The organism is Parabacteroides sp. AF17-28 (genome assembly GCF_003479205.1).
Classification (GTDB): Bacteria; Bacteroidota; Bacteroidia; order Bacteroidales; family Tannerellaceae; genus Parabacteroides; species Parabacteroides acidifaciens.
On the sequence record NZ_QUGV01000016.1, the window covers coordinates 1 to 57,313 of the forward strand.

The following is a 57,313-nucleotide window of genomic DNA, read 5'->3' on the forward strand; positions in this document are numbered from 1 at the left end:
TTTGTCAGTTGTGAACTATATTTTTAAACCTTTTCCATCGTTGTACAAAGTCGTAATTTCATTATCAGTCAATAGCCTATCCCAAATACCGAAGTAGCCCATATCTCCGCTAAAATAAATAGCCGGAATCCAATCTGTCATTCGCGGTCTAAATCCTAATATCTTATAAGTAGATGTCGTATTTAACCGCCCATTTTGACCTGCAGTCAAATAAAACATGCCAATATAACGACCATTTTTATATAATTTGGCATTCGTTACTAAACCTCCTAAGAATTGGTATGTCCACATATTCAAACCAGTTGTATCAACATTTACGGCTACATCTCCAACACAATGGCGTAAGTCGAATTGTGATTGGGACTTAAATAAATATGAGAAGTTTCCATATGCGGCTTCACTACCGAAATATCCAAACGGATTACCATAAGTCGAATCAAAGCTATTCGACTTTATCCAAATATTAACAGTTCTTATATCGTTGCCTTGAACCATTATCTGAGATGGAAATTCTATTTTTGCATTAACACCATTAAACTTGGCAACTTTAACTCCATTTGTTTCGCTATAGGACAATGATATAGGATTTCCATTCACACCACCTATACTATCTATTGCATCACCTTCGAAATTATAATAGTGTAACAGATTTTCCTTTAGTAGATTTATATCATTATCTTTTATCATTATTATCCGCTTCGGCATATGACCTCCTTATCGTATATCGGGGATGATTACTGTTGTTATACTGTCGTTCCGCTCTACTATCGCGCCTTCTTCGATTTTCGAGGTCGGCAGGTAGTGAGGAACACTTATTGACTGCGCCGCCATGATGAGCGCGCAGGAGACGACTGCCAACATGGTCAGCTGGTCGGATTTGATTGATTTGATTGTTGTTGTCATACTCTATTCATATTTTTTATATCGTAAAATAATAATTCCAGAACCACCATTTCCGCCATACCACCCAGAACCACTTCCGCCCTCACCTGTATTATCAGCTCCATGTCGATATTGGGTATTTTCATTATTACCCCAATTCCCTGTAGGATTCGTAATATTACGTCCAGTACTTCCTCCTGTAGAATATAATTTATTATTAAATGGGCATCGAGTAGATGTACCCTGGCCATCACCCCCCGGATAAGAATCACCATCATTTCCAGAATTACCATCGCTTCCGCCCGTAGCGTGCGTATAACCTGCACCACCACTTCCACCACTTCCACCATTGCTTCTACTCGAGTCTTGTGGACTGAATCCGCCACTTACTTGGATGTTGCCAAATGACGATATTCCACCGTTTTGAGCTTTGCCATTCATTCCACCATATTTACCGCCTGCACCTATTGTGTATTGTATACTATCTCCTGGATCTACCTTTACTTTTTCTGTAATAGTGTATCCCCCTCCACCTGCTCCATAAGCTCCACCAGCTCCGCCGCCTACGAGAAAAACCTCAACACACTTACATCCTGCCGGAACAGACCATGTGCCGGATGCCGTCAGTTCTTCAATTATCTCAATTAAAGGTCTATCTTTATCCATCAAACTTCGTTTCATACCCCCAAATCCAAATTAAGTTCAAAAGTCAAGAAATGCGGATAGTTCGCTTTTACGTCGATTTGAGCCAATTGTTCCAATGACGTAGCGGCATTAGCAGCAGAATTGTTTGCTTTAAACAAATCGTATGTTTCAGTAGCATAAATCTCTAACCTGGGGATTCTATCGATAGCCCATTGGATAGGTATTTCCACTTCTTGGGCAGGTTCGTCCACCGTCCAGAACTTTCTTGTCTTATCGCCTCGTTCCTGGAATGCTGGCAGTGTTGTATTCAACATTGTAGTACGAAGGCTTCTATCCATCCACAGGGTATAATTGACAAGTTCATATGTGAGCTTTTTCCCTTTATCGTTTACTTGGATCTCGCCATTTTCATCTCGCAGGTATCGCACGACTGAAACGTAAAACTTTTCCGAAAACTTGTCTTGCGCCTCGATCTCTTGCAACTTCGCTTGCCGGGCAATCGCCAGTTCATCGGGTTCGGGATCAGGTACAACCGGTTGTTCCGGTTCCGGCGTTAGCTCCATGTTCCACACTTCCATCTGACTTGCATTCGGGTGTTCAGTATGGAATGCCGCTTGTTCGTCACTAAGCGGCAGGTATGCCCCTTGTTCGTATTCTTCGATGGTTGTTCCTACCCTATAAGAGGCTGGGAGTATATCTGTAAGCTCCCAAAATCCTGTGTTTTTGTGTATGTATATCATATCATTAATTTTTAATCAACATCATGTATTAACCTAACGCAATTTGAGCTACCAGGAGCCCAATAGCCTCCATTCTCAAAATTATAGGCATAATATCCGCTACCATATCCCATATTCCCGTAAGTAGACGTCCAGTACCAATCTTTTTGTAATACCGTTCCCACACTACTAAGTGCTTTACTAATAATTGGTTCGTTACTATGAATAACTTCACATTCGTCTTTCGTAGGCATTCTCCATCCTGTTATCCCCTGTATCGAATAAGAAGATTGTAAAGAAGTAGCAGAACTATAACTCACATATGAGCTTGCTTGGTCTGATAATGAGATATATTGTGATTCATTGATCATTACGCCTACCACTACACCATTTTTTCTGTAATAGTCCCCAGCTTGTAGCTTGTTACCTCCTAATACTATCCGCCGTTTCATTTCTTTCCCGTTTTGAATTAATTCCCCTTAGCGATTACCACATAAGTACCATGTATGTACCTTACAGAGATAGATGCGATCTTACCTGCTGCGATCGTTATACTCGTATCGTCACACTGCCAACCCGAAGCGTTCGGGAGCGGCTGTGTGATGTCTGACGCTGAACTATTTTTGATGTCAATCATACATTCCCATCCCTCGTTAGGAGTAGTGGAAAAAGATAACGCACTGGCAGATGATAGCGTAACTTTTATCGAATAATTATTGATCGAAAGGCCGGTGAGTGTAGTAGCATTCGTAACATTTTCAGGAACAACAGCCGCATTCAGATTTCTCTTATCTGTATAACTCATTAATCCGTTATCGAAAATAGTGGCAACCGAATAAGTTGTATTAGTGTCCTGTCCAGGAATGCCCAACGCTGTTATGTCTTCTTTAGTTACAGCAGTGACGGCAGATATATGTCCGGTCGCGTCAACCGTTACTTTATACAGGCCACTATTTTTCGCTGTATAGGACGGATGTGTGTATTTATTAGCTCCATCCGCAATACCGTCAATTTTGCCCTTATCCTCTTTTGACATCAATCCATCAGCAGAGGTTGTTACCTTACTATAAGTAGTGTTCGTGTCCTGGGCAGGAATGCCTAATGCCGTGATGTCGGCTTTAGTTACTGCTACTACATCTGTTACGTGCCCCTGATTGTTAACAGTGATCTTGTATATGCCGGATGCGTGTGCAGTAAATGCCGGGTGTGTGTAATTTTGCGGTTTAAGATTAGGCGTTGTGACCTCTCCGGACGCAGACGTAAACTTCAACACATATTCAGTTGCCGTGTTAGTCACTACCGTAACATTTGCACCGATACCATTCGAACCATCCGTACCACGCAGATTCGGCGTGTCAAACGATCCTGCCGCCGTGGTGATTGTCAGGATATAGGTAGTCGCGTTGTTTGTCTTAACCGCTACTGCGATGTCCTGCATGACAACCGGGAGTTCCGCAAACGTATGTACACCATCGGCCAGCTTCATATTGAACTTGCCGGATTCCAGGCGTTCGAACAACCAGACCGATGCCGGATATTTCGTCGTATTCGTAGCCCATTCAGCCGTTGTAAGCTCAATTTGCTGATAGATAAATGCTCCTTTATTACTCATTGTATATAGCCCTCCTTGATTATTATTACTGAATCATTATAATAGTTTGCCCCTTGCAGGTAAATATTGCCGGGAAGCGCAGTCCCGCTGCCGGCTTCCTGCCATGATGCAACACCGCCAGCAAGATCATAGAGCTTGTAAAAGACATACTCACCGTCTTCCAGTACGCGGACCTCGTCGCCTATCCGGAAATTAACCGTCGTACCGGCAGCATTGACATAAGACAGCGTATCCGCGCCGGGAGCAGACGCCAGCGTCGGAATCTCCGGCTTGTTCTTTATATAATTCGGATCAGACGGATCGGCCACGTTCCAGTCAGACTGGAATCCCTTGACTATGTTTTCCGCGTTCTCTGCCGCTGTATTGGCGCGGTCAGTGGCGGTATTGGCATTACCTGTTGCCGTAACCGCGTTATCTTTTGCGGTGTCAGCCGCTGTAGCCGCAGCACTGGCTAAGCCAGCCTTTTCAGTTGCAAGATCGGCAGCGGAAGTAGCTTTCCCTGTTGCATCATCCGCATTCTTCTTTGCGGCATTAGCGGCACTTGCCGCATCGTTAGCTGCTTTTGTAGCATTCTCTGCATTGGTAATGGCCGTACTGGTTTTACCAGCAGCAGTATCGGCATTTCCTGCAGCTGCATCGGCTAACCCTGCCTTTTCATTTGCAAGTATAGCAGCGGTATTGGCTTTGCCGGTTGCTTCCTCTGCATTAAGTATCGCCTGTACAGTCCCCTGCTCTCGCTGCTCTTCTTGCGTTTGACGGGTAGTCTCGTTTTCTTGCCTGGCTACTTCTGCCGTCTTCCGGAGTTGTTCTTCAATAATCCGTTCACCTTCCTTCTTTTGTCGTTCCGCTTCGGCGGCAGCGCGGGCCTTTTCTGCGATGTCACGTTTACCCTCTTCCGCTATGCGCACCTGCTCCGCGTTATCCCGGTCTACTTCTTCAGCAGCACGAAGAGTCTCGGCTTCATCGCGTAACTTTTCAGCGTTATCACGATTTATTTCTGATTGATTACGCAAAGTCTCTGCGGCAACACGCTTTTTCTCTTCTTCGATACGTTTTCCTTCCTCGGTGGAACGCAATTGTTCTGTTTGATTTCGAATATCTTCTGCGGCAGCGCGCTTGGTCTCTTCTTCAACACGAGACTTTTCAGTATTCTGACGGATGACTTCAGCAGCTTGCCGATCTGTTTCCTTTGCATTACGAGTACTTTCAGCAGTGTCACGAAGCTCTTCGGCCGCTTCTCGAAGAGCTTCAGCCTCTTTGCGTTTCAGTTCATCGTTCTGACGGCCCTGTTCGGCTGCCTGCCACTGCGTATAACTGGTTTCGCGGATTTCTTCATTCCCGGAAACAGTCGCTTCAAGCTGGCGCATATTGGTTAGTTCTGTACTCACTTCTGCGGACATTTGAACCATTTTTTCATCGGCACGCTTCGCTGCTTCAGCCGCAGGTTTCTGTATTTCAGCTATTGTTAGCAAGTTTTTCCATGTACCACCTTCTTGCCGAAACTGGAGGGCAACATCGGTTACTTGCATTTCGATATTCTTCCCATCCAGTCCTCGAAGTAACTCAATTGATGCCCGGACGCCTTTGTTTTTGGCATCAACACCTAAAATGAATAGCCCATTGAGAACTTTCGTTTCGTCCAGTTGTATTATTTTGATTCTCTTTTTCATATTGCTTTCATATCTATTTCTGTATCTTCATCCAATACTAAAATTTGACCTAATTCATTCGCTAAAACATATTCTGTTTCCCCAATCCGGAACACTGTAAACACCAGTGTCAAGTTAAATTCGACAACGATCCTGTCAGCCAGGGACAGAACTTTGAAACCGGAACTTTTCTTGTAATAGCAGGGATATTCTTCGCTGGTATAATCCCAGTAAAACCGTCGTTCATCTGGTTGAACCAGGTCATTGAAGAAAGCCGTATAGCATTCCCAGAACTTCGCCAAGTCAACGGCGCTTAAACAGCATTTAAGCGTTGTTTCTTTGCTGTTGAAGACGACGTGATCCGCGTCGTAAAGCTGGCCGTCCGAGGTTGCGAAAGAACGGGTGAGGTTCTGTTTGACGGTCGGAGACTTTAAGAGGTCATCCCAACCGCCGACTATCTCTATGCCATATTCCGAAACCGGTACATCATCTATCTCATACTCCGAAACCGGAAGAGTAAGGCCGCTGCCGGAAACTGCGGTATAATCATCCGATCGGCCAGGGAAATCGTCTGCGAACTTCAGGCTGAAGGTTACAGCGCGGTTATAATCCTTGTTGACAGTCTGGGTAAGCAAGCGCAGCCGCCAGTCTTTTGCCAGCTCCGTGATCCGGAGCGTGTGATATCCCGGCTGACTGACCATATAGATGAAATCAGATGCATCTATACGATCACAAGCAAATGATATCGTCACCTCTTTAGCCTCCAAAACAGGTGCCGCGAGGTCCACTTCTACGCCATCCTCTTCCGGCCAATCATTCGCGTCAGGCTCTTTAAGGGCCGGGAAGCAAAGCAGGTCGTTATACCCTCCGCTGGTGATTACGACACCGTAGCGGGCGTAAATGTCAATGTCGTCTATGTAAAAGGCTCCTATCATCGTGTACGCATTAAAATTCCGTTATTGACCATTGAGGTTATACCGTTCCTCATCTCTTTTATATCTCGATCAATGCCATCCAGACGGCGGCAATAGCGGGTATTCTCTTCGATCTGTATCCACTTCTCAGCCGCTTGGTACAGGATTGTACTTATGTTGGTAGTATTCTTGTCTATATTGGATGTGATATAAGTAAGCGCATTGACACTACCCAAAAATTCATTAAAGCTGTCCTGACTCACCGATTGGATACCTTTTGCAACGGCAGAGCGTGTAGCGTCTTCTGCCAAGCTCACGCCGGTGATCTTCTCCATTGCTTCCGCTTCCTTCGCGGCGCTTTCGATGATCTTGTCGTACTGCTTGCGTAGCTCTTCGATCTTATCGGTTGTCAGGCCATTTTCAGAGGCTTCTGCAAACTTCTCATACCATTCTTCTAAGGGAGCTTCCAAGTATTGCATTTGGATCGCTTGCATCATGGCGTTACGCATTAACCCCTTGAAGTCATCGGCAAAGTCTGCCGCAGAACGTTTACCGTCCAGGAACCCTTGCGCGATGCTGTCTGATATGGCGGAGACAGTCGTTCCGGTCCAGCTTTCTTTCATCTCTTCGTTAAGCTGGTCCATCATTTCGACCACGTTCGCACCTTCCTCCTTCAGGGCTTTCAGGCGTTCAAAAAGGGTTTTGGCGGCGCCATCCAGTTTGTCCTGGGTGTACAGGCTTTCAATCTCTTCGTACGACTTGCCGGCAAGCGAAGAGTATTCGTTCCAAGTTTTAGCTTTTCTAAACCAAGTGCCATGCTTGTACCCCGTCCCGGAAATATAATCTTCGCCCATCAGCTTGCCCCAGACTTCCTGGTATTCGCGGTTGATAGCCGATTGTTGCAAAGCCAGTTCCTTCTTTAACCGTTCCTGATACTCCAGAGTCGTTTCGCCGATCTGCTGCTGTATGCGGAGGCGTTCGCGCAGGATGGCATTGTATTCCATTTCTTTGCTATAAGTATCGACAAGGCTTTGCAAGTATTCCTGTCGTATCTTTTTGTTCTCCTGAAGACGTTTGCCTATGCTTGAAATAAAGCCGGCAACCCCGGAAACAATACCCGATATCCCCTGTATGATATTCCCGCTCGATATCTGTGCGATCCCGGTTGCGATCCCGGCAGCCGCCTGGGCGACATCAGCAGCAGTCTGTACCACATCGCCCAGCTGACTATCGAAGGTGGCGGCCATATTGGCGCAATCCTGTAGCGAGGAGGCTACCGCTTGCAAATCTTGTGGCAGACGGCTATTGCTCTCATTTTCTGCCGACCGGATACCCTGCTCGATGTTGTCCAGAAGCGCCTTCATCTCCGGAGAGAGTGTACCCGCAATCTTTTTCCATTCTGCAACAAACTTCTTAGCTTCGGCAATGGCCTTTTTCAAAGTCTCACGGGATATCCGTTCCATATCGCCGAATAAAACCTGCGTAAAGCCGGAATTTTCAGTGAGCATAGTAGCGAGTTCTACCTGATAGGTGTTCGTCCGTGCCTCCATTGCCTCACTATATCGCTTCTTATCGTATTCGGTGGTGGCTGCCTGGTAGGCTTTATTCAGGCGACTCATATCTGTCTGGTAGCTCTTCTTCAGGCTGGTCATCTTCACGGTAAAAGTCTGGTAGTTTTTCAACAGGTCGTCCAGATTCTTCTGCTGTTCCTCCTTCACATCCTTGATAGCAAGATCAATGATGATGCGCTTTTGTGGGCCTTCCTTGCTGGTGTCCTGATCCATCAGGCGGCGGAGCTTCTCCAAGTATTCGGCGTAACCGTCGATATCCTGTTTATAGAGCTTCTTTTTCTCTTCGATTGAGTTTTTAAAGGCAGACGCATCGAATTTCGGGGCTGCCTCCTGGCGTGTCTTTTGGAGGTAACCCAGCATGATATCGTCGTCTTTTGTCCGGCTCGTTTTGCTTTGTAGTTCATTAATTTTGTTCGACAGGTAAGCGATAAAATCACTGCCTTTAGCCTTCAGGTCCTTAAAGGCTTCGTCTGCCGCTTCCTTCCCCATGTTACGCTCATAGGCATACAGGATTGCGTATTGCTCTTTATAGAGCTTTACTTCCTCTTCGAGCTTTTGCAGGGCTGTCTTTTTATTAGCTCTGGCCGTTTCGTTCGCCTGCTGTTTGATGATATTGCTCAGGTTGGTAGATACCTCGCGGGACTTGCTGTAATACTCCTTTGTAACGGTCAGGGCTTCGGTAAAGTATGAGCGGAATTTGGCTTTCTGTTCGTCGTCCCAACCTTTATCCAATCCTGCAGTTATATCATGGATGGCATCAATCAAATCATGTTGCTGACCAAGAGTCAGTTCTCCTCCTTTTGCTAACGTATCAAAATACTGATTTGCGAGCTTCATCTGTTTGGGAAACTCTTCTGAAATCTTGATAAAAGTATGGCTTTCTTTTTCTTGAAAATTATAATAGTTTTCAGCTAAAGGTGTAAGTTTTAGGTTTGCATTTTCTTTTTCAAGTTTTAATATCTCTTGACCTATTTTTTTCCGTTCATCAAATGTTTTATTTACATCCATTAATTGAGTACGATATTGCTCAATTGCGGCTGCATTAGCCAAAATAAGTCCGTTATTACGCTCCTGCAATTTATTGATTTCAACCTGCTTAATTGCAGCCTCTTCGTTCAGTTTGGCATAAGTAGTTTGGTTAAGTTGTAAGCTACGAAAAGCAAGTGCACTTTTATTAGCAGCATCTATATCTCCTGTGATCAGATTATAAAAACCTAACACTGATTCGGTCAGCATTTTTTTACGTGTAGAATAGAGGCTTTTGAAATATTCCATTTTAGCATTCAGCTTAACTGTAGCTGATTCGCTGCCTTCAATAGCGATCTTTAACCCATAAAACAAAGCTGTCAAACCTCCGATAAACAATCCAATACCAGAAGACATAAATGCTTTACCAGCAGAGAACAGTTGCCGTAATTGAGAAACACTGCTACCTATTGGTCCTGGTATTTGTTCTAATGCGTCTGTCAGGTTTGCTGATGAATTTTTTGTTTCTTTTAGGCTACTATTTACATTTTTCAATTCCCGATCCAACTCCCGGATACGATTCAATAGCCGTCCGCCAATCTTTTCGTTTTCACGTTCTTCTTTGTTCAACCGGCTATATTCTTCCCTAAGTAAGTTAAGAGTAGTCTTTTTTTCTACTAAAGAACCTTTCACGGCTCTATTCAACTGTATTTCACGTTCAAGGATACGGTTTGCATCAGAGGCACGTTGTTTTAATTCTGCCTGTTGTACGGCCAGACGCGATTGTGCCTGTGCGTATTCATCACTCGAAATTGCACCTTTCTTGAATTTCTCATAAAGAGCTTCCTGGGCAGCCTCGTTTTGCTGAAGTTTTTGGATAAACCTTTGTAAAATAGTCGCGTTAAATTTGGCACTGTTACTTAATCCGTTAAAAGCGTCGTTACTATTACCTAACAAACGTTTAAAGGACGTATAGCTTTCATCGCCTACGCCTTTAATGGCAAGTTGAACCCTTGCCAGTTCTTTTTCGATATCGCCTTTTACAATAAATTCAAGTTTGATAGGTTCCATGTGAAATTGTTATTACTTTTGTGATTTAAGACTTTGTTGTATGAAAAAGATATTGCCTTTAATAGTAGTTGTTGTATTACTAATGTCTTGTAATCGAATCGAACCGATACAGTCATTAAGCCAGCTTGAGCCTGCATTGCGTAAACATGTCGGGAATCCAAGTAAAATTGATACTGCATACAAAGGAGACATTCTTCCATTTAGTGGTATTCGTTACGAATATGATTCCGTTCCGGAAGTTAAATTTGAAGACCTTGTTGAATTTCTATCCAAAGCATACAATACAAAACCCGTTATTACTAAAGACTTTCCACGACGTCGAGCTGAATTCATCCCCCTGAAAGATCATTCTGGGGCTTATAGGATTCAAGTTAATGATTATTGGGATGGGGATGTAAAAGAACGCCAATTAGGCTTTGCTATCATTGACGTTAACAATGAACTTATCCCCCCTTCTTCCCAAACACCGCAAACATCTGTTCCTTCGAAGTGATCCGGATCGGTTTGTCCTCTTTTTTACTTATATACCTGGGGGCATCCGATAGCATCATGATGAGCGTGGCATACGGTATCTTGCGAATGTATTCCAGGCTCCAACCTGTATCTTTTGCGATCTGGTAAATAAGTCCGAAAGGGCTATGAGAGCTTTCGAAATGCCCTTTAACTCCCTTTTCATCCTGGCTCAGGTCGGTATCTTCGGTTTCGTTATCCTCATCCCCGACATCGACCTGATATAGTTGGAAAAATCGTGTGCCCCCGAAAGGCTGGATACCATTGTCCAAAGCTCCATCATCTGCCGGGTGTCCAGATGCCGGCGGAGGAAGCGCGCCAGCAAGCGGTTCCGGATGCCTAATGGCGTACAATACGACAGGATGCCGTAGGCTACGATCCGGCTGGCCGGTACCATACATTCGTTTATCATCAAGTGAGCTTCGTCCAATGTCTCCGGTTCCAGCGTTGTAGCGTATTGCTTCATCCTAAGGTATAAGCCGGATATCTTCCAAAGCGTTTCACTGTCCGGGCGGCGTACTGTCAGCGTGACCACCTTTTTCCCCAGCTTCCGAAGCAGCCAGGGCGCAGGGATAGGTACCTGCACCCCGTGATCCAATAAGGTTTCAACGGTTTTAATCTCCGTTTCCACGGCCTGTTGTTCTGTCAACTGCTTTTCCATACTCCGTTATCCTTCGGGATTCACTACTTCTTTGACACCGATTGTCATAGGGGCTTCATCTGCTTTTGCAGGCAGTTCTATGATCGCGCTGATCTCGATCAGGGAGATGTCAGTCGTTTTGCTGGCAAACTTGCGCACGCCATAGCAGGTTGCCGCCGGGATTTGGATCGGGATGTCGAACTCTGTCATCAGTTCCAGGCTGCGAGTTGTCTGATAGTTTCCGCGCGGGGCTTTCCACTGCCCGCTTACAATCTCACCGCCCATCCATTCTTTTAGGTTCTCGTTGTCCATCGGGACAGCAAACTTGAAAGTAGTGCCAGCAGCACTGTAGATCGTCAGGAACGGATAGCGCGCACCTTGCAGGAAGTGCTTCACGACTTCGCCGTCTTCATCCTGAAATTCGATTGATTCCTTGTAAGGCAACAACTGCTTGGCCAAGGCATCCGACATACCGCCATCGGCGGCAGGTTCGCCATGTTTTACCAGCTTTACGCCTAAAATATATTTTGCCATTTTCGTATAAATTGAAAGATTAATATTGTTAGAATACCTGTTAAAACCCCGGTTAAGTAGCATTTAAGCGTAAATTCAGGGGGCTTTACCTGTTCTTGTAGTTCGGCATTTTCCTTCATCAGCCGATCTATTGTTTCTTCGTACGTATAGACCAGATACTGCAAACTGTCACAGGAGGCGGAAGCCTGAATATTCCCGTTGTTGTATGACAGTTTCAAGTTTGCCTGTCCGGATTTCTTTTCGTATGCCGCATTGGGCGGCAGTTTACGGAGGCTGTCCATCGGAATCGACATCTCCGCAAGCGATGTCGGGATTGTCGCGAGGGTAACGCTGACCTTTTTGTTCCATGCGAGACTGTCTCTGAGGCTTACGGAAGTATTTTTGCTTGTAGTCCTGCACGAGAATACGAGCGGGACAAGTAGGCCAATGAGGGCAACCAAGCAAATTCTGTATAACCACTTCCAGCCGTTTAAGCGCCTCTCTAAGATTTCTGATTTCGTCATTTTGTTTGAGTAATGCATCGTTATTACTTTCGGCAATAGACTGCCAGGTATCACGTGTATCGGCAACCAGGCGCGCCCGGTTCTTACGCCAGATCGTACCCAACAGTGCCAGGTTTACGATACTGACCCCGGTAGGGAAAGCCCATTGCAATATGTCCAGCAGTCCGTCCATGAGTTAAATCCAATTAAGAGAAATACAAATCCGCTTCCGCCCTGCGACGGCGGATCAGGCCGGCCAGGACCGTACCTTTCGATTTATTCCATTTCATAAATTCGCCCCGGATATTCGTGTTGAGCGGATTAGCTTTGACACACTTCAGAAGAGTGGATTTCAGCAAGTTTCCGGAACCGCAATTGAACGTAAAAGATACCAGGGCATCGAACTGATTCTGATTCACATGCGGGCACTCCCGGTTTACCACCTCCTCAAACTTTTTCAAGTCTTCGGTAAGCAGGTATTCCGCCCGCTGTTCATCGATCACATCTCCCCGGCGAACGCCGGCGGTATGGCCATAGCCGATTGTCCACACACCCGTCGGGCAACGATAAGCCTCCAGACGGAGACTTTCGTAGCTCTTTATAAGGGCGATTCCTATGCGGCTGGTCCTCATGCCTTATCCTCCAGCAAAGCGATTACACCTTTTTGGTCGTCACGAATGATGTCGGCACCGAAGCGGGTAAACGATTCGATGATGGTACCGCCCAGGTAACCCGGAGCACTCTCGTTTACCACCGTACGCACCATACCTTCAGCGCGGCAAACCATTTTGTCATTCCAGAACAGACCGCCGGTCAGGAGGGTGTCTTTTACTTCGGAATCACCTTGCAACGGTGTCCCGTCAGATTTGTACAGAATGCCGGAATGTCCTTCATCTGTAGTGCGGACGAAGATTTCAATACCCAGGATGACCCCCATGATTCCACTTTCCAGTTTTGTGCTGTTGCCGGTTTTGTAGAAATCTACAAATTCAGGTATTTTCAGCACGTCGCTGTACTGGTCAGGAGTCAGCATGCCGAACCATTTGCCCCCCAGGCCGCTGACGTTCATTCGCATCATCAGATTGTGCAGCGTCAGGAAATCGTCTTTAACCAATGCCTTGCGGTTTGATGTAAGACCCTGGATATTACTTTTACGTGCATCTCCTGTTGTTTTTAGGATGTTCGTGCTCTTGGTCGGTGACCAATGATAGGCTGCGTATGCGGCAATCTTGTTGTTCATCTCACCGGCCTGCTGTTCTTGTTTGGTCTGGCGTTTGCTGTAATTGGTCAGCAGCTCGCTTTGGGAATCGATCAACAACGGCTGACAGTAGATCAGCGTCGTGTTATACGTTTTCTTCGTGTCGGTCGATACTTCGATTTCCAGCGGCAAGGATTTGGGCTTGCCCTCTTTTGCTTTGCCGATCGGGGTTTGCACCGGTTTTTCTACTGTTTCAGTAGTATCAGCCACACCGGTTTCGGAAACAGACTTCTTATAAAAGCTGTTATCCGGAAAAATTTGTTTCTGAAGCTCTTTGGAATAGAGCGTTGTTCTAATTTCTGCCATATCTGTTAGTCAATTTGGATTGATTTGCCTGTCTGGACAAAGCCGCTGCCATCATAGACATACTCTGTGACGAACGTCTTTCCGGCTACACCAGTGATAGATTCCCCCTTTACACCCGTTCCCGGATTCAGCTTTTCTGTAGCTGTAGAGGTTGTTTTTACGATTACCCGCGCGCCCGGTGCCAGATCGGGATCAGCGGTAAGGTCCAGGGTACGGTTGTCCGTAGCCACGACGGATGATCCGTCTACAATTGTCAAGTTGTTGACGATATCAAAAACCTGAGCGCCGACGGCTGTCATAAGCAAAATAGTTGCTGCGCCAAACGGCCATTTTACAATAGGATTCTGCAATTCTTCCATGCCTTTTTACGTGTTATAAGCTGTTTTCGTAATCATCCAGCAACTTCTGAAACTGTGCCGGGTTTGTTTTCTCCAGTTCATCCAGGTACTTCGGATTGTTCTTTGAGTACCAAAGCCAATCGCGTGCGTCGGCCCCGCGTGCCGGGACTCCCTTCGCTTTGAGTTCTTCCAGGGCGGCGCTAAGACGGCCGGTTGCCTGAATTGTCGGGGTTACGGCCTTGCCGTCCCCTGCCTTGCCTTCTTCACCTTCCGGATCATCTTTCACATCGGTCACCATTTCGGCAAACAGGTCGAAGTCGGCAGATGCCAGCTTCTTCATACGATCTTTGTTTTTGTCCGTAACAGTCCCATTCTTCACCCCTAAGGCGAGGTAATGATCCACCAGGCGGTTGTGCTGCTCTTCCAGTTTTACCCGGTTTGCTTCGATAGCATCCAGCACCTGCTGTTCGGTCGCCGTTGCCGGCAAGCCTAACTTTGCTGCAATTTTTGTCAAATCCATTTCGTTGTTATTTACAGGTTTATATTCATTCGCGATACGGGTTAAGAGTTCCGTAGTCGTGAGGTTCTTCAATTCCGCCCGCTGGCTGGAAACGATTTCGTCAACCAATCCTTCCGCTTTTGCTTCGTCGGCCGTAAACCAGGTTTCGGCGCTCATCAGCGATCCGATCTTTTCCTTTTTGCAGCCCCGGCGACTCAGGATCGTTTGCAGTGTATCGGTCAGGCTGGCGAGAGCTTTACGCATCTTGTCGTTCATCTCGGCGTCACTGTCGGACGGGTACGGGTTATGGATCATCAGTTTGGCATAATCCTGCATACTGACTTTATCGGCGGCAATGGCGATCACCGCGGCCATGCTGGCGGCTATACCGTCAATATGCACATGGATAAACGCCGCCATCGTGCGCATGGCAGATACGATACTAAGGCCGGATATCACGTCGCCGCCGGGGCTGTTGATATGCAGGTGTATTTTATCTACCCGGTCGTCCAGTGCGGCCAACTCCTGGGCGAACAGGTCGGCATCGATCTGCCTGCCTATTTCGCCGTAGAGCCGCATTGTGGCTTCTTTCGTGTCTTTGTTAACGATGTCTACATACTTGTTCATAGATTAAAAAATTCGTGTTCGTTCGTAATTGATTACAGGGGCAAAGGAAAAGGGATAAGGAAGCGGTTCAAAACGAAATTCCAAGGATGACAATTTTTATTCTCATCCTTGGAACTTTATTTTTCGCAAGTACTGTCGGACAGGAACTTTGCTGAAAAAAAGTACGCGAATATGAACGACAAAGAAGCTGCTTACATCCTGTTTAAAGAAGGCGTCTCCCAGCAGGAGATCGCCCGCATCCTGCAACGCTCCGAACAGACAATCACACGCTGGAAGAAGGACGGCGAATGGGACCAGAAGGCAACCGAGGACCTGATGGCCATGCAAACCATACACGAAGATACCCGCGACCTGGTACGCTATCAGTTGGCAACCCTGCGCAAACTGAAGGAACGATACATTAAAGAAGAAAAAGAGGGCGGAGAACCGCATCTGATCAGCAAGGGGGACATCGACGGAGCGCGCGACCTGTTCAACATGATCAAAGTCAAAGAGGCCGATTGGACAACCCTTGTACGGATTGTACGCCTGATCAATAAGTTCCTGAAAGACAACTACCCGACGCTGGCGCGGGATGTGGCCCCGGCGTTAAATGATTTTCTGAATGAACAGAGGGGAGGCGTACAATGAACCTGACGAAGACACTGACGCATAAGGAACAACGCGAATATGACGAATGGCTGAAAGAAATGCAGGAAACGGTGCGCCTCAAACCGATCGAGCAAGAAACCGAACAGCATCGGACAAAACGCATTGCTTCCCTGAAAAAAGACTTTACGAAGTTCTGCCGTTATTATTTTGAGGATTTCGAGCTGTCCCCCTTTGGCTGGTTCCATCTGAAAGCGGTGGACTATATTATCAAGAACAAAGACCTGATGTTGGTGTGTGAATGGCCGCGCGAACATGCCAAATCGGTTGTAATGGACATATTCGTTCCTCTGTTCCTCAAAGCCCGCGGAGAACTTACCGGGGTTGTGCTGGCTTCTGCCAATGAAGACAAGGCGGATGGCTTACTGGCAGACCTTCAGGAACAACTTATGTTTAACCAGCGATATATCGCCGATTACGGCATACAATACAAATCGGGGAAATGGGATACCGGGCATTTCGTGACGGCTGACGGGATCGGTTTCTGGGCGTTTGGCCGCGGGCAGTCGCCGCGCGGTATCCGCGAAGCTAACTTGCGTCCGAACTTTGGCGTGATTGATGATATCGACGATGCGGAAATCTGCAAGAATGAGAAGCGTGTAGATGAAGCTGTAGACTGGTGCATGGGCGACCTCTACGGCGGCATGCCAACTAAAGCCAGCCGCCTGATCGTATGCGGAAACCGTATCCATAAGCGGGGTATCCTTGCCAAGATAGTCGGTGACGTGGAAGAGGGCGATCCGGTAAAAGAAACGATCACCCACCTGAAAGTGTATGCCCTGGAGAACCCGCGCACCCATCAAATGGATTTGAGCGAGAAAGGCGTCCCCGCCTGGAAGGAAAACTATACCCGTGAGGAGATTTTCAAGAAAATGGATCGTATGGGGCGGCGTATCGCTCTGCGCGAACTCTTCCACCAACACATTGTTATCGGGCGGGTATTCCGTGAAGAGCACTTGCCATGGGCGGACCTGCCGCCGATCCAGAACTGCGAAAAGCTGATAACCTATTGCGATCCGTCGTATAAGGAGACGAAGAAAAACGACTTTAAAGCAATTGCCCTGATCGGCAAGAACGGTAAATACTTCGACATCTATAAAGTCTTCTGCCGCCAGTGCACTACCCCCGAAATGGTACGTGGGCATTACGACCTGGCGGAAGAGGTACCGGAGAACAAAACCTGCCCGCACTGGATGGAGGCCAACTTTATCCAGGATATCCACCTGAAGAAATACGACGAAGAAGCGGAGCTGCGCGGTTACAGCATCGCCATCCGGGGCGACAAGCGCAAGAAGCCGGAAAAGACAGAGCGCATCGAGGACCTTTCCGCCTATGCCGAACGCGGGCTGATCCGCTTCAACCGGGCAGAGAAGCATAGCCCGGACATGCAGGAATTGCGTAACCAATTCTTAGGTTTCCCGGATGCCGAGCACGACGACGGCCCGGATGCCGTAGAGGGTGGCGTTTATAAACTCAATAAACCGTCTATCGGCAAGAAAACAACCGCCCGCAGCGGCAAGTACAAACATAATTCAGCAAGGAGGGGATAACAATGATGAATTTCTTACAACAAAGCGACTACCGGACATTTATCAATCCGGAACTACTTAGCATGCTCCTGGCCGGGGATGTGGATAAACTCGAAGAGTCCGAAGGCTATGCATACGGCTTTATCATGTCCAATCTCGCGGCACGCTACAACATGCAGACCGAATTTTCCCGGTCCGGGGCAGCCCGCAACCAGACGCTTGTACGCTGGATGCTGTCGCTATCTGTCTATTTCCTGCACAATACGGTAGCCGATACGGATATCCCGGAACGTGTTGCCAAGAACTACGACGATGTGCGCCGTGAGATCGAGGCGGTTGCCAGCGGAAAAGCGGCAACCGATCTACTTCCGCTCCAGAAGGACGGGAAAGTAAAAACGCGGTTCCGGTGGGGTTCCAGCCCGAAGCGCAGTCATAACCCATTTGAATGAGACTGTTTAAACACTGTTTAAACGTCCGAAATTTAAACTTTAAGTAGTATGAAGACATCAACGTATATAAGAAACTTTTTTAACGCCGTGAAGGGCGCAAAACAAACCGGGCGCAAATCGAGGCTTTTAGCGAAGCAGCCTATCGACCGGGTAAAGATGGAAATCAGCAATCTGACCAAGGCGGTAGAAAACGCTCTCGATCCTGTGAACTCCGACCGGATCGACCTGCTGACCATGTATGAAAACTCATGGAAAGACAGTCAGGTGATAGCCGAGCGCGAAAAGGCGGAATCCTACCTGATCACCGAACCATTTGAAGTGTTGGAAGGCGAGACGATGAACAAAGAGAAAACCCGCCTTTTCGAACGCCCCTGGTTCACGCACTTTATCACCATTGCCATGTACACGGACTTTTGGGAGTACACCATTGCTGAGTTCCAAGAACAGGACGAAAAGGGGGAGTTCACCGATGTGAAAGTCTTCCCGCGTAAACACGTGCGTCCTTTCGAAAAGCAGATTGTCCTGAATCCTTCCGACCGGGAAGGAATTTCGTATGACGGCAAGGAATTTGATTTCTTCCTGTTGCCGCTGGGTGATCCTGACAATCCCGGCAAGTTAGAGAGCATCACGCGCGAAGTGATCTGGAAAACCTTTGCCCGGTCGGATTGGTCGGAATATAACGAACGGTTCGGCAAGCCGCTTTTAGACTTTGCTATCGATACCTCCAACGAAGAAGAGGTAAAAGAGAAAGAAGAGATGGCGAGCAATTTCGGTTCAAACGGCTGGATCATCCGCGATGTGGAAGAAGAGGTAAACATCGTACAAACGGCCAGCCGCGCCGGTGCGGAGAACTTCAAGGATATGGCGCTGTTCTGTGACGATCAGATCGCAAAATTGATGAACGGCCAGACCGGTACCAGTGACGAAAAGTCGTTTGTTGGGGCTGCCGAAGTACACGAACGTGTCCTGGACAAATTCACTGAAGGCCGCCTCAAACGCATCCAGGACATTGTCAATTACAAACTGTTCCCGTTCCTGCAATACCACGGTTACCCAATCACAGACAAAACATCCTTCAGTTTCCCGGTACTCAAACGTAAGGCGGAAGGTAATTCCGACATACCCCAGCAACCGAATAAACCGGAAGGGCAAGAAGAAACCGACGAAAAAAAAAACGACAACCGGCTGCCCGGCTGGCTTATGACTATGTAGGCAGCCTGATCCCGTTGCTCTCGCTTGCCGGATACCGGGATATAGACTTTAGCGAAAGCGTTGTCGACTTTATGCTGAAACGTCTGTTCAAAAAGAAACAGCCGGATGCGATATCGCCGGAGGTCTGGGAACATGAATACACCCAGATGGCGGAAGCTCTCACTGATGGTTACGGTAAGACCGGCGTTGAATGGGGCGGTACCGACTGGGCTTTCTTTCAAAATCTCCGGTATAACACTGCCGTATTCGATGCCTTCAAGTGCAACCGGGAGATAAAAGATGCCTGGAAGCTACTGATATGGGAAGACGGGACAGCCAAAACCTGGAAAGAGTTCCGGCGCGATGCCTTGCGTGTCTGCGAGATGTATAACCAACGCTGGCTACAAACAGAGTTTAACCAGGCGCATGCCGCCGCCAAAGCGGCGCGTCGGTGGCAGGACTGCGAACGAAACGCAGACCTGTACCCGAATCTCCGCTACATCGCTATCCAGGACGAACGTACCCGCGAATCGCACGCGGCACTGCACGATTGCGTGATCCCGATCGATCATCCGTTCTGGAATAAGTATTATCCGCCCAACGGTTGGAACTGCCGTTGCAGCGTGCAGCCGACCGATGATCCGGTCCGGATGCCGCCAGGTGTGCCGATTGTACCGGAGATGTTCCAGACGAACGTCGGTAAGACAGCACAGATATTCGATCTTTCCCATCCTTATTATAAAGGTATGACGGAAAAAGAAATAGACCGTCTGTATGCCTTTGTACGGCAAAATATCAGCCCGGCGGAAGAGATACGAAAATCATGGGATGAATATGTAGCTTTAGGTATGGAATGGCAAAAAGATTATTTCAACGGTACGAATGGTGGGTTCCTGGCAACGCATCAGGATCGCCGTAAAGCAGCGGAAGCAAGTAAGAACGAACGGCTTAAATATGAAAAGGAAGAAGTTATGTGTCGTACTTTTGCCCGTGCCGGTTACCGGGTGGAACATCAGGCAGAACAACCCGGTGTCTCTTCTCCGGATATCCTAATCGATGGATTGAAGGCTGATCTTAAACGTGTATCGAGCCATAACAATGTCGTGAAATATGCCCGCAAAGCCGTAGAAAAGCAGGGAGCCGAATGTGTATTATTCCAGATAGACAGTATGACCGAACAGATGCGTAACGAATTGAATGCGCTTAAACGAAGGAATATCAAGGTACTTTATTTTGTTACCGGAGAAGAAAAGCTGATTCATACCCTCTAAAAATACATCGCCCCGACATTGAGGCCGGGGCGGACTGGTACGAGCCGCCCGAAGCGTAACACGTCCCTGTCTTCAGGAGTACTGAAGCATGCAACAAAGATACAAGTATAAATATTAAAATCAAATAGATGAACGAAAATATTACTGGCCCTACCGAGGCTTTTATCAGCGCCTTTCAGAAGTTCCTGCAAGACGATGCCCTTAGGATCGTGGAGACTGAAGCCCTGAACCATTTCCAGAACAGTTTCGTCAATCAAGGTTTTACTGACAAAAGCCTGGTAAAATGGCCTAAAAGGAAGATTCCCCGGCGGAACGGCAAGCCGATTACCGGTAAGACGCTCGAAAAGTGGAAAGCTAAGAACGAAGGCCGCGCCCTCCTGATCTCGCATGCGAGCGACACGAAAGGGACACACATGGCTAACAGTCTTGTCGGCGAAAGGGAACCCGGAAAGGTTACGATCATTGTAGACAAGCCCTACGCACAGGTACACAATGAAGGATTGCAGGCAGGACGCCCTCCGGGCTTTACGATGCCACAACGCCAGTTCGTTGGGCCATCCGAACAACTGGAGCAAAAAATACAGGCTAAGTTTGAAAAGGAAATAGATAAACTAATTAAAAAAATCTGATTATGCTTTACGAAACATTTGATTCCGTCCGGGGGCTGTTGAAAGCGATCCCACAGTTAAAAACAATACAATGGTATAACGCGCAGTACGATGGTGTCATCTACGTGTCGCCGGTAGCCTTCGTCGAGTTCCCGGAGCGCATCCCGCTGGATCAGGTTGCCGGCTCTGTCAGTCGCGCCGACTTCGCCCTGCGCATACACATCGTTAGCGCCTGCACAGCCGCACAGGACGGCTCCATCAGTGACAACGTCATACAAGACCACGAAGCGATCGCCAGCCAGGTCCAGGATATCCTTCAGGGCAAACAAATCCGGATGGTGGGAAGCACGTCGACCAGCCTTGTTCCTTCCGGCTGGCAGCACTATCATAAATATAAAGGATGGATGGTGACCTTTGTCGATTTCAAAGGGATGGCGATACTGGATTAAAACAGGGACAACTGGCGTTTATCCTCTTCTTTCCGTTTCCGGCCGAACTTCAATTCATGTTTGGCCGGGTAGGAAAGCCAGCGGTTGAAGGTGGAATAAGAGATTACGAACATGTCCTTAATGATGTGCTCATATACATACAGCTGTGTGACACCATGCTTTTTATGTTCCAGCACGATGTCCTGTACCCTTACCATCTTGATCAATGTATTTCTGTTTGTATACGGCATAACCAAAACGAACTAACCTTAACGACGAACTAATCACAAAATAAAGGTCATAACCAATACCACACAAACATTTTGTTACTTTTCTTTATTTAAGCGGCTTTTTATCAAAAATAAACCCGAAGATTTAAACCTTCGGGTTATATAAATCAATGGAAAAACATATTCCCAGCCAGAACCGCTGCATTTTCTTCTTTTGTCAAGCCGATATAGTGCATAAATGCCGCTTCCGTTTTATGACCTGTAATTTTCATAATACGCAAAGCAGGAATCCCAGCCAAAAACATGTTTGTCGCAGCACTTCGACGTCCGGAATGAGAACCTATGCGTGTCCATTTCTCAACCATTAAAGAAACGCGTTCCAATCCTATTGTCCGTTCGTAAGGAACAGGCTGATTAATACCAGCCTTGCGACAAACGTTTTTAACAACCTTATTAAATTGTTGAATGCAGGGGCATTTCGGCAGGTTATAATTGTATTTGCGAAGAATCTCACGTACAAACTTCGACTGTGGAATAATAACAAGCGTTCCGGTTTTTTGTGTCTTGATCTGAATAACGTTGTCAATAAAGTTTTTTTCGGTCAGTCGGGAAAAATCAGAGAAGCGCAGGGCCGTCATACAGGCTACAACAAATAAATCACGTACAACGATTTCTGATTTTGTCAGCTTATCAAATACATATAGGCGTGTGATCTCATCACGATCCAGGGTAACAACATCATGTTCATCCTCTTTTACGCTGATATCCGAGTAAGTAAAATCAATATCATACCCACTATAGGAAGCCATTTTTATCAATGTCTTGATCCTTACCAAATGATTACAAACTGTTGAACTCATCAGCTTAGCTGTAGCTTGTAAGTAGTAAACAAAATTGTCCATCATTTCCATTCCGAGTTGATAAGTAAAAGGAGAGAGATTGTTCAGTTTACAAAACTTGATGAAATGCCGAAGCGCATCCCGATAGGCCTTCTTTGCCTTTTCCGTTTTGTGACATTTAGAGAGGTATTCTGTCGCAAAATCGCAGAAAAGAATACCTTTAGAATTCTGGTTAACAGACAACCGATTTGTGTAGGACGGATATCGGTTTGTTGCAAGGTTAAAAATTTGTGCACTCATAGTTGTAATTGTTTTAAGATTAAGTCCTACCTTTGTAGAACACAGGTTAAATACTACTTATACGGCGTTCAAATACCGTGTGAGAGTTTACAGAAGCCGTCCGGATGCCCCCAGGCGGCTTCGCTGTTCTATTCAAATGGTTCACTATTTTCGTGATATGAATTATTTCTCACTCTCTTCAATTGCTTCGAAAATCTCATACATCACCTGCGGAACTATCGCGTTTCCGTATCCTTTGATTGATCCTGTACACCAGGCTGTGATAGAAATGGTAAGACACACCACATCAAAGGGAAGCCCATCATTTCCTCGACAAACAGGGGATTGAGTCGGGAAGTTTCGCCAGTTACGTTTGCTATATAAGTCTGTAAGTCTGGTGAACCTTCCCCATGTTTGCAAGGCGTTTTCCAACTGTTTGCTTTTGGTGTAGGGAGCATACCGTTCATTGCTAATGCAGTCAATGCTGTCCCCATCTGACTGTTGGGATTGTATTTCTTGCTGTACTTGTCCGCTTCCCTTGCATTTGGAGTCGGGAGCAATCCTTTCTTTGCAAGTTCGTTCAGTGTGACACCAAAACCGTTCCCGTTGCCTTTTTCTTGTTTCACTTTCTCTCGTCTCGCATCCAGTCGTTCCATATCCTGATCGCCCGGCATCATGGCCGTTGGGGTTGGTAATAAACTCAGGTCGATAAACTCTGTTTTTCCCTTCGCGTTGCATACTTTCAGTCCCTGAGTCTGAACGGTAGGCAATAAAGAATACCCGATCTCTCCGGTGTGGCGCTTCGACGGAACAAGCCGGAATAACAACCGGCTGGACGGAATATCCTTCTTGCTCAATATCTCGGCAGACGGTTTCGACAACGTATTCTTGTTCGAGTATCGTTTCCTTGTCAGCCTCTTCAAATAAAGAGGCTTGACTTTCCACTGTAATTTCACTGCCGGGTTGTACCATACTAAGGATTCCACCAACGTTTTCACCAACAATCCAAGTGGGTCGTATCTCTCGTATTGCGCGAAGCATTTCCGGCCAGAGATAGCGGTCATCTTCCTGTCCTTTTCGCTGTCCGGCGACGCTGAACGGCTGGCAGGGGAATCCCCCGGTGAGTATATCGATCTTTCCCCGCCAGGGCGTGAAGTCTGTTTCTTTAATGTTTCCATATCCTTTTGATTTCGGGAACCAGTAGCTTAATACTGTCCGGGGGAAGTCGTCTATCTCACACCAGAAAGCATTATCCCAGCCCATCCATGTAGCAGCAAGATCGGCGGCTCCAAAACCGGAAAATAGAGAGGCGTGTACTTTTCCCATTTGATTCAGTTCTTTTTAGTTATGATTCATAATCAGCTTCCCATTCTACCGTGATGGTAGCTTTTACTTTCTTTGTCCCATCGCAAAGGTCGCAAGGGATGAAGACGTGTTCGTTGCGGCCAGTTTCGCTCAGAAAGCCGCCCTGGCCGTTGCAACGGGGGCATGGGACATTGCTGATATGTTTTGTTTCCGTCCTTGTGCCATACCGATCCGGCTCGATATCCAATATATATTTCAGTTCGCTCATTGTTTGCTTCGTTTTAATCTTACATACTCACTGTTAATCCATAATAACCCGTTCTTGTCTTCGATGGCTATTTCACGGGCACGAAGGTCTACCGATACAACATCGGTCTGTAGGTTGCCGATGGCGATCCGCATTCCAGATCGCCATTCGATTGTGTCAAACTCAGTTGCTGTCATCTTTCTTTTCTTCTTCGGGGGCAGTGTACGGGAAGACATCCATGAGTGCTGTTTCTTCAATTCCGATAACCGTATAGTCGGCCAAGGTATCTTTCATACCTTCTTCGAAATTGTCAAGAGCTTCTTTCAAGCCAGAAGCCTGTACCAGCATTTTAGCGGGTGTACGTTTTTCGGCACCGCTCTTCTCATCCAACGTAATGAAATAGATACGGACCTTATAAAAACGATCGCCGTTATCATTAAAGAATGTTTCTGAAAAATGCGCCCGCTTTATATCTGCAATAGTAAATTCACCGGAAATGAACGGTTTTATCTCTTCTGTTATCCGGGCTTCCGCTTCGGTATATGATAAAGCGTCAACCAGGTAGGGTTCTGTTACTTTCTTTTGCATTCCATTCTCCAGCACTTTTTCGAAGGAGACTTTACATGTAAACCAGTTGTGCATCATAATGATTTGTTATTTAAATAATGTAGGTTCTTTAGATTCTTTGATGTATTCCAGGACTATGTAGTCCATCAGTTGAGTATCCCAGTTGATTCCGGGGCGGTTCTTGTAGCAATCTTTGAGCAAGCGACGCAGTTCATCCGGCGACATGTCCGCATCCAGCTTTGCCACCGTTGGATTTATTTGATCCAACCGGATCGATGCGACTCCCATTATTTTTGCATTACCCTTCCATATCCCTTTCAGGTATATTTGCTTGATCGCCCCAACAGCGTTCTTTGTCGGTGCATGCAGGCGGATCGTGGTAAAGCAGTTACAATTCAATTTGTTGTTGTAGTTCTCATCAAACTCCATTCGTTCGTCCATAACGCGATAATATTTGCCATTTGACATTTTACAGTGAAAACAATAAATCATCCACTTATCTTCCTTTTTATCTACCCGGCACACTGTATACCTGAAGCCACAGGGACAGACGTATATCCAGCGACCGGGGGTGAGAGTTGTGGATTTTACTTTAATCCGTGACATCAGTCGATTGCGCTCATCGAAAGAGGCAGGGCACGTTCCTTCCCGTTCTCATCACGCAGGACAACTTCGATAAATTGGCAGGTCGGTACTGGGCGATAGGCGTCTTTGATGATGCGGATGCCGTCCAGAAATTCGACATCTCCAGACTTTTCCGCCAAACGTTCCAGTTCCAGCACCTTTTGCGCCTTCAGGTTGCCTTTGCGGTCCTTAGCCAGCAGGTTCATGATCGTGTCGACCAAAGCGGCGCTCTCTTCGTCTTTGGCGAGCGTGTGGAGGTAGGCTTTTACCTTTTCCACCCCAACGTTTACGGTGTCGTCCCAGCCTTCATTTACGCGGTTGCCGATACGGATCGTCTTGCTGCCATCGGACGTGGAGAGCGTGTCACTCTTTCGGTCGCTTTTGACGTTGAACAGTTCGTTCTTCATCTGGATGATAGTTGCGCTCGATGCGAATATATCAGCCTTGGCATCCATCATGATAGATGACACATTCTGCAGTTTTTTGACCGTTTCTTCGACCCAACCATCCACAAGCGACTTGTAGTTCTCGCGTTCCTTCTGTACACGTGCCTTTTCGGCTTTCTCTTCTGCTTCAAGCTGCCGGCGCAGTTCGGCTTTTTGCTCTTTTGATAAGTCTTCGATGTTCATACTGTTTGATTTTTAAATGATTTATTACGTTTGTTGATATTGTTCAATCTGCTCCATTCATCCCGGAGTATGTTCAGATCATGTTCTAATTTGTCAATCTCTTCGCTCCATTCATTCAGGAGCCTGCGTTGTGCCGTCATATCCTGCCAGGGACGCGAGATCATTGTCTCTGTCAGGAAGTCGCTGTCTGACGTTAGCACCTCAATCCGCCGTTTTAAGCGGTTTGCCCGTACCTCTATGTCTGAGAGGCGCTGGGCGATAGGGATTACTGCCATATCAATAGTCTATTGTTTTCTCTCCGGTAATTCGTACTATTTTTAATTCTAAAGTCCTTACTTCTCTGTTCAACTTCTCATTACCAGGATCAAAAGCCAATTGATCATACAGTATATCCAGCTCTTTCTCCAACTGTAATATTTCTTTTTTCTGAGCAGCTGTGAGGAGTTTTTTATCTTGCTTGATTCTGACCATTTTAATTTTTAAAGGCCGTAGCCTGTTCTTTTTGTTGCTTTTTCCGAATATTGTCACAATATGAACAGACTGCCTTAAAGAGGTCTGGGAGTTCGTTCAAGGGAATAGCCGGAAGTATTCGTCCCCGGCTGATCGGGAGGCAACGAATGTGCCGGTTTGCATCATCATATCCGTTTATTGTACTAACGCCTATTCGGGAAAGTTGCTTGAAAATCCGGTGATACCACTCTTTACGAATCGCTTTCTCGTTAAGTTCTGCTTTAAGATGGTCTGTATCGGTGGACACATTGACCTGTCTTTTCAGATCGGCGAGCAGTTCATCATATTCCATATCGGTGAGTTCCGAAAGGCTGACACGTCGTCCATGGGCTGTCCCGTATTTACCAATCAAGTAACTTTCGATCACGCCGCCTTTGATTGTTTCGACTTCTGCAGGATCGTATCCGGAGAGACGTTTCAAATAGCCGTAAAACAATCCGGTGTTACGGCTTCTATAGGTGCGTTTTTTTGTTGTCATATCATTGATGATTAAATGTTTTCCAAACTGAATTTTTCATATCCATCTTTCCATATAATGTATGGCTCTCCACCACCATATCGGCTAACCGGTTCTGCTCGATATCCCTGAACGAAAATTTTGATATTGCTGTCAAATCTTACCTTTTTAGCAACACGCCCTTCCGGATTTTTACCGTCAGCATGGCTTATATAGATAAAGAGTTTGTTAGGGAACTGCTCTTTCAGCTGCTTGTACTCTTCGTAATTCATTCCTGTATATTGGAGAGAATCGATGCAGATAATGTTCGGACTTTTCTGTTGCTTAAGCCGTTTGACGAGTTCACCGATAGGTTCTTTATCCAAAACGATAAATTTGCGTCGGGCTTCCATCATATTTGTTTCTTGAAGGGCTTTCATCAAAGAAGCACTGACCCCTTCTTCCAGGCTATTGTAAGCTACACGTCCGAAATTGCAGAGATACTTACAGAGTTGCAGCGCGAAACGTGTTTTCCCGTTACCGGAATTCCCCCACACGATCCATGATCCGGTCAGCTCCGGACATCCCAAAGCCGCCAGCCATTCCCCATCAAAGGGAAGCATCTTGAACTTTGTCTTCAATACCTGTTCTACGCTTGCTGCTCTTGCCATCTCAACCCTCCGCATTCTGTTTAGTGATTTCCGTATGTACGCGGCGCAATGATCCGCTTGTTGCTGCATACATTTTGGCAGGAGGCAGTTTGGAGCCATTAACATTGGCGATCAAAGCAACTTGAGCCATCGCAAATTCCTTATAATCCTGTGCACCTTCTGGAGTAATACGTTGGTAACGTTGACCGTAACGCGAAAATATCTCTTCATATCCCACTTTCTTACGTTCAATCATAGTATCAATCTTATGTTTGAGTGCATTGGCCCCCATCATATACCAGCCACAGGTATATTCTGTAGCATTCCAAAGCCCTTTAAGTTCGAGAAAGGCACTATATTCCAAATCGCCCGCTTCATCTAATACGATCAACGGATTAGAGATACCCTTCAGGTAAAATACCAAGTCTGCATATACATCGGTATAACGTCCACGGCAGTCAACCCCGAATTCTTTGGCAATGGCCCGGATCAGCTTCGTTTTGCATTTAACCTGACTGCAATCGATGTAGACTGAATTCGGATGTTCCCTCACGTAACATTTGGCTGCAAAACTTTTCCCGATATCAGCTCGGTCGCAAAGCAAACCGGAGATGGAGTTCTGCTGACAGGCTTTCAATTGTTCGGTAACATATACATAAACAGGAGTTTCAGCACGCATCCAGGTCGTTTGTCCTCCGATAGCAACATCCAGGATACGGGCGATCGACACCCAGCGGGCATTGTCGAGCACACGTTCAGTCTCTCCGTTCATGACACGGCTCAACACGCTTTTGTTGATACCTAACTTCATCGCATATTTAGCAGCGCTTGGATACATGGTACTGCGCTCGCGGATGGCAGTTGCAATTTTGTTTTTAATCTCTGTTGTGATCATATTTCAATACTGTTTAATTATCGTTTAAAGACTTGATTTTGCAAGTTGACGGGCAGAAGCCAGATAGCTTTCGACGTCAAATTCCAGTTCTTCCTCTTGGGTGTTTGATTCAATGGGGGAAGGTGAAGAAACCACCTCTGGAATAATCTGTTCATTCGGGATAATGGTCACTTTAGAAAGGTTGTTTTTCCCGTCCTTAACCATTTTGTCGAATTTAGAAACATACTTAGCCTGTTCCGTGTAGGATTGATAATCCTGTTCAGTCTGTTCGGCAGTTGCTTCGTTATAAGGAGACACCAATGGACAGGAGTCGATATACATGCCGTTCTGGAAGATGTAGACTTCCCGGATATCGTCGGAAGGCATATAGTAGGCGTCTACTTCGTAGCTGTTCGGCATCAGATTCTCTAACACATAAGGAGAAGAAAGCCGATAGTCCTGATATTGCACGCGGACATACATGTTGCGTTTGACACTTGTGCGTGTGCATTCGCCAATATAGCGAGTCAGCATTACCGGGTCAATCTGTGCCATGTGGGGGTTCTTATGTTCTAACAGTACCTGAAGACGGGTTTTTCCCGGATATTTCTTCTGGTTACGGTGTAGGTCATTGTTGTACTTTTCGATGATATCCAGATCATCGGCAACCAGCTCCTCGAATGAATAAGTTGCTTCTTTATAATTATTGTTATCTTCATCAAATATCTTCTCCGTTTTGGGCCGGTTGGCTTCCAGGCGTGCATAGAAACGACCTATGCCTTCCTGGTATTTCTTTTCGTACCCATATTTCTTCTCTCGGTTAAAATGTTCAGCACGCTTCTCTTGGGAGTTACCGGGGTTACACCAACGAACGAACGGGAAAAGGATACCGGCACGCATCATATCATCAGAAAATTGGCTGACGAGATGATGTTCTACTTCTACCTCCATCGGCATACCGATATGATAAGAGTTGATAAACCGGAACATGTCGCGGACACAATCTACAAACAATTCAGTTGTCTTTTTCCGACTATAGGACCGCCCGATCACACAACCCGAAGCTACATCATAAGCATAATACGCTTTGACACGCGTTCCATCGTGCATTTTACGTGGCAGGTCGCGGTCGTCCATAGATATTTTACTAAAGCTGAATTCTGGGCTTTTCCGGATATGATGCGGACGGTGTATGGCCATATAATCCAATGTGCCCATACGAACTTTATCCACGATTGTTCGATTCTTCGGATCGTTCAAAATATTCCAGACAGTGGACTCCGAAATAACGATCGGGCAACCCTTATCGTCATAGAAATCATTACGGTCAAAAATTTCACCCGTGTGGATATCCGCCACCGTAATCATACCGGCAAGGAATTGCAGGTACATTTCGTGTGTGCTGGTTGCATACGGCTTATTAGGCATGATATAGAGAGAAAGGATCATCCGTTCGATCAGTTCGTTTACTTTCCTGCTGTTATTGTTGCCGAACTTTCCGCTGATTAAGACAGAATAGCCGTCCTTCACATAATTCCTGTATTTATCTTTGAGTCGGATCGGGTTCTCCGGAAGAGTGTGGCCTAATTTTGCTTTCAAGCGTCCAAGCGTTTCTGCGGAAGCGTTCCAGAAGCCTGTTGTTTTGCCACCTGTTACGCCCCTGGCAGCTTTTTTGTCGGCCAGGACCTCAGATAGGGCGTTCAAAACAGAAGCATTCATACAATATTCCGTAATCTTTTCATCCGGTAGCTGTTTGCCTGTCACTGTGCGGTAACCGGAAAAAAATGCCATTGCCGACGGGTCAGGCACGATCCGATCTTCAAACGTTTTGCGTGGTGCCACTTTCTTGGGATCTCCCAGCACTTCTATCACCCGGTTATAGAAACGGGACGGAAGGCTTTCAATAGCGATTAGGGCTGGCGTATTACGACAGGCACGGTTTACAACATGTATCTGTTTACGCGCTCGCAATTGTTTATAATAGCTTTCTGAAAGTATACCTGTTTGTACAAGCTCTTGCGCCTCCACACATAATATGTTACCATAGTATTCCATAAGAAGTCATATTTCATTTTTTTGCTCCCGGAAGCGGATTCGAACCGCTGACCATATCGCCTGAATTACCAGTTTCGACTGTTCTACCTGCCTGAACTATCCGGGTCCCACCCTCGTACCGCGGGCCGCGTACCGATCTAAACCTAAACCAATCTTTACCTAAAAACACCTTCGATTGTTTATCCTTCGTCCGACAACCAATTGATAAAACGATTGAAGTCCTTTTGTGAACGTGTCGGTATGTTCAGGATCAGGATACACCAAGCGGCGACCGTGGCCAGCATAGCCCATACCTGCCAGGGAATATCTGTCCCACTATCCATACACCACTCGATCGTCTGATAGGCAGCCAGCGTGAAAAACGCCATCAGCAACCACATCAAGAAAACTACGACAAACGCCAATATTCTGATCACCTTCATACCAAACCCTCCTGATACCATGATTCAACAGCCAGGTCAGCATCCAGCTTTCGCACTTCTAACCCGTTTTCCATCATCAATTCATACACCATGTCAACCAGTGTACCTTTGTCCATCCGTGCCGAATAATCAGCCCCGTACACTCCCATAATCGTCCATATCGCCTGCTGTGCGCTATATTTCACAGCCTCCCGTGCCCGCTTCTTGCACTCCCGCCAATCTTTACAGTCTCGTACCATATTTTTAATTCTTAATTATTAATTATTCATTCTCAAAGCCCCGCCTCCGGTCTCGCTCCGGCATCTGCAAGTCGTTAACTTTCTTGGCGGGATAGTCAAGGGTTTCGGTTAATTTGCCTATCTTTAGGCGGTCAAACATAAAATTCAAATATCATGTTGCCAATGTTCGTTCTTACAGTCGATGTTATAGCAAAAGACATCACCATTTCCGAGAAGCTATTTCGAGAGCAAGTTGATCCGAGTCTATCTCACCTTGATTCGTTAAAGGGAGCATTCGACCGTTCTCCAAGCACAATAACTTATTATCCACCGTGCGAACGAGATGGAAAACCAGAAGGTTGGTCTGCGAGAGGGGTTGTGCTAATTTCTGTCGGCAAGATTCGTGGTGGAGCACTGCTTTACCTTTACGAGGCGATTGCTCGACTAATTGAGTTTGAGTTACCCAATTACGAGATTCGTTATGACAGAAGTGTATTTGAGCAGGATTAATCCTCTGATTGAACTGTGCAAAAAAAGAGTCTACAGGTAATGCTCTCGTCATTTCGATGGCATTGTTTTTTCGTCTTGTTTCCATATTGAATACTGTTTAAATGTTGATTACTCTTTGAGTGTACGGATCACATCCCCTTTCGCATCCAGAACCTTGACTGCTTTTTTAAGCTCATCAGTCACATCGATGATCTGTACCAGTGTTCCACCGTTAATGAGTGCCGCTTCCCTGATCTTTTCAGCTTTCAGGCTATTCCGCTTGTAAAGCAATGCCTGACTCACATTCTGGATACTCACGCCAAATGTTTTAGCGATTTCTGCCTTCTTTTTGGCACCCAACTCAATTTTCCGTCTTGTTTTTTTTGTCATATCTTCAATCTATTTAATTAATTGCCTAACTTTAGCGCGTGTTTCATTGTAACACGGTGCAATATTAGTAGTAAATATTCTAATATGCAAGTAAAATACAAGTAAATTTACTATTAAAATTATGGGCGTAGTACAGAGATTAAATCAATTCATTGAAAAAAAAGGGATTAGCAAGTATAAGTTTTATCAAAAAACAGGCCTTTCTAATGGAGCATTGGACAAAGGAGAGAATCTTGGAAGTGATAAATGTGAGAAAATATACTACGCCTTCCCTGATATTAACATTGTATGGCTTCTAACCGGTCGTGGTGAGATGCTAATCAATGAGAAATCTGATGTCGTAACGCCTCAGCCAGCAGATAAATCTGTTGAAGCAGTCGTGTACTATAATATGTATAAAGAGAAAGAAGCTAAAGTAGAAGCCCAAGCCGAGCTGATTGGCGAATTGAAGCAAACGATCCGTCAATTAGAGGAACAAGTATTGGGGTTGCAAAATATCCGTTCGGATACGGCTCAGCCCTCCGCTGGATCAGCCAGGACCCGCAAAAGCGGTGTTGCGGGATCGGAAGGTGTCCAGTTTGCGGAGCAGTCTGGATTTGTAGGAGTTAAATAGAATATTAACCGGCTAAAGCCAATAAATAGATACAAAATTATGTCAGAAAAGAAAACAACATCTCCCGCGCCAAAGCGAACTACTCCTAATTTTCAGACGGAGCATGTAGTAAACAAGGGGGAGCTTCCTCGTATGGAACACGCGATTAAAGAGAGAACTTCGCAAACAAAGAAGTAAAAAGCATTGCAAACACAAGCAAACAGCAAAAGCTAATAAGCAAAATCCAAAGAATCATTTTAAACTCTTTGGCTCTTTGTTCATTAGCTTTTTCAGTTTCTTCTATCTTGTGTTGTAGATTTTCTAACTCATACTTTTTAAATGAAGTACATTTGGTGTCTTTGTAATGTTTCAAATCCGTCATTCTTATCAAACTTTTAGGATCACGGCCAATACTATACCCACCTCGCGGTTTCATAATACCGATCAGCATAATACACAGCCCTACGCAAACAGAGGCAAACATATAAGCAATACTTGAAAATAAGAAATCATTTATAGAAATGGCAGTCGTTATTAGGAATGGGCAAACTGCTAAAATAATACCTAATAGCGTATAACATCTATTGGTCAGAGATATGGACACGCTACATAACTCTGATAAGTATTTTTCACCTTGCGAAAAAACAAATTCTGTTGTTTTTTCATCCATGATATTCCACATATCATCTGGCATCAACCATGGTTCCTGCACACACTCTTCTTTAGCCATTGTCCCTTTTTCCATATCACACACCTATTTAATGCTTATTCAACCTCAAATATAACTAAGAATATTGATATTCAAATATTTAATCATTAACAAAGTGCTTTTGTATCATACAATATAAAGTATTAACTATCATGTAAAACGCATATTTCCAACATAACACCATATATAAAAGAAAATATATATCCTTCTATCACAGTTTTGATCCCTATATTTTGTAACCCCATTTGTAACCCCATTTGTAACCCCAAATCGTAAAACAGGCACTTTTCTATATATTTTCATTCGAAACACGATCATACAACAGTCAATCCCATTAATGGCTAAGCTCATTGATGTTTCGGCATGGCCAATATATCAGAATCATATTTTAAACTTCATTTCGGGCAGAATCTTTGTAAATACCAGAATGCCCAATAAGGCCGCATAACCTTCACGTAAACAAACAAAAAACCCTAAACACTATAATGGTATTTAGGGATGCACCAATAGCCTCAAAGGGCTTATATGGAATTTCTTTTGATAAACGATATTTATACCGTATCTTTACTCAAGATTCAGATTGGAAACGAATGCTATATTAAAATTCAATATCCTTTTTCGTCTTTTTACCGCCTTTAAATTAAAATCAGATTCGCTTGAATTAACTTTTCGTTCTGGACTGCCTATTTATAACTTGCTGTCTGTTATATATTTATCATTATTGTTATACACATTTGGTTTTATCCCCCATACAGATAAACAACCATTTCTTTTGCCGCACGATCTATATATTCACGTTTACCGGTTGCATGGTAGGCTTGTGCCTGAACGATCGTAATCATAAACATATCATCGATCCAGAGGCGGGTTTGCCAGGATAAACCTTTGTCGGCCCAAGCTTTTTCTTCCGGTGTAGCACCGGCCGGCAAAGTCCACTGCGTATCGGCATACGGCATACCGAGTTCCAGATACTTTTTATCGTTCGTCACTTTATAAAATTCAAGAGGCAGACATCCGAACATATTCAAATCCACATGGTTCATAATAGGCTGATATGATTTTTCTGTCGTAAAAAGCAGATCAAAACGATCCTGAAGTTGCTTCACCAGCTTTTTATCTCCAGCCGCCTCTGCATATCTTAACGCTCCGTACCAGGTGCAAACCTCGGCATAATGAATCCATTTGCCTCCATGCAACATATGTTTGGAAGGAATAAAACGCTGGCTTAAAATCGTTCCGACTTTTTGAGGAGAACACTCCGCAGGCAAGTCCTTAAAATAATCTTTCTGCGCACTCACAGATTGTGCTGAAAACATAAACAGGCATATAGCCGCAAAAAACTGAATAATGTACTTCATGGTCTAAATTTAAAATAATCAGTTAATAATCAAAGAATCGGTTACAAATATAGGACATTACCAACAAAAGATCAAAAAATATTGATTACTCCTTTTATGATTAAAATCTTAATATAAAAAAGAATCATGAGACCTATAGAAATCCATATCTTCTCAAAAAGTTATCCGTCAATTTCCGGATTTTATAATAATCATCCGTAAGCAGTTTTCTATATAAGAAGATCGGATGTCCGGCACCTTCAAAGAGATGAAGTTCACAATCTACTCCATTTTGCAAAAGCTTATCCCGGTAGGATTCGACGGCTTTGACCGATACGATAGGATCCTTCGTGCCAAGCAATATCAGAGTGGAAGGAGTTGCTTTCGATACATGATGGATCGGTGAAATTTTTTCAAAATCCCTTTCGATTTCCGGAAAACCATAGCCTCGCGAAACCATATCTATAACCGGATAATATAACACGGAAAGGTTCGGCCTGTAACCTGCCGGAACAGCCCCATCGCTCCCGATCGTTCCGAGTGCGGCAGCCAAATGACCTCCGGCTGAACCGCCCGCTACGGCAATCTTATCCGGATCAAGCTGATAATCCGAAGCATGGCTACGCAACCAGCATATCGCATCTTTGGCATCCTCGAAACTCTCAAACGGAGTAGAATGATGCAGATATTCTATCCGGTAATCGACCGATATGGCAACCATTCCCTCTGACGCATAATAAGCACATTCGCGATAAAACTGGATTGGAGTGCCTAATTTCCAGCCACCCCCAAAGAAATAGACGATAGCCGGTCGTTTCTCTCCGCCTTTTATATCTTGAGGTTTAAAGATATGGAGTGCTAAAGAATCACCGTTTTCTAAGGTTTTATACCGGGTTATTTCAGGTGAAAAAGTGATTTCAGACGGAGCCAACACTTTCTTTAGAGCATTAAACCAGACAGTAGCCATCTTCTCTGCCCCCTCTTTATTCGGATGAACTTTATCGTAAATCGTATATTTCTTCCAATCAAATCCTTCAGCCTGGTTTACTAAACAGATATGGTCCGAATGCAATTCGGAAACCATTTCCGCTATCTTCTCATTCAACTCCGGAATATAAGAATACTTGGGCAATTTACCACTGGGGATTACTTGGGCAATCAAAATACGAACATTCGGGTTGATCGCCTGTATTTTGTTGATAATAGACTTGTAAGAAGCAATCATTCCAGAAACAGGTTTCTCTTCCGCAAAATGGTTATGCCCAGCATGAAGCAAGACGATATCTGCCGGATAAAGCCGGTAGATACTGTCGATCTTCGACTCTAAAAACTCCACATTCTTGCCGCTGAAACCACAATGACTAAGCGTCCCGATCCGGCATTTACTCTCACGAGGACCGATAAAATCAAACTGATACCCGGCTGTAAACAATTTCTCCCAAAGCGGAAACAAATAGCAAGTGAAGTAATCTGATCCTTCCGTAATGGAATCCCCTAATCCCATTATGGTAAACCGTTCCTGCTTCTTTTCCTGTCCGGCAAGCGTAACCGAATAAGAGAATAAAGAAAAGAATAACAGAAAGAGATAAAGCTGTCTGTATTTCATGATTCTCAGGTTTAAAAGATTTTCATGGGCATGAATTAAAAATCCATCGCCATGGATTTAAAAATGTATGGCGATGGATTTTTTCCCGCTTATTTAACAACAGGCTTATTTTTTAACGTTCCCCCCTCGTTATACTGCTGGTTGTTAGGTAAGCCTTTCTTACCCACTCCCTCTTTCATCAGTCCTTTCAGGTCATTCAGATAAGAACGGTAAACACCCCGGGGAGTGACATGATATTTCTTGCACAGTGAAGCTGCCATTCCAACCACTTCACCCATCATGCCCGTGGTACGCATCACACGGACAGTTCCCAAAGCGACATGCGTAACACTTATATTGCGGCCCGCCATAAACAAATTGTCGACATTGCGGGAATAAAGACAGCGATATGGTATTGGGTAAGGATAAATCTCGATATGCTTAGCGATTGACTTAAACTCCTTATCCGGGAAATTAGCCGTGTTTGCAGGGTCCGGATAATGAAGGTCGATTGTCCATGTTGAGGCGGCAGTTCCATCTTCATGCACCACATGTTTACGGATATCATCCTCCTTCAAGATATAATCCCCCATCAAGCGGCGGGATTCACGTTTGCCCGATACATAAGCCACCCATCCCAATTTTCGGTTACGATATTGAGAGTTTTCCTTCATGCCGTTCTTTAAATAACTCCAGTTCGAATAGACCACCAATAAACCATAATCCCGGATGCGCTCGAAGTCCTTGATCTGGTCATAGTTCATGCCGGTTTCCCAAGTCCACTCACCCATCATCACTTTCTCACTGTTTTTATCGTTAAACTCGACGCCATAGCTGAACGTAGGGAATGGCGACGGTTTCTTATCATCTACAGAATACCATTGGACAGATGCACCCATTGTCATTTTATCAGCCTTTTCCGGCGCTGTGCTCTCGCCAAACTCATCACGGGCCTCACGTCCCATCCGATAATCGGCACCAGCCAGATAACCGATCGTACCATCACCGGTGCAATCTGAAAATAGAGGAGCTTCAAAGCTCTGTTCCTTTCCGGTTTCAATATGTTTAGCTATCACGGAACGGATCTTCTGCCCATCCATCTGCACACCGATGGCGCGATAATTGGAGAATAATGTTATGTTCTTTTCATTGGCAACCAATTCCGACTTTTTATCATCCTCATAATAATCACCCGGTTGCGCATTTCCTCCACGCGTAGGACCAAACTCTTTCTGCAGATTTCCCAATTCCTTATAAGGGCCGGCCTCTATCCGTCCTCCCAAATGAACACGGATTTCAGAACTGTTGTTACCGCCTAATACAGGACGATCATTGATCAGGGCCACTTTACATCCGAGCCGGGCTGCCGAGACTGCGGCACTGATGCCGGCAATACCGCCGCCCACCACAACCAGGTCATACTGTCCGGCAACAGGTGCCTCATCCGGAAGTCCTAATGCTGTCCGGCGGAAAGCATCCAAGCCCTTTATATCTGACGGCGGCACTTTTCCCTCTTCCGTCGTAAAGTAGATTGCATCGCAACGGCCGTCAAAACCGGTCAGGTCATGCAGTTTTATTACTGTTTTCAGGTTCTTTACCGAGACCTTTCCTGCAATCTGCCATATCCAGGCACTACCTTCTGCTCCTAACGGAGAGGTCATCTTCTTTCCTCCGACCGACAAACTGAATTTCCCGGGACCTTCTCCTTTTTTCCAGGGAGAGGTCCAGTTATAAGTACGGACATAGACATAATATTCGCCTTTTTCAGGAAAAGCCACTTCCGTATAGGCATCATCCACTGGCACACCCATTCCATGCGCCAACAAATAAGGCGATCCCATCAGATCCATAAACTGCTGGTCAACCACCCAGCCTCCTTTATTGCTGAAACTCTCGGCTTCAACAAACAGGTCTGCAGCCCGGATATGACCTAAGCTGATCAGTAACAATAAAGTAAAAATTACACGAGTTTTCATGATCTTATTATTTATACTCCAACCAAGCGGTAGCCTTCGTATCCGTATCCGATACAAAACGAACCCATCTTGCCTGGAACGATTCAGGTAGTTGTTGAACAAATTTTTCTCCCGGTTTAACAGTATAGGAAGCATAATCCATCCAATCGCCATTTCCGGTAGGATCGACCTCAACCGTTATAACTACATTTTTATCGGACTGGTGTGAAAGCGACAGTTCCTTTTTATCGTAGAACGCGATCAAGTAAGGATCGGATGCAACACCGGCTTGCACATTTGTATCTTTCCAAGGACCACCCTGTCCTACCGGTTTACCCAAAGACCACAAATCATCGATGACACCCACCCAAACAGCGGCTTTTCCATCATCCGAGATGACTATATGCGGATTGTCCTTGCCTTCTTCAGGAGTCACGCCTGTCAAAAGAAGCATCCCCCGATAGGAAGCATAATCATTTATGCGGAAATTATGAGATGATACCGGACGGATCTTGGCATAACCATCCGCATTTTCGGCGGGAAGTTCATAGAATGTCCCCATACAAGAGAATAAGTCGCGCTCCGTCGCCACTTCACGGCAAATACGAAGGACTCCTTGTTCCGTCAGATTCTTATACTGTTCATTTCCTAAAGGCAAACGCCAGCGGCGGCCCAAATCATCGACTACCAGGACGGAACCTTCTTCTATTGAAAGAACTTGTTGGGGTATCGCAAATTTACTGCGAATGAAATCGGCTGTCTTGGCATCATCCTTCCGAATCAATTCCAACTTATCTCCCATTTCATAATAACCGGTTTCCGAAACTTTACCGTCAACCGTCGTATTGGCCAATAGCCCTAACACGCGGCGATCATCGCCCAATCCGTACAGCAGGCCACCGGTTGTTTTATCCTTGTCCACAGAAGTCAGGCCGTTATAAATCGGAGCGGGAGACATAGCGCGATTATCTGAAGATGTATAAGAGAATGTAGCCGTCGCCATTGTATTCTTATCCGCCTTTACACGAATCCATTCACCTTTTTCCATCGCACCAAAGGGGACAGATGCCGCTTTACCCGGACTGACTGTTACCGATTTCAAAGTCTTCCACCGGTTATTTCCGGATTCATCCACTTCGAACGTAAAAGTAACAGGTTGTTTCCCTTCGTTCTTCACCCATCCGCAACGATTCGCCCAACCGCTGAACAAAAACGGTTCGGATGTTTCATTCGCCTTTACGCTTTCCCGGGCCCAAACAGCACCTTCAGCCGTAGCAGGTCCTAACTCATCCGGTTTAGCCAAAGATGTAAACCACAGATTCGAATTTGACTGTCCAGGACCCTCTATATTGCCTTTTGCCTTCCGTTTGTTCAGAAATTCTTTTTGAGCCGAGTCATCACAACCGAAAACCAACTGATCGTTCCAACGGGTAAAATCACCAATCACCTTCAAATAAGCAGAACGGGGACGAATTCCGGCAGAGTTATCCGCTGTAAACGTTCCGGGAAAATGCCAGAACATCCCATGCATCGTCATCAGATAGTCCGGAGCCATATCGGTCCCCACATTCCGGATACGCGGCCATTCCGTATTCCAACCATGTGCCCCGTCGTAGCTATGACTGGCCTTTGGCAAGCGGTAGAAAGACCATCCTTTTTTAGCGTCGCGCACTCCCAGGAGAATCGATTTATAGTCCCAGCCCGTAGCCCAAACCGGGTCTGTTTCCGGATTTGCATTTCCATAAATTCCACCCGGACCGGTCACTTCCACGAATTGATTCCGGCGTACGGTTTTCCAGTCCTTGCCATCCCATTCTGCCAGAACACCTGCTTCCACATCAAATTTTCGTAAAGCTTCTTGCGTTCCTTCTCCATTATTCGTGTAAAACATAAAGCCTTGTCCGGAATATAAGCCTTTGCCATGAACACCCGGCAGCAAGTCGTTTATAGGCCCTGCATCCGTATCGTTCTTTTTCTGCTGCTTATTATTTCCGTCTTGATACAATTCTTTTACTTCCAGCGTGTTTACGTCTACCTCATAAAAGCCCTCCTCCATCGTTCCATAATAGATCTTATTCGCAGGATCTGTCAGATGACGGGCATTGCCGGTATGGCGGCCTGGCATGACTGTATAGGGAATAACCCGTACTTTACCTGTCTGATCAATGGCATACGGGCCGATGAACAGTTGATTGCTTTCCTTATGGATCATGCGGTTGGCAGGAGTTCCTCCGATACTTTCATCACGGACAATTTGCTGGTAGTCGGGCGTTACTTCATATAATTTATCAGACGAGCCATTGGGCAGGTGAGGACCATAAGTAATCACCCACAATCGGTCAGCCCAGGGCACAACAGCACCGGTACCGCATTCGCCTTCGTTATTGTAATAGGCTAAACGGGGATAAATGCCGGAAATAGAGTCCGGCACATTCTTTACGTCTCTCTGTGCTGTACATCCCATTAGAGAACAGACTGACATTAATCCAATTATATTGTTCAGTTTCATTTCTTTTCAATATTTTGCCAAATATAGTTATAATAAGGGCTCCTCATACTCTATATGACGATATAAACAGAGGAGCCCCAATCTCAATTACCATTTCGGATTTTGTGACAGATTATCATTGATAAGTCTGTCTGCAGCAGGTATCGGCCATAAATAGTCACGACTTTCATCGAATTTACGTTCTGTTGCCACAGTAATATAACCTTTTTTCGCCATTTCGCTTAAATCAGCAATACCGTCTTCATCAATCTGAGGAATACCACCTATCGGATAGTTACCATCTTTCCAGTTCTGAATCAACTGCTTGTATTCAGCAGACACCGAACTTTCATCCCCATCCCAAGAGGTATTGCCGGACCACGCACGATTCAAGAAATAAATTGGACGATTCAATACTTTACCAGCAATCTTCCAACGAATCAAATCGCTATAACGGTGGCCTTCCCAAGCCATTTCAATGAAACGTTCGGTACGGATAACCGTACGTAACTGCTGCTGTGAACCTTCCGTTACTCGCGGATACTCAAGACCTGTTCCATTATAAGCTCTTTCCCGCAATTTATTAATCGTTGCATCCAGCACCTCTTGGCTACACTGGTTCATCTCATTCATCGCTTCAGCATACATCAGCAAGACATCACCGTAACGCAGCATCGGATAAGTAGTCGGTGCACCTGCTTTACCATTTTCCAGGAATGATTCATCAACATATTTTTTAAATAGCAAGCCTGTGTACGAAGCATGTTCCGCTCTTGCTTTTGAATCGTTATTTCCCACTTGTGCACCATCGGAAATTCTCTGAACGGTTGTTTTAACAGGAGATGGAGAATATTCATACCCCAACCACTTATAATCGTTCGGATCATACGTTCCGTCCAATACACTCTTGTTGTACGCTGTTGCAAACGGAACAATCGTCATCGCCATACGCGGATCCCTATTCTCAAAAAAATCTTTCGGGTTGTAAAGTGGAGATTCATCGATCGGTTTACCGTCAATGCAAGGATAAGCACAAACCAATTCATAAGACGGAGCCTTCTGACCGCCCCATCCGCCTGAAAGACGAGAAATACAATTCAAGACATCAGATGCAGCCCAATAATACTTCTTCAACGTCACATCTCCACGGAAGAAGAAAATCCATTCGTCAGACCAAGAGGCTGTAAATAAATCCTGATAGTTGTCATGCAGTTTATACACATTCAAATCCATACAATTCTTGGCAGCAGTAGCAGCGGTAGCATAATCTTCATTATAAATAGCAATCCTCGCCTTAAATGCATAAGCAGCCCCTTTCGTAGCACGCTGGATGCCGGGATAACTGTTCGGTAAACGTTCCGCAGCCTTGTCCAAGCATTCATAGCTGTAAGCTAATACATCGGCTTTCGGAGAGCGGGAAGCGGTATAAGCCTCATCCAAACTCATACCCACCTTATCCAGGATCGCATCCCCCCAATGAAAAGCCAACATACCGTAAGCATGTCCCAAATAGAAATAAGCTTCACCTTCATATTGGGCTATATCCTTTTCCGAAACGCCCATAGCACGTGCCCGATCCATATTATTGATTATGCGTAAAGCACGGGCAATGCCTTTATAATAGTTTTCCCAGCGTTTGGCAATCGTTCCGTTTTCAGAAGTCAACGTACCATTATTCACCTCCGATGTTTCATTTCGGGCAGTTACATCATCTCCCCATTTCATATCGTCAATCGGGAAAAAATCCGTACGATAGAAATCATTCAAGGACATCTCTATTTCTGCTTGAGAAGAATACCAGTTCTCACTCGACCCTTCAGAAAGAGGATTCAAATTAAGATCGACACACGACATAAGCATGAACAGAGAAGCAGTACATATAGAAAATTTTATCTGTTTCATATCACTATAAATTTAAAATTTAACATTTGCGCCAAATGTAAAAGACGTGGATATAAAGTCGGAACTTGCGCCTATTTCCGGATCCCATCCCTTAGGATAATGACTGATAGCAGGAAGATCATTTATTGTTGCATATATCCGAAGCCCTCTGATGAAACACTTATCCACAAGTTTCTGCGGCAACGAATATCCCAATGTAATATTCTTAACACGGAAATAAGCTCCGTTGAACAACCAATAATCAGATCCGGTATAAGTATTGGTAGTATTGGTATATGTAAGACGAGGATATTTGGCATTCCGGTTTTGATCATCCGAATTATGCTGACTCCAATAATTACCCAATACAAGAGAAGGTACCGCACCCCATTGTTCTTTCAACGGTTGAATCCAAGCAGAATTAAAAAGAACATTCTGATGTCCCACGCCTTGGAAAGAAAGTGAGAAGTCCCAATCCTTCCAACCTAAGAAAAGATTACCACCAAACTGAAACTCCGGCAAGGAATTTCCTAAACGAACTTTATCATCCGAATTGATAACACCATCCCCATTCACATCGACATATTTAATATGACCAGCCTTATCGTTAGCAGTGAGTGTCGGATACTTGTTTCCTTCCGAATCATACAAATCAGCATCAGTGATAAACAGACCATCGGTCTTATACATAAACCACTCATAATAATAAGAATCTTCTTCATAAATCTTATTACCATCTATAGTCCTTCTGTCTCCTAAATATCCCATTTTCGAACGATAATCGGACAGATTAAAGGATACGCCATAAGAAATCTCACCAATCTGGTCACGCCAACTTGCTTCAAGTTCCCAACCGTGAGTATACATATCACCTGCATTTTGCTTCGGAGCAGAGAATCCTGCATAAGAAGGGAATCCCAAAGTCAAAAGCATATCGGATGTTTTCTTATAATAATAGTCACCTGTCAAACTCAGACGATTATTTAACAAAGTAATATCGACACCAATATCATAAGTCGTCGTTGTTTCCCACGTAATATCGCTAAATGCATAATTATATTGTGCAGCATTCTGTACAGCGGTCACCGATTGGGAACCCTTGTCATACATATAACTGTTTCCGAAATTGATAGCTGCCTGATACGGAAATTCCGCATCGCTAATACGCTCATTACCCAATGAACCAATAGAAGCGCGTACTTTCAAATAATCTATCCATTTATTTTTAGGAAACCAAGATTCATTTGAAGCTACCCAACCCGCCGATACAGAAGGGAAAACACCCCAACGATAAGCAGATGCAAAACGAGAAGAGGCATCTGCACGGACATTCGCCTGTAACATATAACGGCTCTTGTATGAATACATAGCTCGCCCGAAAACGGATTGATAAGCATTGTGACCTGCATTACCTGAATTATACTGGTAATCTTCCGGTCCAAGATTCAAATAGGGATAAGTATCCAATTCATAATTATTTCTTGATGCACCCAGATTTTCCCATTTATATTTATAACCTTCATATCCGACCATTGCATTCAAGGAATGCTCATTCCATTTGTTCTGATAATTAGCATAGAACTGATAGGTACGGCTTTGTGTCATATTTCGTGTTTCATTAAGAGATGTAGTTTTATTGCTTTGTGCAGCAATGGAGCTTCCATCCTCATAATATACATTCACTGCTTTTGCAAATTTTTTCCCTGTTTCAAACGAATATCGAGGAGCAAAAACAGCCGTAAGCGTCAATCCCTTGACCGGAGTCAAATCCAGTTGTGCCTTTCCTCCAAATTTATAATAATTCTTTCTGTCGGTCCCCCCCTCATTGAGCATCGCCAATGGATTGGCCCCAGATTTCACATCTGCATAGTTTCCGTCTACCCAATAAGGATTGTAGTAGGGAGAGGTCAAATAAGCCCAATAAACAGGATTGATAGTTGCAGGGGATAAACTCTTCGAAGTAGAAAAATCGACATCAATATTGGCCCGAATCCAAGAATTGATTTTATAATCATTATTAACACGGCCAGCATACCGTTCATACGATTTATTCGCATAATACCCGTCTGCCGTCTGATAATTGAACGAAAACTTGGACTGCAACTTATCCGTACCGCCTGAAACGTTAAAGTTATGCTGTTGATGAGAAGTCGTATTCTTCAACAGTAAATCGACCCAATCCGTATTCGGATAATGATAAGGATCAGTTGCATTGTTAGCCATCCAAGAATTAATGGTTTCCTGCGAATATTGCGAATAAGGATTAGACGCACCATCGTTCCACTTAATCTCATTCTGAACATTCATCCAATCGATCACATTTCCATTGGTCGGCCGTGCAGTCGGTTTGTCTATGGAATATTCATAATTGTAGTCTAAATTGAATTTATTTTCCTTGGCCCTCTTAGTCGTAATCAAGATGACACCAGCCGCAGCACGAGACCCGTAAATAGAAGCCGAAGCAGCATCTTTCAAAACACTCATGGTTTCTACATCCGAAGCTACGACATCATTCAACGAACCTGGCACACCGTCAATTATAACAAGAGGATCATTATTGGAAAGTGTCGTCACACCACGAACACGTATCGTTGCCGAACTACCAGGACCTCCGGAAGAACGCGTTACCTCCACACCCGAAATCTGCCCCTGCATAGCCGTAGATAACATTTGAGTAGAACGTTCTGTTAAAGAAGCTCCTTTGACACTGGATATCGGACCGGTCAAATCTCCTTTACGCGCCGAACCATAACCGATTACGACTACTTCATCCAACAATTCCGCATCTTCCTTCATGGTTATAGATACGGATGTTTTATTTTTTACAGATATTTCACTCTGAATATATCCGATATAGGAAACTATTAATGTTGCATCTGATGCAACATTAAGGGAGAACCTCCCTTAATGTTGCATCTGATGCAACATTAAGGGAGAACCTCCCTTCCGCATCCGTAATCGTTCCATTCGTTGTTCCTTTCTCAACCACATTGGCACCAATAACAGGCAGGCCGGATTCATCAAAGACAACTCCCGTTATCCTCTTCTGGTTCTGTTGAGCACTCGCAAGGGATGATGTTTCCGAAGCCTTGATCAACACTTGGCGATCAATGATCTGATACCTGTAGCCCGTGTTTCTAAGCACTTGGTCCAACACATCTTCCAAAGATGCATTTCTAACATTCACGCTTGCAGTCCGGTTGACATTCACACGATTGTCATTAAAGAAAAATGTAAACTCACTGCTTTTTTCAATTTCCCGAAGGATTTCAATGATACTGCTGTTTTGTTTATTGATCGACACCTTGTAGCCCTGCGCATAGGTTGAGGCAGAAATACAGCATGCGACTCCCAACAAAAATAAGGCTGTGATCTTCATAATACGCTTTGTTTTTCTAAATAACGGGACATAATAATCCCTGTCACTGTTTTTTTTCATAACTTTGTATAGTTTTTGATGAATAATAAATGCAAGTCTTTGGCTTGGACTCCTTTATGACATGCATTTTTGAAAACTCACTGATTGGAAGGTGCTTGCCGGCATCTTCCAATTTTTTTGTAGGCTAACTCTTTTTTATCCCATAAGCATCAGAATTAAGTTGTTTATAATATGTTATTTTAAAGTCAGTATATAATCACCACTCTCCATTTGCGTATATATCAAAGGAGAAGAAGCTTTTATCATATAAAGTATCCGATCCAGCGACTCGTCCCTCACCTTAAAAGTAAACCGGTACTTTTCTGCCAAATCCTTCTGGCACATCACTTTTCGTCCATACCATTGTTCAAGGCGCGGGATTATCATGGTAAGCTTTTCATTTTCGAAACTCAACATTTTCTGCTTACGCCAAGCTGTATATTTATCAGCATTGACAGCCTGTTTCATGACTTCACCTGTTTGTCTATCCAATACGAGCTTTTCATCGGGAGAAACCAGATATTCTTTCACCCTTTTGGTTCCCTTATCAGAAATACCGACTTTGATTTTCCCGTTTAATAGAATTGTTTCTATTTTATTATCCATTTCATAGCTAAACAACTCGAACGCCGTACCCAATGCCTGTACGCTCATGTCTTCCGTACGAACAATAAAAGGTTTCTCACGATTCTTGGCCACATCGAAAAAAGCTTGCCCATTCAACGTTACCTCACGCGTTTTACCAGAGAAACTGGCCGGATAAGTCAAACGGCTGCCAGGTCCCATCTGTACTTTCGTTCCATCCGGCAAGGAGACAGATTCCATATTCTGGATGCCGGAACTTACGACATACATCGGAACTGTTGTTCTGTCTTGATAAGCGAAATAAGCCGTTCCCGCCACTCCCAACACCAGCAATACGGACGCAACCAAACTATATATTTTATAAAACACAACCTTTCTGCCTTCTGCATGCTGCCAGGAAACTCTGCAAATATTCCGCCAGATAGACGGTTCGTCCGGACGATCCCTTTCGATAACATCGGGGGCGCTGTCCCACTGCCGCTCCATCTGTCGTGTCACCCGCCGGGACGATTGTAATGCAATCCGCTCCTCTTCGGTCAACGCATCCTGCATCAGTTTCCTAAGTATATATTTTTTATCTTCGTATTCCATTTTTAATTGCCTTACATATATAAATACACACAAAATGCTCCTTCCCCCTATTCAAATATAATATTTTTTCTACAATTATTCTCTATCTCTACAAAACGGCATTAAATTAAGCCCAACCTCCGGGGACTTATTGTAAAAAACGCATTGAAACACTTTGAAAAAAGAGAAAACAGCCTTCCTGTAAAGTTTGCCAAATTCAAAAAAAGAGTTAATAAATTGGATTTTTATCGTGAAGTACGCAAAGAATTTCCATTACGACCGTCCTAATTGCCATCGTGACCGTCCTAATGGGTAGTGCACTCGGCACCTCGCGAAGATTATGACGGTCGTAATGGCGATGAGGACGGTCATAATAGAAATAAGGTACCGGATTCTCCCGAAACAACCCCTATTTCCTTGCCATATTCACGTATCGTCCCCTGTATCTTTTCAAATATTCGATTCTCCGAGAGTTAAGGTTTGACGAATTGTAAGGAAGATTGGAATATGAATGGATAAATGCGATGCAATTTATATGAACCCGGCAGCCTGTCAGCCAATATGTCAAGAAAAACGCAGTTTATCCGGATAAAAGACAAAACAAAATCGCATGCTTTTTCTCTTGAAATAGAAAAAGCATGGGGTTATTGTAAAAAGCTCATATAAAAAGAAGAAGTAAAGTGATATTTCTTTTCAAATATTTGAGGGCTTCGCTAATTTGATTTTCAACTGTTTTTTCTGAAATATCCAACAAGAGCGCTATCTCTTTGTAGCTCTTTTGTTCTTTGCGGCTCAAGTTAAAAATCTCACGGCGGCGTGGAGGCAATTCATCGATCAGGCGATCTATATATTCTTGCAGATTATTGGCTTCAATCTCTTCTTCCACATCATAAGGTTCTTCCAAGGCGGCAAGAACCGTCACTTTATAAAAATCTTCATTCAAGCTTTTACGGTGCTGGTTAAAAATCAGGTTCCGGGTAATAATAAACAAGAGGCCTTTGAAATGGTCATCCGCACGTAGAAACTCGCGCGTTTCCCATACTTTGATAAAAACTTCCTGCACCACCTCTTCGGCAGCATCGACACTGGTCAGATAAAGGCGGCTAAAATTATAGACCTGTTTCCAATATTGTTTATATAGAGCAGTAAATGCATCTTTACTGCTCTGTTTCAATAATAATATCAGTTCCTTTTCCTCCATCATTCCTTTTATCTATGGAACAAATGTATTAAAAAAGTTGACAGTTAACAAGTAACTGACAACTTTTGCTTTTTTTAGTGGTTTGTTCCTTCAAAGAGGTCGTGATCCTCTTTCTTTTGAGAACTCTTAACCTTAAAGTTATTAAATGTATAGCTGACCGTAAGCGTAATCAAGGGATAGCTGGGACGGATACGCGTGATGGATTGCAAGTCGGATGTAATGATCTTGCTCACATAGCGAGCGGAGTTGAAAACATCTCGAAAGGCAAGTGTCGCCGACAGTTTACGTTTCATCAACTGCTGGCGGACGGCCAGATTCACATACCAGAAGGCATCCGTACGTCCCTGTGTCGTCACAGAAGGACCGACAAAGTTTCCATCTACCTGGACACGGGTATATTTCAAAACATCGAAAGAGTTGTTCCACATGATATCGTAGTTCGTACTCGTCTCGTTCTCGCCACCGGTCTTATACTGGTTCTTCACTTTATAGTGATACAGGCTTCCGTTCAGGTTCACATTCCACCAGCGGGTAAGCTGAACCTGTCCGCTCAGTTCGATACCGGTCGAATAATCATGCCCGACGTTTGCCATTGAATCCAACGTAACACCCGCCTCATAAGGGACGCGCAGACGTTCTATCTTGTCCTTGCGGCTCCGGTGGAACACAGTGGCGGAAACCGTGTGTTCGCCTATGTTCTTTTTATAATTCAGCTCGAAAGAATTGATATATTCCGAACGGATATCCGGGTTACCGATTTCCGCCGAATAAAAATCACGATAAGTGATATACGGCTCCATAAAGAACAGTTCCGGACGGGTTATACGGCGCGAATAAGACGCCAGCAGCTTATGTTCTTTCGGGAAAGTATAGCCTAAGTGGACGGAAGGGAAGAACTCGAACTTATTATATGTACGGTCTTTTCCGGGAATCGAACTGCGCAAGACACGGTGCGTATGCTCGCCGCGCACACCGGCCTGGAAGTCAAACGATTTATAGCTATCGGCAACAATACCATAAATCGAGTTGATGCCATGCTGGAAATAGAAGGTATTATAAATATCATCCCGGTTATAAAACTCTTGCTTCACCGGGTCCCAGAAATGCATCGTGTAATCTCCGTCTTCCAGGTAAGAGAAATACTGGTAACCGCCTTCTATACGGCCCGTTTTGCTATAAGGATAAATATAATCCAGATTACCGCGCACGGTCCAGCGGTGTTCGTCTTCCCAGGCGCGATGTCCCTTTTCCCGCTCGTTGTTTTTGTTGAAGAGGTCGCTCTGGAAATACTCCAGGGCATTACCTCCGTATTTGAGGTAGAAACTACCGGTCAACTGATGTCCCTTGTCATTGAATTTATGGTCGAACCCGACGGTTCCCAGAAAATAGGTTTCATGTATATCGTAATCGTCACGGCTGTAATAATCACCCTCGCCGAATGTCGTCCCGTCCGCCGAACGCTTTTCCCTGTAATCCAGGTCGCCGTTGCGGGTACGGCCGCCATAACCGCCTTCCAGGTCGACATTGAACGTTGTTTGAGGAAGGGAATACATCCAGCCGGCCTTCAGCGAATAATTGAAGTTATTACTTTTACGCGGTCCGTTGGAATGGGAAGTCGTAGCCGTATCCGAAATAATGGTTGTCTTTTCCTGGTCGAAATCACTCTTACGCAAGCGTTCGCTCCAAACCCCGCCGAAATACCAACGGGACGCCTTATTCTGTTGTGACAGCAGGAAATCGACTCCACGAGACAAGACGGTGCTACCCGTCAGGTTCACCATTCCACTGAATCCATCCTGGACATGCTTCTTCGTGACAATATTAATGATTCCCACATCTCCGCCTGTATCATGCCGGGCGGAAGGGGTCGTGATAATTTCTATATTCTCGATGTGTCCTGCCGGAATCTGCTCCAGAGCCTGGGTGCCGCTGAACACACTCGGCTTGCCGTCTATATAAACCGTAAAACCGGAACTACCACGGAAGCTTACTTCGCCCTCCGCATCTACACGTATCGAGGGCGTATTTTCCAAAATATCGACAGCCGAACCGCCTCCGGCAAGCAGATTGGACGAAGCCTCGATGACTTTCTTGTCCAACTTGTAAATAACCTGCTTTTTCTGTGCGACAACTTCGACTTCCGCCAATCCCACTTCCAGAGGTTTCATGGAGATAACTCCCAAATCCATCATCTCAGAAGAGGATTTCAATTCGATATTCGGACGATTATACAAGTCGTAACCGACCAGTCGCACCAACAAGTGGTACTTTCCGTCTTTCACATCCGCAATGCGGAAACTTCCATCGGCTTCAGGCAAAGTCTGGTACGCCGGATTCACCTCTCCCTCACGGAAAAGGAACACATCTGCAAAATCAATCGGCTGATTGTTATTGGCATCAACTATTTTTCCTTTTATACGGAAGCCCGGAGCCGCCATGACTGAATAGTTAACACACAATAAGGTCAACAGGAGATAAAAACACTTCTTCATCTTTTTACATTACATTGGTTTGTCAACAACGTCGCGAAGATAAAACATTCATCTGTACAAAGCAATTATTACTGATGCTAATTATCTCCAAATGAATATATCCCGTATATTTGCAAGCAACAAATCCCAATTAAATTATGACCTCGACAAAAAGAATTATTATCATAGGAGCGACCTCCGGAATCGGAAATGAAGTCGCCCGATTATATATCAAACAAGGGTGGCGTATCGGTGTGGCCGGACGGCGCCTGGAACGGCTGGAAGAACTCCACGCGGAGGCACCCGACCAGATTGAAACCATACAACTGGATGTCACCTGCCCAGACGCTCCGGAACGTCTGGCGGAGCTGATCCGCAAAGTGGGCGGAATGGATGTTTTCCTGCTCAGCTCCGGCGTCGGAAGCCAGAACCGGGCGTTGAACCCGGAAATAGAATTGGCGACTGTGCAAACAAATACGGTCGGTTTTACCCGGATGGTTACGGCGGCATACGGCTATTTCAAGGAACACGGCGGAGGACAATTGGCCGTAATCAGTTCCATTGCCGGAACAAAAGGGTTGGGTGCGGCTCCCTCCTATTCCGCGACGAAACGCTATCAGAACACTTACATCGAAGCCCTCGACCAGCTGGCACGGATGGAGAAACTTCCGATCGTACTCACCGATATCCGTCCCGGTTTCGTCAAGACCGATTTATTGAAGAATGACAAATATCCGATGCTGATGTCACCGGAATATGTTGCCCGGAAAATTGTGAAAGCGATCGGACGGAAGAAGCGCCATGCCGTTATCGATTGGAAATATGCCATTCTGGTATTCTTCTGGAAGCTGATTCCCGGCTTTATATGGAGACGGTTGCCTATCCACAATTGACACTCCGCAGATTCAAGCCATAAACAGAGGATAAAAACAAATTATTTTTAAAAACTATGCAATTCAGGTATTGCATAATACTAAAAAGTTTTTTAACTTTGCGAAAGTAGCCTTACAATGTAAGGCACATATTAATTAAACAAACTATTCCTAAGGTTTAAGGTATTAGTCATTTCAGTTTGTTCGTTTTGATAAACTGATATAGTATAACCTCATCTACATGTGAATGTGGATGAGGTTTTTTTTGGAACAAGGATTACCGGGATCATACCGAACGAAAGCACGCGGATAGATATAAAAAAAGTCCATACAATTAGTATTTAAACTAATCATATGGACTATTCATGTACGCAGGATGAGACTTGAACTCACACGCCGTAACCGGCACTACCCCCTCAAAGTAGCGTGTCTACCAATTCCACCACCTGCGCGAGAAAGGGTGCCCAGAACAGGACTCGAACCTGCATGCCTCTCGACACACGCACCTGAAACGTGCGCGTCTACCAATTCCGCCACCTGGGCCTTTCTTCAATACATTAAAAAAGCGGTCTCATACCGCCTTGTTACCGATTGGAGCGGAAGACGGGACTCGAACCCGCGACCCTAACCTTGGCAAGGTTATGCTCTACCAACTGAGCTACTTCCGCGATAACGGGTGCAAAGATAGAGGTATTTTTTTATTCTCCAAAACCTGACTGCACTTTTTTCATGCTATTTTTGCAGTTCACACCCGCTCAAAATCATATCTTACTTTAGTCCAGTCGCTTCCATCCACATATTAGCCATCAGCTGGCGGCCGGGTAAATCAGGATGTACACCGTCATTCGACCAATAACGTGCCGGCGCCAACTTAACTGCGGCATCAAAACCGGCTTGGAAAGGTACGAATACGGTATTAAATTCGCCGGACAGTTTACGGGCTGACTTACGGAACTCGTCGAACATCGGATACCATCTGGAATCTTCTATCGCAGCACCATCACGCAAAGTGAAAGGTTCGCAAAGGACTATCTGAGTATTCGGCAGCTTCTCTTTCGTATATTTCAAAAGAGCGCGCAGATCGTTTTCGTATGTCTCGACAGTTCCTTTATATCCGTGTGTCAACGTATGCCAATAGTCGTTCACACCGATCAGGATGCTCAATACATCGGGCTGGAAAGCCAGACAATCCAACTCCCAACGATCACGAAGTTCATACACCTTATTCCCGCTGATACCGCGATTATAAATCTTAGGCTGCAGGGCAGCTTCTTTCTCCAGCAATTGTGTCGCTGTAAAAAGCACGTAGCCGCTACCAAACTGTTCTATCGTATTGCAACGTTTACTATTCTTATCACGACCGCAGTCGGTGATGGAATCGCCCTGGAACAGGATCACACAATCTTTTTTCAGGTTGATCTTCGGAGCATGCACAGATGTATTTTCTTGTACGGCAGCTTTTGCGATCTCGGGGATCATCAGGGCGCTGAACCCTGCCAATGCTCCCTTTTTCAGGAAGTCTCTTCTGGAATTTTTCATGGGTAGAAATAAGTTTATTTTATTACATTGATTGAATTAAATACAAAGATAGAACTTTAATAAAAAAACTTGTACACAAATACAGGCTTTTATATCCTGGCAATCAGTTCACGGACGAGTGTCGTCATAACCGCAGCCGCTTTATTGGCCGCCACAATCACGTCCGCGCCGTCATTGACAAAGTCATCGGCAAAATGATAACCTTCGTTTGTAATGACAGACATACCGAACACGCGCAGGCCGGCATGACGGGCCACGATTACTTCCGGAACGGTGCTCATTCCGATCGCATCGCCTCCTACCCGGCCGTAAAAAGCATACTCGGACGGCGTCTCGAAAGAAGGACCGGTCAGGCCGACATACACGCCTTTCTTCAACGGAATATCGAGGGAAGAGGCGATCTCTTCGACAAGCCGGATAAACTCGCGGTCATACGCGCGCGTCATATCCGGGAAACGGGTTCCGAACTGTTCATTGTTCGGGCCGATCAGCGGATTAGGCATCATATTGATATGATCGCGTATAATCATCAGGTCGCCCACTTTGAACGTATTATTGATACCGCCGGCAGCATTGGAAACCAGGAGATTCTTTACGCCGAGCAATTTCATCACCCGGACGGGGAATGTCACCTGCTGCATCGTGTAGCCTTCATAATAATGAAAACGTCCCTGCATGGCAAGCACTTGCTTACCGCCTAATTTGCCGCAGATAAAGTTACCCTTATGTCCCGTTGCCGTCGAATGCATAAAATGAGGGATCTCGCTGTAAGGGATAACGGTCGCTTCCTCGATCTGATCAGCAAGCGATCCCAGGCCGCTGCCTAAAATAATAGCCGTTTCCGGATTGCCGGTGATACGGGATGCCAGATAGTCGGCTGCTTCCTGATAAAAAGCATTGTCTGTTATATTCATATTCGTTCTAATTTATTTTTCTTTCAGATGAAACTTTTGTTTCCCCGGCAAGAAACTTTAGTTCCATGGGCATGAAACTTTAGTTCCGTGCCTATGAAACTTTATTTCCATGCCTATGGAATTTAAAATGCATGCCTATGGAATCCGGCTTCGATGCTTATGCCTTTCCCACGAGCTTATAGGCCAATCGGGCAGTCTGCTCCATGATTTCATCCTCGCCCGGTACTTTCTTATCCTGCATCAGGATCTTGCCGTTGCAGATAACGGTGTCGATACAACTGCCGTTTGCCGCATAGACCAGATTGGATATAAAATTATGGTTCGGCGTAAAGGCCGGGATATGCAAATCCACCAGACAGAGATCGGCCAGATAACCTTCGGCGATTCGTCCGGCTTTCAGTCCGATAGCCGAAGCGCCGGCTTCTGTCGCCGCCTGGAATATTTCGCCTGCAGGAACCGCTTCCGGATCTTTCCGCCAGGCTTTGCCCAAAAGAGAGGCGAGCTTCATCGCCTCGATCATATCCAAATTGTTGGAAGAAGAGCAGCCGTCAGTCCCTAAAGCGACTGTCACACCGGCTTTCCGCATCTCACTGAATTTAAACTGAATGCCGGAAGCTAACTTCATATTGGATGCCGGGTTATGCACCACCTTGACTCCATGATCTGCCAGCATACTGATCTCGTCATCATCGATATAAAGACCATGTGCGATGATCAGGCGGGGCGAAAGCAGACCTAACTTATGCAAATAGCGAACGGGCGTAAGGCCGAACTGGTTGACCGAGTCTTGCACTTCCCCCTCCGTTTCGGCCAGATGCAGATGGATCGGAACGGCATGTTCCGCAGCAAAGCCATGTATCCATTGCAGCAACTCGCCGGAAACCGTATAGATCGCATGGGGACCGACTGAATATCGGATCCGTTCGCTATACTTGTCAGTCTCGGCAATCAGCCTCTCGTTCTCCCGTTTGCTCCGTTCGGCCAACTCCGGTTTGAAATGGTCAAAGCAGGCTCCCGACAACAGCGTCCGCAAGCCCATTTCTTCCACTGCATCGGCCGTCGCTTCGAATTTATGATACATATCGAAGAAAGTCGTCGTGCCGCTCTTTATCATTTCCAGACAAGCGAGCTTCGCGCCCCAATAAACATCTTCGCGGGTCAACTTGGCTTCATTCGGCCAGATCTTCTGCTCCAACCAGGGCATCAGCGGCATATCGTCTCCGAAACCGCGGAAAAGCGTCATAGCGGCATGCGTATGTGCATTTACCAATCCTGGGATCAAGGCTTTACGCTTCCCGTCGATAACTTGGTCCGCCTGCACTTGCAGGTCTGTTCCTATCTGTTTAATTTCCCTTTCTTCTATATAAACATCTGTCACTGCGTCATTCAACAGGACACCCTTTATCAATATACTCATACGAATTTAGCCTTCATGTTCTTTATCTTTTCATCACGGATACGTCCCAGCAAGCCGGAAAGTTTGTCCCGTTTCACAGCGGCAAAGGCACAACTCTCCTTCACCTCGACAACGCCTAAATCATCCTTTTCCAGTCCTCCTTTTTGAAAAAGGAAGCCGACAACGTCCTTTTTGCTCAACTTATCCCGCTTTCCGCGGTTGATCGTCAGCGTCACCCATTCGGAACGGACCGGTTTCTTTGCCACTTCGGGCAGGAAAAACTCTTCCGGTTCACGGGTGATATATTCGGGGACCGTTTCCTCTTCATTCAAAATCAGGTAAGCGACTCCTTCCGCGTTCATACGGGCGGTACGTCCGTTACGGTGTACATACGCTTCTTCGTTGATCGGAAGATGATAGTGGATTACATTCTTGACTTCGGGAATATCCAGACCGCGGGAAGCTAAATCGGTGGAGATAAAAACAGTAGCGCTTCCGTTACGGAAATGCGACAAAGCGCGTTCACGTTCCGGCTGCTCCATTCCTCCATGAAAATATTCGTTGTCCACACCCATTTCGGTCAGATAATTGCTCACCCGTTCCACCGTCTCACGGAAATTACAGAAGATCAGGGCGGAACCGCCTTTCAGCTCTCCCAACAGTTTATAGAGCGTTTCCAACTTATCTTTCACCGGCGATTTAACTACGCGCAAAGTAAGCCCTTTCGCCTCCTTCACCTCTTTCAGGAAAGACAAACGCACCGGAGCCGTAATTCCGGTAAAAGGTGGAATCTCGACCGCAGCTGTCGCCGAAGTCAAAACCCGGCGGCGGACGCCCGGAAGATGTGCCAGTATCTCTTTCATCTCCGTCAGGAAACCGAGTTCGAGCGACTTGTCGAACTCATCCAGGATCAGCGTACGCACGCTATCCAGATCGATGTTTCCCCGTTCCAGATGATCCACGATACGTCCCGGCGTACCGATCAGAACCGTCGGCGGATGTTCCAGACTTTTCTTCTCCGTGCGGATCGGATGTCCTCCGTAACAACAGTTCACCTTATATCCGGCGCCTAATGAACGGAATACGGTTTCGATCTGCAAAGCCAACTCCCGCGAGGGAGCGATGATGAGCGCCTGTATCTTTTTGTCCTCATCCGTCAGCGTAGTCAGTAACGGCAACAGGAATGCCAGCGTCTTACCCGAGCCTGTCGGACTGAGCAGCACCATGTCTTTTGTCGTTCCGGCGTCCAGCACGGCTTGCTGCATCTCGTTCAGAGCCGCAATGCCGGTATTGGCAAGGGCGCGGGCGATTATTTCGTTATTCGTCATATCAATTGAATCGTTTATAAAATTCAGCTACCGACTCTATCCCTTTGTAGAAGAAATCGAGCGTACAGCTTTCGTTCGGCGAATGGATCGCGTTCTGTTCAAGACCGAAGCCCATCAGGACAGTCTTAATTCCCAACACCTGCTCAAAAGTAGCGATAATAGGAATACTGCCACCGCGACGGACAGCCAGCGGACGTTTTCCAAACGCGACGGCGACCGCCTCTTCGGCAGCCTTATAAGCCGGCATGTCGATCGGACAAACATATCCCTGGCCGCCATGTTTCGGAGTTACTTTCACCTTTACATAAGCGGGTGCCACGTTGGCGATATAATCTTCGAACAGTTTCGAGATCTTGCTGTG

The 57,313-nt window shown here is 45.4% G+C and carries 59 protein-coding genes, 4 tRNA genes and 1 pseudogene (1 of these 64 cut by a window edge); 11 read left to right on the forward strand and 53 right to left on the reverse strand.

Features of this window, described 5'->3' with window-relative positions; translation table 11 throughout:
• Positions 1–15: 15 nt before the first annotated feature.
• The 9 genes from DWW90_RS12395 to DWW90_RS12430 are packed head-to-tail and all read right to left on the reverse strand — an operon-like array spanning position 16 to position 10,029.
• A complete protein-coding gene (locus DWW90_RS12395) occupies positions 16–687 on the reverse strand; it encodes a hypothetical protein (protein ID WP_122345192.1) in 672 nt (223 codons plus the stop codon).
• Positions 688–714: 27 nt separating this feature from the next.
• Positions 715–903 carry a hypothetical protein gene (locus DWW90_RS12400; protein WP_122345193.1) on the reverse strand — a complete coding sequence of 63 codons (189 nt, stop codon included), beginning with the start codon at positions 901–903 and terminating at the stop codon, positions 715–717.
• A 3-nt stretch (positions 904–906) separates the two neighbouring features.
• On the reverse strand, positions 907–1,548 hold the full coding sequence (locus tag DWW90_RS20405; RefSeq protein WP_147382429.1) for a glycine-rich domain-containing protein: 642 nt from the start codon (positions 1,546–1,548) through the stop codon (positions 907–909).
• An 11-nt stretch (positions 1,549–1,559) separates the two neighbouring features.
• On the reverse strand, positions 1,560–2,267 hold the full coding sequence (locus DWW90_RS12410) for a hypothetical protein (RefSeq protein ID WP_122345195.1): 708 nt from the start codon (positions 2,265–2,267) through the stop codon (positions 1,560–1,562).
• 11 nt (positions 2,268–2,278) lie between these two features.
• Positions 2,279–2,698: a DUF1566 domain-containing protein gene (locus DWW90_RS20410; protein ID WP_147382430.1), complete on the reverse strand. Its 420-nt coding sequence runs from the start codon at positions 2,696–2,698 to the stop codon at positions 2,279–2,281.
• Positions 2,699–2,715: 17 nt separating this feature from the next.
• Entirely contained in the window at positions 2,716–3,858 is a 1,143-nt protein-coding gene (locus tag DWW90_RS20820; protein ID WP_233547739.1) for a hypothetical protein, read from the reverse strand.
• Positions 3,855–5,528, reverse strand: coding sequence for a hypothetical protein (locus tag DWW90_RS12420; RefSeq protein ID WP_122345196.1), 1,674 nt, complete (start codon positions 5,526–5,528; stop codon positions 3,855–3,857). Before DWW90_RS12420 ends, DWW90_RS20820 begins: the two co-directional genes overlap by 4 nt.
• Positions 5,525–6,442, reverse strand: a complete 918-nt coding sequence (locus DWW90_RS12425; protein ID WP_122345197.1) for a hypothetical protein — start codon at positions 6,440–6,442, stop codon at positions 5,525–5,527. The genes DWW90_RS12420 and DWW90_RS12425 overlap by 4 nt, the downstream gene beginning before the upstream one ends.
• Positions 6,439–10,029 carry a hypothetical protein gene (locus DWW90_RS12430; protein ID WP_122345198.1) on the reverse strand — a complete coding sequence of 1,197 codons (3,591 nt, stop codon included), beginning with the start codon at positions 10,027–10,029 and terminating at the stop codon, positions 6,439–6,441. Before DWW90_RS12430 ends, DWW90_RS12425 begins: the two co-directional genes overlap by 4 nt.
• A gap of 40 nt (positions 10,030–10,069) precedes the next feature.
• Between DWW90_RS12430 and DWW90_RS12435 the strand changes: the two genes are divergently transcribed.
• Entirely contained in the window at positions 10,070–10,522 is a 453-nt protein-coding gene (locus tag DWW90_RS12435) for a hypothetical protein (protein ID WP_122345199.1), read from the forward strand.
• Between the two features lie 189 nt (positions 10,523–10,711).
• Here DWW90_RS12435 and DWW90_RS12440 read toward each other — a convergent pair whose 3' ends face one another.
• From DWW90_RS12440 to DWW90_RS12475, 7 genes are all read right to left on the reverse strand, one after another.
• On the reverse strand, positions 10,712–11,200 hold the full coding sequence (locus DWW90_RS12440; RefSeq protein ID WP_122345200.1) for a hypothetical protein: 489 nt from the start codon (positions 11,198–11,200) through the stop codon (positions 10,712–10,714).
• A 6-nt stretch (positions 11,201–11,206) separates the two neighbouring features.
• Positions 11,207–11,713 carry a hypothetical protein gene (locus tag DWW90_RS12445; protein WP_122345201.1) on the reverse strand — a complete coding sequence of 169 codons (507 nt, stop codon included), beginning with the start codon at positions 11,711–11,713 and terminating at the stop codon, positions 11,207–11,209.
• Between the two features lie 264 nt (positions 11,714–11,977).
• Positions 11,978–12,388, reverse strand: coding sequence for a hypothetical protein (locus tag DWW90_RS12455; RefSeq protein ID WP_122345203.1), 411 nt, complete (start codon positions 12,386–12,388; stop codon positions 11,978–11,980).
• 13 nt (positions 12,389–12,401) lie between these two features.
• Positions 12,402–12,827 (reverse strand): lysozyme, encoded by a 426-nt coding sequence (locus tag DWW90_RS12460; protein ID WP_122345204.1) that lies wholly within the window; start codon positions 12,825–12,827, stop codon positions 12,402–12,404.
• Positions 12,824–13,759 (reverse strand): hypothetical protein, encoded by a 936-nt coding sequence (locus DWW90_RS12465; RefSeq protein WP_122345205.1) that lies wholly within the window; start codon positions 13,757–13,759, stop codon positions 12,824–12,826. Before DWW90_RS12465 ends, DWW90_RS12460 begins: the two co-directional genes overlap by 4 nt.
• 5 nt (positions 13,760–13,764) lie before the next feature.
• A complete protein-coding gene (locus tag DWW90_RS12470) occupies positions 13,765–14,118 on the reverse strand; it encodes a hypothetical protein (RefSeq protein ID WP_122345206.1) in 354 nt (117 codons plus the stop codon).
• A 13-nt stretch (positions 14,119–14,131) separates the two neighbouring features.
• On the reverse strand, positions 14,132–15,223 hold the full coding sequence (locus tag DWW90_RS12475) for a head maturation protease, ClpP-related (protein ID WP_122345207.1): 1,092 nt from the start codon (positions 15,221–15,223) through the stop codon (positions 14,132–14,134).
• 171 nt (positions 15,224–15,394) lie between these two features.
• Here DWW90_RS12475 and DWW90_RS12480 point away from each other — a divergent pair, with 171 nt between their 5' ends.
• From DWW90_RS12480 to DWW90_RS12510, 7 genes are all read left to right on the forward strand, one after another.
• Positions 15,395–15,853: a helix-turn-helix domain-containing protein gene (locus tag DWW90_RS12480; RefSeq protein ID WP_122345208.1), complete on the forward strand. Its 459-nt coding sequence runs from the start codon at positions 15,395–15,397 to the stop codon at positions 15,851–15,853.
• The gene (locus DWW90_RS12485; protein WP_122345209.1) at positions 15,850–17,421 is read left to right on the forward strand and encodes a hypothetical protein; all 1,572 of its coding nucleotides are present in this window, start codon (positions 15,850–15,852) and stop codon (positions 17,419–17,421) included. Before DWW90_RS12480 ends, DWW90_RS12485 begins: the two co-directional genes overlap by 4 nt.
• A 2-nt stretch (positions 17,422–17,423) precedes the next feature.
• Positions 17,424–17,849 (forward strand): phage protein Gp36 family protein, encoded by a 426-nt coding sequence (locus tag DWW90_RS12490; RefSeq protein WP_122345210.1) that lies wholly within the window; start codon positions 17,424–17,426, stop codon positions 17,847–17,849.
• A 48-nt stretch (positions 17,850–17,897) separates the two neighbouring features.
• The gene (locus tag DWW90_RS12495; RefSeq protein WP_122345211.1) at positions 17,898–19,061 is read left to right on the forward strand and encodes a DUF935 family protein; all 1,164 of its coding nucleotides are present in this window, start codon (positions 17,898–17,900) and stop codon (positions 19,059–19,061) included.
• Between the two features lie 71 nt (positions 19,062–19,132).
• Complete coding sequence (locus DWW90_RS12500) at positions 19,133–20,311, forward strand: phage minor head protein (protein WP_147382431.1); 1,179 nt, start codon at positions 19,133–19,135, stop codon at positions 20,309–20,311.
• Between the two features lie 128 nt (positions 20,312–20,439).
• On the forward strand, positions 20,440–20,940 hold the full coding sequence (locus DWW90_RS12505) for a hypothetical protein (RefSeq protein ID WP_122345213.1): 501 nt from the start codon (positions 20,440–20,442) through the stop codon (positions 20,938–20,940).
• Between the two features lie 2 nt (positions 20,941–20,942).
• The gene (locus DWW90_RS12510) at positions 20,943–21,368 is read left to right on the forward strand and encodes a hypothetical protein (RefSeq protein ID WP_122345214.1); all 426 of its coding nucleotides are present in this window, start codon (positions 20,943–20,945) and stop codon (positions 21,366–21,368) included.
• Here the strand turns inward: DWW90_RS12510 and DWW90_RS12515 are convergent.
• The 17 genes from DWW90_RS12515 to DWW90_RS12590 form a co-directional block, all read right to left on the reverse strand.
• Positions 21,365–21,565, reverse strand: a complete 201-nt coding sequence (locus DWW90_RS12515) for a hypothetical protein (protein ID WP_147382096.1) — start codon at positions 21,563–21,565, stop codon at positions 21,365–21,367. The two genes, DWW90_RS12510 and DWW90_RS12515, sit on opposite strands and share 4 nt — an antisense overlap.
• Before the next feature lie 179 nt (positions 21,566–21,744).
• Positions 21,745–22,716 (reverse strand): site-specific integrase, encoded by a 972-nt coding sequence (locus tag DWW90_RS12520; protein ID WP_122345216.1) that lies wholly within the window; start codon positions 22,714–22,716, stop codon positions 21,745–21,747.
• 162 nt (positions 22,717–22,878) lie between these two features.
• Positions 22,879–24,021 (reverse strand): DNA cytosine methyltransferase, encoded by a 1,143-nt coding sequence (locus tag DWW90_RS12525; protein ID WP_122345217.1) that lies wholly within the window; start codon positions 24,019–24,021, stop codon positions 22,879–22,881.
• A 19-nt stretch (positions 24,022–24,040) separates the two neighbouring features.
• Positions 24,041–24,268 carry a hypothetical protein gene (locus DWW90_RS12530; protein WP_122345218.1) on the reverse strand — a complete coding sequence of 76 codons (228 nt, stop codon included), beginning with the start codon at positions 24,266–24,268 and terminating at the stop codon, positions 24,041–24,043.
• Positions 24,265–24,444 carry a hypothetical protein gene (locus DWW90_RS20415; RefSeq protein WP_147382432.1) on the reverse strand — a complete coding sequence of 60 codons (180 nt, stop codon included), beginning with the start codon at positions 24,442–24,444 and terminating at the stop codon, positions 24,265–24,267. The genes DWW90_RS12530 and DWW90_RS20415 overlap by 4 nt, the downstream gene beginning before the upstream one ends.
• The gene (locus tag DWW90_RS12535) at positions 24,431–24,889 is read right to left on the reverse strand and encodes a DUF4494 domain-containing protein (protein WP_122345268.1); all 459 of its coding nucleotides are present in this window, start codon (positions 24,887–24,889) and stop codon (positions 24,431–24,433) included. Before DWW90_RS12535 ends, DWW90_RS20415 begins: the two co-directional genes overlap by 14 nt.
• 12 nt (positions 24,890–24,901) lie before the next feature.
• On the reverse strand, positions 24,902–25,255 hold the full coding sequence (locus tag DWW90_RS12540; RefSeq protein ID WP_147382433.1) for a hypothetical protein: 354 nt from the start codon (positions 25,253–25,255) through the stop codon (positions 24,902–24,904).
• A gap of 164 nt (positions 25,256–25,419) precedes the next feature.
• Positions 25,420–26,067, reverse strand: coding sequence for a DUF3164 family protein (locus DWW90_RS12545; protein ID WP_122345220.1), 648 nt, complete (start codon positions 26,065–26,067; stop codon positions 25,420–25,422).
• Positions 26,064–26,342, reverse strand: a complete 279-nt coding sequence (locus DWW90_RS12550; protein WP_122345221.1) for a hypothetical protein — start codon at positions 26,340–26,342, stop codon at positions 26,064–26,066. Before DWW90_RS12550 ends, DWW90_RS12545 begins: the two co-directional genes overlap by 4 nt.
• A gap of 1 nt (position 26,343) precedes the next feature.
• Positions 26,344–26,538 (reverse strand): hypothetical protein, encoded by a 195-nt coding sequence (locus DWW90_RS12555; protein ID WP_122345222.1) that lies wholly within the window; start codon positions 26,536–26,538, stop codon positions 26,344–26,346.
• Position 26,539: 1 nt separating this feature from the next.
• Positions 26,540–27,055, reverse strand: a complete 516-nt coding sequence (locus DWW90_RS12560) for a hypothetical protein (RefSeq protein WP_122345223.1) — start codon at positions 27,053–27,055, stop codon at positions 26,540–26,542.
• Positions 27,056–27,066: 11 nt separating this feature from the next.
• Entirely contained in the window at positions 27,067–27,684 is a 618-nt protein-coding gene (locus tag DWW90_RS12565; protein ID WP_233547740.1) for an AAA family ATPase, read from the reverse strand.
• Between the two features lies 1 nt (position 27,685).
• Positions 27,686–28,558, reverse strand: a complete 873-nt coding sequence (locus tag DWW90_RS12570) for an ATP-binding protein (RefSeq protein WP_122345225.1) — start codon at positions 28,556–28,558, stop codon at positions 27,686–27,688.
• A gap of 24 nt (positions 28,559–28,582) precedes the next feature.
• The gene (locus DWW90_RS12575; RefSeq protein WP_122345226.1) at positions 28,583–30,592 is read right to left on the reverse strand and encodes a hypothetical protein; all 2,010 of its coding nucleotides are present in this window, start codon (positions 30,590–30,592) and stop codon (positions 28,583–28,585) included.
• Positions 30,593–30,616: 24 nt separating this feature from the next.
• Positions 30,617–30,698: transfer RNA gene (locus DWW90_RS12580), tRNA-OTHER, on the reverse strand.
• A 73-nt stretch (positions 30,699–30,771) separates the two neighbouring features.
• On the reverse strand, positions 30,772–31,014 hold the full coding sequence (locus DWW90_RS12585) for a hypothetical protein (protein WP_122345227.1): 243 nt from the start codon (positions 31,012–31,014) through the stop codon (positions 30,772–30,774).
• Positions 31,011–31,253: a hypothetical protein gene (locus tag DWW90_RS12590; protein WP_122345228.1), complete on the reverse strand. Its 243-nt coding sequence runs from the start codon at positions 31,251–31,253 to the stop codon at positions 31,011–31,013. Before DWW90_RS12590 ends, DWW90_RS12585 begins: the two co-directional genes overlap by 4 nt.
• Positions 31,254–31,406: 153 nt before the next feature.
• On the opposite strand from DWW90_RS12590, the gene DWW90_RS12595 reads away from it, so the two are divergent.
• Positions 31,407–31,742, forward strand: a complete 336-nt coding sequence (locus tag DWW90_RS12595; RefSeq protein ID WP_147382434.1) for a hypothetical protein — start codon at positions 31,407–31,409, stop codon at positions 31,740–31,742.
• A 108-nt stretch (positions 31,743–31,850) separates the two neighbouring features.
• Here the strand turns inward: DWW90_RS12595 and DWW90_RS12600 are convergent, their stop codons facing one another.
• Positions 31,851–32,111, reverse strand: a complete 261-nt coding sequence (locus tag DWW90_RS12600) for a hypothetical protein (RefSeq protein WP_122345230.1) — start codon at positions 32,109–32,111, stop codon at positions 31,851–31,853.
• Positions 32,112–32,232: 121 nt separating this feature from the next.
• Here DWW90_RS12600 and DWW90_RS20825 point away from each other — a divergent pair, with 121 nt between their 5' ends.
• Positions 32,233–32,724, forward strand: a complete 492-nt coding sequence (locus tag DWW90_RS20825) for a hypothetical protein (RefSeq protein ID WP_233547742.1) — start codon at positions 32,233–32,235, stop codon at positions 32,722–32,724.
• Positions 32,725–32,869: 145 nt separating this feature from the next.
• On the opposite strand, the gene DWW90_RS12610 is transcribed toward DWW90_RS20825, so the two are convergent.
• From DWW90_RS12610 to DWW90_RS12655, 11 genes and pseudogenes are all read right to left on the reverse strand, one after another.
• Positions 32,870–33,448: a hypothetical protein gene (locus DWW90_RS12610; RefSeq protein WP_122345231.1), complete on the reverse strand. Its 579-nt coding sequence runs from the start codon at positions 33,446–33,448 to the stop codon at positions 32,870–32,872.
• 716 nt (positions 33,449–34,164) lie between these two features.
• Positions 34,165–34,770 (reverse strand): annotated as a pseudogene (locus tag DWW90_RS12615) (glycoside hydrolase family 88 protein); the annotation flags it as partial.
• 133 nt (positions 34,771–34,903) lie between these two features.
• Positions 34,904–36,355, reverse strand: a complete 1,452-nt coding sequence (locus tag DWW90_RS12620) for an alpha/beta hydrolase fold domain-containing protein (protein WP_122345232.1) — start codon at positions 36,353–36,355, stop codon at positions 34,904–34,906.
• 89 nt (positions 36,356–36,444) lie between these two features.
• The gene (locus DWW90_RS12625) at positions 36,445–38,310 is read right to left on the reverse strand and encodes an FAD-dependent oxidoreductase (RefSeq protein WP_122345233.1); all 1,866 of its coding nucleotides are present in this window, start codon (positions 38,308–38,310) and stop codon (positions 36,445–36,447) included.
• Positions 38,311–38,317: 7 nt separating this feature from the next.
• Positions 38,318–40,798: a hypothetical protein gene (locus tag DWW90_RS12630; RefSeq protein ID WP_122345234.1), complete on the reverse strand. Its 2,481-nt coding sequence runs from the start codon at positions 40,796–40,798 to the stop codon at positions 38,318–38,320.
• Positions 40,799–40,885: 87 nt separating this feature from the next.
• Positions 40,886–42,679, reverse strand: a complete 1,794-nt coding sequence (locus DWW90_RS12635) for a RagB/SusD family nutrient uptake outer membrane protein (protein WP_122345235.1) — start codon at positions 42,677–42,679, stop codon at positions 40,886–40,888.
• Positions 42,680–42,691: 12 nt separating this feature from the next.
• Positions 42,692–45,523 carry a SusC/RagA family TonB-linked outer membrane protein gene (locus DWW90_RS12640; RefSeq protein WP_368665687.1) on the reverse strand — a complete coding sequence of 944 codons (2,832 nt, stop codon included), beginning with the start codon at positions 45,521–45,523 and terminating at the stop codon, positions 42,692–42,694.
• 22 nt (positions 45,524–45,545) lie between these two features.
• Entirely contained in the window at positions 45,546–46,097 is a 552-nt protein-coding gene (locus DWW90_RS20830; protein ID WP_233547743.1) for an STN domain-containing protein, read from the reverse strand.
• Positions 46,098–46,271: 174 nt separating this feature from the next.
• Positions 46,272–47,252: a FecR family protein gene (locus DWW90_RS12645; RefSeq protein WP_122345236.1), complete on the reverse strand. Its 981-nt coding sequence runs from the start codon at positions 47,250–47,252 to the stop codon at positions 46,272–46,274.
• 637 nt (positions 47,253–47,889) lie between these two features.
• Entirely contained in the window at positions 47,890–48,432 is a 543-nt protein-coding gene (locus DWW90_RS12650; protein WP_122345269.1) for an RNA polymerase sigma-70 factor, read from the reverse strand.
• Positions 48,433–48,506: 74 nt separating this feature from the next.
• Complete coding sequence (locus DWW90_RS12655) at positions 48,507–50,924, reverse strand: outer membrane beta-barrel family protein (RefSeq protein ID WP_122345237.1); 2,418 nt, start codon at positions 50,922–50,924, stop codon at positions 48,507–48,509.
• Between the two features lie 137 nt (positions 50,925–51,061).
• On the opposite strand from DWW90_RS12655, the gene DWW90_RS12660 reads away from it, so the two are divergent.
• Entirely contained in the window at positions 51,062–51,796 is a 735-nt protein-coding gene (locus DWW90_RS12660; protein ID WP_122345238.1) for an SDR family oxidoreductase, read from the forward strand.
• 347 nt (positions 51,797–52,143) lie between these two features.
• On the opposite strand, the gene DWW90_RS12665 is transcribed toward DWW90_RS12660, so the two are convergent.
• From DWW90_RS12665 to DWW90_RS12700, 8 genes are all read right to left on the reverse strand, one after another.
• Positions 52,144–52,227 (reverse strand) — tRNA-Leu (locus DWW90_RS12665).
• A 9-nt stretch (positions 52,228–52,236) separates the two neighbouring features.
• Positions 52,237–52,318, reverse strand: a tRNA-Leu gene (locus DWW90_RS12670).
• Between the two features lie 49 nt (positions 52,319–52,367).
• Positions 52,368–52,443: transfer RNA gene (locus tag DWW90_RS12675), tRNA-Gly, on the reverse strand.
• A 100-nt stretch (positions 52,444–52,543) separates the two neighbouring features.
• Positions 52,544–53,314 (reverse strand): SGNH/GDSL hydrolase family protein, encoded by a 771-nt coding sequence (locus tag DWW90_RS12680; RefSeq protein ID WP_122345239.1) that lies wholly within the window; start codon positions 53,312–53,314, stop codon positions 52,544–52,546.
• Between the two features lie 89 nt (positions 53,315–53,403).
• Complete coding sequence (locus DWW90_RS12685; protein WP_122345240.1) at positions 53,404–54,228, reverse strand: purine nucleoside phosphorylase I, inosine and guanosine-specific; 825 nt, start codon at positions 54,226–54,228, stop codon at positions 53,404–53,406.
• Positions 54,229–54,385: 157 nt separating this feature from the next.
• A complete protein-coding gene (locus tag DWW90_RS12690) occupies positions 54,386–55,645 on the reverse strand; it encodes an amidohydrolase (protein ID WP_122345241.1) in 1,260 nt (419 codons plus the stop codon).
• The gene (locus DWW90_RS12695) at positions 55,642–56,952 is read right to left on the reverse strand and encodes a DEAD/DEAH box helicase (protein WP_122345242.1); all 1,311 of its coding nucleotides are present in this window, start codon (positions 56,950–56,952) and stop codon (positions 55,642–55,644) included. The genes DWW90_RS12690 and DWW90_RS12695 overlap by 4 nt, the downstream gene beginning before the upstream one ends.
• Before the next feature lies 1 nt (position 56,953).
• Positions 56,954–57,313: the 3' portion of a dipeptidase gene (locus DWW90_RS12700; RefSeq protein WP_122345243.1), read on the reverse strand. The gene runs 996 nt beyond the window's last position; 360 of the gene's 1,356 nt are visible here — the last part of the coding sequence; the start codon falls outside the window, past its right edge; it ends in the stop codon at positions 56,954–56,956.

Bases quoted from the DNA above. Each gene is read 5' to 3' on its own strand.
- DWW90_RS12395 (WP_122345192.1), bottom strand. From the start codon at position 687: ATGATAAAAGATAATGATATAAATCTACTAAAGGAAAATCTGTTACAC.
- DWW90_RS12400 (WP_122345193.1), bottom strand. From the start codon at position 903: ATGACAACAACAATCAAATCAATCAAATCCGACCAGCTGACCATGTTG.
- DWW90_RS20405 (WP_147382429.1), bottom strand. From the start codon at position 1,548: ATGGATAAAGATAGACCTTTAATTGAGATAATTGAAGAACTGACGGCA.
- DWW90_RS12410 (WP_122345195.1), bottom strand. From the start codon at position 2,267: ATGATATACATACACAAAAACACAGGATTTTGGGAGCTTACAGATATA.
- DWW90_RS20410 (WP_147382430.1), bottom strand. From the start codon at position 2,698: ATGAAACGGCGGATAGTATTAGGAGGTAACAAGCTACAAGCTGGGGAC.
- DWW90_RS20820 (WP_233547739.1), bottom strand. From the start codon at position 3,858: ATGAGTAATAAAGGAGCATTTATCTATCAGCAAATTGAGCTTACAACG.
- DWW90_RS12420 (WP_122345196.1), bottom strand. From the start codon at position 5,528: ATGAAAAAGAGAATCAAAATAATACAACTGGACGAAACGAAAGTTCTC.
- DWW90_RS12425 (WP_122345197.1), bottom strand. From the start codon at position 6,442: ATGATAGGAGCCTTTTACATAGACGACATTGACATTTACGCCCGCTAC.
- DWW90_RS12430 (WP_122345198.1), bottom strand. From the start codon at position 10,029: ATGGAACCTATCAAACTTGAATTTATTGTAAAAGGCGATATCGAAAAA.
- DWW90_RS12435 (WP_122345199.1), top strand. From the start codon at position 10,070: ATGAAAAAGATATTGCCTTTAATAGTAGTTGTTGTATTACTAATGTCT.
- DWW90_RS12440 (WP_122345200.1), bottom strand. From the start codon at position 11,200: ATGGAAAAGCAGTTGACAGAACAACAGGCCGTGGAAACGGAGATTAAA.
- DWW90_RS12445 (WP_122345201.1), bottom strand. From the start codon at position 11,713: ATGGCAAAATATATTTTAGGCGTAAAGCTGGTAAAACATGGCGAACCT.
- DWW90_RS12455 (WP_122345203.1), bottom strand. From the start codon at position 12,388: ATGGACGGACTGCTGGACATATTGCAATGGGCTTTCCCTACCGGGGTC.
- DWW90_RS12460 (WP_122345204.1), bottom strand. From the start codon at position 12,827: ATGAGGACCAGCCGCATAGGAATCGCCCTTATAAAGAGCTACGAAAGT.
- DWW90_RS12465 (WP_122345205.1), bottom strand. From the start codon at position 13,759: ATGGCAGAAATTAGAACAACGCTCTATTCCAAAGAGCTTCAGAAACAA.
- DWW90_RS12470 (WP_122345206.1), bottom strand. From the start codon at position 14,118: ATGGAAGAATTGCAGAATCCTATTGTAAAATGGCCGTTTGGCGCAGCA.
- DWW90_RS12475 (WP_122345207.1), bottom strand. From the start codon at position 15,223: ATGAACAAGTATGTAGACATCGTTAACAAAGACACGAAAGAAGCCACA.
- DWW90_RS12480 (WP_122345208.1), top strand. From the start codon at position 15,395: ATGAACGACAAAGAAGCTGCTTACATCCTGTTTAAAGAAGGCGTCTCC.
- DWW90_RS12485 (WP_122345209.1), top strand. From the start codon at position 15,850: ATGAACCTGACGAAGACACTGACGCATAAGGAACAACGCGAATATGAC.
- DWW90_RS12490 (WP_122345210.1), top strand. From the start codon at position 17,424: ATGATGAATTTCTTACAACAAAGCGACTACCGGACATTTATCAATCCG.
- DWW90_RS12495 (WP_122345211.1), top strand. From the start codon at position 17,898: ATGAAGACATCAACGTATATAAGAAACTTTTTTAACGCCGTGAAGGGC.
- DWW90_RS12500 (WP_147382431.1), top strand. From the start codon at position 19,133: ATGCTGAAACGTCTGTTCAAAAAGAAACAGCCGGATGCGATATCGCCG.
- DWW90_RS12505 (WP_122345213.1), top strand. From the start codon at position 20,440: ATGAACGAAAATATTACTGGCCCTACCGAGGCTTTTATCAGCGCCTTT.
- DWW90_RS12510 (WP_122345214.1), top strand. From the start codon at position 20,943: ATGCTTTACGAAACATTTGATTCCGTCCGGGGGCTGTTGAAAGCGATC.
- DWW90_RS12515 (WP_147382096.1), bottom strand. From the start codon at position 21,565: ATGGTAAGGGTACAGGACATCGTGCTGGAACATAAAAAGCATGGTGTC.
- DWW90_RS12520 (WP_122345216.1), bottom strand. From the start codon at position 22,716: ATGAGTGCACAAATTTTTAACCTTGCAACAAACCGATATCCGTCCTAC.
- DWW90_RS12525 (WP_122345217.1), bottom strand. From the start codon at position 24,021: ATGGGAAAAGTACACGCCTCTCTATTTTCCGGTTTTGGAGCCGCCGAT.
- DWW90_RS12530 (WP_122345218.1), bottom strand. From the start codon at position 24,268: ATGAGCGAACTGAAATATATATTGGATATCGAGCCGGATCGGTATGGC.
- DWW90_RS20415 (WP_147382432.1), bottom strand. From the start codon at position 24,444: ATGACAGCAACTGAGTTTGACACAATCGAATGGCGATCTGGAATGCGG.
- DWW90_RS12535 (WP_122345268.1), bottom strand. From the start codon at position 24,889: ATGCACAACTGGTTTACATGTAAAGTCTCCTTCGAAAAAGTGCTGGAG.
- DWW90_RS12540 (WP_147382433.1), bottom strand. From the start codon at position 25,255: ATGGACGAACGAATGGAGTTTGATGAGAACTACAACAACAAATTGAAT.
- DWW90_RS12545 (WP_122345220.1), bottom strand. From the start codon at position 26,067: ATGAACATCGAAGACTTATCAAAAGAGCAAAAAGCCGAACTGCGCCGG.
- DWW90_RS12550 (WP_122345221.1), bottom strand. From the start codon at position 26,342: ATGGCAGTAATCCCTATCGCCCAGCGCCTCTCAGACATAGAGGTACGG.
- DWW90_RS12555 (WP_122345222.1), bottom strand. From the start codon at position 26,538: ATGGTCAGAATCAAGCAAGATAAAAAACTCCTCACAGCTGCTCAGAAA.
- DWW90_RS12560 (WP_122345223.1), bottom strand. From the start codon at position 27,055: ATGACAACAAAAAAACGCACCTATAGAAGCCGTAACACCGGATTGTTT.
- DWW90_RS12565 (WP_233547740.1), bottom strand. From the start codon at position 27,684: ATGGCAAGAGCAGCAAGCGTAGAACAGGTATTGAAGACAAAGTTCAAG.
- DWW90_RS12570 (WP_122345225.1), bottom strand. From the start codon at position 28,558: ATGATCACAACAGAGATTAAAAACAAAATTGCAACTGCCATCCGCGAG.
- DWW90_RS12575 (WP_122345226.1), bottom strand. From the start codon at position 30,592: ATGGAATACTATGGTAACATATTATGTGTGGAGGCGCAAGAGCTTGTA.
- DWW90_RS12585 (WP_122345227.1), bottom strand. From the start codon at position 31,014: ATGAAGGTGATCAGAATATTGGCGTTTGTCGTAGTTTTCTTGATGTGG.
- DWW90_RS12590 (WP_122345228.1), bottom strand. From the start codon at position 31,253: ATGGTACGAGACTGTAAAGATTGGCGGGAGTGCAAGAAGCGGGCACGG.
- DWW90_RS12595 (WP_147382434.1), top strand. From the start codon at position 31,407: ATGTTGCCAATGTTCGTTCTTACAGTCGATGTTATAGCAAAAGACATC.
- DWW90_RS12600 (WP_122345230.1), bottom strand. From the start codon at position 32,111: ATGACAAAAAAAACAAGACGGAAAATTGAGTTGGGTGCCAAAAAGAAG.
- DWW90_RS20825 (WP_233547742.1), top strand. From the start codon at position 32,233: ATGGGCGTAGTACAGAGATTAAATCAATTCATTGAAAAAAAAGGGATT.
- DWW90_RS12610 (WP_122345231.1), bottom strand. From the start codon at position 33,448: ATGGAAAAAGGGACAATGGCTAAAGAAGAGTGTGTGCAGGAACCATGG.
- DWW90_RS12620 (WP_122345232.1), bottom strand. From the start codon at position 36,355: ATGAAATACAGACAGCTTTATCTCTTTCTGTTATTCTTTTCTTTATTC.
- DWW90_RS12625 (WP_122345233.1), bottom strand. From the start codon at position 38,310: ATGAAAACTCGTGTAATTTTTACTTTATTGTTACTGATCAGCTTAGGT.
- DWW90_RS12630 (WP_122345234.1), bottom strand. From the start codon at position 40,798: ATGAAACTGAACAATATAATTGGATTAATGTCAGTCTGTTCTCTAATG.
- DWW90_RS12635 (WP_122345235.1), bottom strand. From the start codon at position 42,679: ATGAAACAGATAAAATTTTCTATATGTACTGCTTCTCTGTTCATGCTT.
- DWW90_RS20830 (WP_233547743.1), bottom strand. From the start codon at position 46,097: ATGAAAAAAAACAGTGACAGGGATTATTATGTCCCGTTATTTAGAAAA.
- DWW90_RS12645 (WP_122345236.1), bottom strand. From the start codon at position 47,252: ATGGAATACGAAGATAAAAAATATATACTTAGGAAACTGATGCAGGAT.
- DWW90_RS12650 (WP_122345269.1), bottom strand. From the start codon at position 48,432: ATGGAGGAAAAGGAACTGATATTATTATTGAAACAGAGCAGTAAAGAT.
- DWW90_RS12655 (WP_122345237.1), bottom strand. From the start codon at position 50,924: ATGAAGAAGTGTTTTTATCTCCTGTTGACCTTATTGTGTGTTAACTAT.
- DWW90_RS12660 (WP_122345238.1), top strand. From the start codon at position 51,062: ATGACCTCGACAAAAAGAATTATTATCATAGGAGCGACCTCCGGAATC.
- DWW90_RS12680 (WP_122345239.1), bottom strand. From the start codon at position 53,314: ATGAAAAATTCCAGAAGAGACTTCCTGAAAAAGGGAGCATTGGCAGGG.
- DWW90_RS12685 (WP_122345240.1), bottom strand. From the start codon at position 54,228: ATGAATATAACAGACAATGCTTTTTATCAGGAAGCAGCCGACTATCTG.
- DWW90_RS12690 (WP_122345241.1), bottom strand. From the start codon at position 55,645: ATGAGTATATTGATAAAGGGTGTCCTGTTGAATGACGCAGTGACAGAT.
- DWW90_RS12695 (WP_122345242.1), bottom strand. From the start codon at position 56,952: ATGACGAATAACGAAATAATCGCCCGCGCCCTTGCCAATACCGGCATT.